A 54036-nucleotide genomic window follows, 5' to 3' on the forward strand; every position below is an offset into this window, starting at 1 on the left:
CCATGCTCTCGGAGCAGGTGGCGTCCTACGGGCATGAGGTGATCCTGGCCAAGGACGGTCGGGAAGCGCTGGAGCGTGCCCAGGCCGAACCCTTCGACATCGCCATCATCGATTGGGAGATGCCGTGGCTGTCGGGGCTGGAGGTGTGCTGGCACCTGAAGGCCGATCCGCGCACCGCCTACAGCTACCTGATCCTGATGACGTCCCATGACGAACCCTTTTACGAGATGAAGGCGCTGGACGCCGGAGCGGACGACTTCATCCACAAGCCGGTCAACCGCGCCCACCTGAAGGCGCGGCTGAAGGCGGGCGGCCGCATCACCGAGATGCACCGGCTGCTGGTCGCGCAGGCGCAGACCGACCCGCTGACCGGCGTCGCCAACCGGCGCGCCCTTCTGGAACGTGCGGACGAGGAGATCCGCCGGGCGCTGCGGTCGCGGCAGCCCCTGTCCCTGCTGATCGCCGACATCGACCATTTCAAGCGCATCAACGACAGCCGCGGCCACGCCGCCGGCGACGAGGCATTGCAGCGCTTCGTCCGGACGCTGGACGGCGCCCTGCGCCCCGGCGACCTGATCGGGCGCTACGGTGGGGAGGAGTTCGTGGTTCTTCTCCCCAACACCGCTCTGGCGGATGCGTCGGTCGTGGCGGAGCGCTTGCGCCAGCGCGTCGCCGCGCAGGAAATGGGGCCGAACGGCGATTCGTTCCGCATGACCGCCAGCTTCGGCGTCGCTCCTGTGGCGCCAGGCGCCCCCGGTTGCATCGACGACGCCCTCCGAGTGGCCGACGCCGCGCTGTATCGGGCGAAGGCCGAAGGGCGCAACCGCGTGGTCCCCTCCCCTTAGACCGTTCACGCCCCGCGCCGCCCATCCGTCTCCGGCAGCGAAGGCAACGGGATGCGGGGGAAGAGGCGATGCGCCATGTCCATGTGGCGTTTCTGGAGGGGACGAAGGTCCTGATCGTCCGGCGGCGCGAGGTCAGCGGTTGGTGGGGCCGCGGCCCGGCGGAGCCGCGGGTCGTCGACGCCGCGGGCCAGTGGGCGCTTCCCGGCGGCGGTTACGAGAGCGTCACCAGCCCGCTCGCAGCACTCCAGCGCCTGTTCCACGAGCAGACCGGCCTCGCCTTCCCCGATTGCCGGGCGGCGCAGCCATGGCGTCCCACCTCGCGGAGCTTCACACTGTATTTCGTCCCGGTGACCGGTCTGGAGTCCCTGGCCTCCTCGATCACGCTGCGGGTCGCGCAATCCGCCGTCACGCCCGGACGCCCGGCGGGCGGTGCCATCGTGAACTGGGAGCTGTCCTCCGCCCACGTCGTGCCGCTCGCCAAGGTGGTCGCCCATCTGGGGGTGCGCCAGCCGGTCTCGCACGAGAACCAGCTCGCCATCACCCGGCAGGCGATGCGGTCGCCTTCCTCCCAATCGATCGAGCGCTACGCGACCATGGCCGCGATCATCGCCCTGCAATGAGACCCTGCTGGTGGCCTCAGCCCTTGCCCTCTCCGGGCGGGGTGCGGACGGCGGTGGCCGCGAGATACTGGGCCGCCGTGCGCAGCAGGAACTCCGCCACCGCCATGTCGCCGAGGTCGCGGTCCGGGCCGCCCAGCCGGTGGCGGCGGTCGGCGTCGATCAGGCCGGTGGCAATCACCTGCGCGGTCAGCCACGCCCGCTGGTCGGCGTCCGGCACGCCGGCCATCCGCTCCAGCATCTCGTTGCAGGCGTCGTCGATCGTCCCCAGGCCCGGCCGGTCGGACGACAGGTAGCTGGTTTCGTTCTGAGGCGCCGGTTCCCCGACGTAGGAGCGGGCAAGCAACGCCGTCTCCAGGGTCAGGCGGAAGGCGGTGCGGCGCGGCCGCCCCTTCCGCCGCAGCCGCAGCGCCATCATGGTGAAGAGCTGGGCCACCGCCTCCACCCTTTCCGCCGGCACCTCGTCGAGGATGTCGACGATCTCGGCGCTGACGGCGTTGCGCGGCGCCTTCTCGCCGGGCCGCACCACCGCGGTGGCGAAGACGGCGATCAGGGTGCGCAGGGCGTCGGCCTGCTCCACGGGAGAGATCCGGCCGATCTGGGCGGGGTCGAACATGGGGGCGCTCCGCTCTGGCTGAGAGGGATAGACAACTCCTCCCAGCAATGTTGGAACGCGGGGGGCGGTCAGGAATCCCCCTCCTTCGGGTCGATGGTCTCCGCCCGTCGGCTGATCAGCTGGTAGAGCCCGAGCCCAAGCACCATGAAGACGATGACCATCAGGAGGATGGCCGGATACACCATGTCGCTCATCTGCGAGGTCCGGGCCTCGAACACCAGCACCAGCCCTTCCAGGCTGGCGGCGATGATGATGGTGGTCAGGAACTTGGTCAGGGTGCGGCGGGCCTCGTCGGCGTGCCGCAACTCACGGTCGTGTTCCAACTCCTCCTCGTAGAGATACTTGGCGATCTCGAAGACGGCGATGGCCAGCACGATCATGCCGACGCCGTCCAGCAGCCCGTGGGTCGTCGCCTCGATGTCGAGCAGCAGAAGGCTGTGAAACACCGCATAGGCGGCCACACCGATGAACACCAGGGCGAACAGCATCAACACGCCGGTCGCCAGGAAATACATGACCCGCGACGCTTTCTGAAATCCGTTCCCCACGATGCGCTTCCCTTTCCGACGCGAGAGCCTGTCCTGCGGCTGTCAACGCATCGCCCCGGCTTTCGGACCGCAGCCTTGCGGGTCACCCCGGAAGGGAAGGTGGAACCGGCGGCCCGGCCCGCGTGTTTGGAGTCAGGCAGCACAGGGGATTGTGCCTCCTCGACAGGCTCCGCCGCGCTCCCTGAAGCGGCGGAGCCTTTCTTTTCCTGCCCCTTGTCTTCTCCCGCCCCTTGCGTTTATGGCTGCGGTGCCGGACCACGCCGACCACGGAACCGCCCCATGCCCGAGACCCCGCCCCCCACCGCCGAATCCCTGCACGCCCTGCTGGACCGCTATTTGCGCTGCCCGTCCGAGCCGCTGCGCGGGGAACTGAACCAAGCTCTGACCGCCTTCCAGACGGCCTGGATACACGCCCGCGCCGGGCAGGACGCCCCGACGGCGCCCCAGCCCGCCCCTGCCGCGCCCAACCGTGCCCCGGCGAAGCCGAAATTCCCGATCGCCGCCGCCGATCTGGCGGTGCTGGAAAAGATGGCCGGGGGCTGGGTCCCCACCGCGGCGGAGGTTCCCCGCTGGGTCTGGTTCGAGAATCGGGAGTTGGTGACGATGGAGCCCAACCCCGCCGGCAGCGGACCGGAGGTGATGCGCCTCGCACCCGCCGGCTGGGCCGCGTTGGGCCGCCAGCCGGGCTGAGAAGCGGGCAACAAAAAAGGGAGGCCGAAGCCTCCCTTTTCCTTACTTGGCGACCGGTTCCGGCTTACTTCGGAACCTTGCCCTGCACGCCTTCGACGTACCAGTCCATCTTCAGGATCTGCTCGTCGGTGGCCTGCTTGCCCTCGGCGATCACGACCTTGCCGGACTGGTCCTTCACCGGACCCTGGAAGGAGTGGCGCTTGCCTTCCATGATGTCGGTGCGGGTCTTCTCGGCCGCCGCGACGACGTCCGCCGGGAGAGCCGGGTTGTAGGGGGCCAGGAACAGCATGTGGTCCTTGAAGCCGCCCCAGGTGTCCTGCGACTTCCAGGAGCCGTCCAGCGCCGCCTTGACGCGGTTCACGTAATACTCGCGCCAATCGTCGACGATGGCGGTGAGGTGCGCCTTCGGGCCGAAGCGGGTCATGTCCGACGACTGGCCGAACACCCACAGGCCGCGCTCCTGCGCGACCTGGATGGCCGCCGGGCTGTCGGTGTGCAGCGAGATCACGTCGGCGCCCTGGTCGATCAGGGCCTTGGCCGCCTCGGCTTCCTTGCCGGGATCGTACCAGCTGTTCACCCAGACCACGCGCACCTCGGCCTTCGGGTTCACCTCGCGCATGGCGATGGTAAAGGCGTTGATGCCGCTGACGACCTCGGGAATCGGGAAGGAGCCGATGTAGCCGATGATGTTCGACTTGGTCATCTTGCCGGCGATCTGGCCGATGACCGTGCGGGCCTCGTAGAAGCGCGCGGAATAGGTGGCGACGTTGGCCGAGCGCTTGTAGCCGGTGGCGTGCTCGAACTTCACGTCGGGATGGCGCTGCGCGACCTTCAGCGTCGGGTTCATGAAGCCGAAGGAGGTCGTGAAGATCAGCTTGTGGCCGGAGGAGGCGAGCTGCTCGATCACGCGCTCGGCGTCGGCACCCTCGGGCACGTTCTCGACGAAGGTGGTGGTGACCTTGTCGCCCAGCTCCTTCTCCACGGCCAGACGGCCCTGGTCGTGCTGGTAGCTGTAGCCGTGGTCGCTGATCGGACCGACATAGACGAAGCCGACCTTCATCTTCTCTTGCGCGTCGGCCGCGCCGACGCCCAGCGCCAGCATGGCGGCGCCGGTGGCCAGACCCATCAGGGCCTTGCCCATGGTCCTTCTGTTCACGTGTTTGCTCCCTGATCCAATTGATTGAGCACGAACGTAAGACTTGCCGATATCCCGGCGCCCGTCAGGCGTCAGGATGGAAGACTTTCCCGAGGCTGGCCGGCGCGTTCAGCCGGATTCGGGCGACATCCCGTGAAATCACCACCAGGACGATGACGGTAGCCAGATAAGGCAGCATCGACAAGAGTTGTGACGGAATGTCGATTCCCAGCCCCTGGACGTGGAGCTGCGCGATGGTCACCCCACCGAACAGCCACGCGCCGAGCAGCACGCGACCGGGCTTCCAGGTGGCGAAGACCACCAGCGCCAGCGCGATCCAGCCGCGCCCGGAGGAGATGCCCTCCGCCCACATCGGCGTGTAGTCGAGCGAGAGAAAGGCCCCGCCCATGCCGCTCATCGCGCCGCCGAACAGCACCGCGAGGAAGCGGATGCGGATGACCTTGTAGCCGAGCGCGTGGGCGGCCGCGTGGTTTTCGCCCACCGCGCGCAGGATCAGCCCCTTGCGCGTGGCGTAGAGGAACCAGTGCACAGCCGGCACCGCCGCCAGCGCCAGATAGACCAGCGCGTCCTGCCCGAACAGCGCCTTGCCGATCACCGGCAGGTCGGTCAGGCCGGGGATGTAGAGTTCCGGCACGTCGGCGATGGGAATGCCGACGAAGCCCTGCCCGATCAGCGCCGACAGGCCGACGCCGAACAGCGTCAGCGCGAGGCCGGTCGCCACCTGGTTGGCGAGCAGGAGCAGGGTCAGCATGCCGAACAGCGCCGCCATCCCCGCCCCCGCTGCGGCCCCCGCGACGAATCCGGCGGTGGAGCTGCCGGTCTGAACCGCAACGGCGAAGCCGCAGACGGCGCCGACCAGCATCATGCCCTCGACGCCGAGGTTCAGGACGCCGGACTTCTCCACCACCAGTTCGCCGAGTGCGGCGAACAGCAGCGGCGTGGCGGCGGCCAGCATGGCCGCGAGGATCGGGCCGAGAAGGGCCAGTTCGGCGCTCATGCCGCGGCCCTCCCCACCCCGGACCCGGCAGCCCGCTTCGCGCCGAAGCGCACGCGGTAGCGGATCAGCACGTCGGTCGCCAGCAGGAAGAACAGCAGCATGCCCTGGAACACGCCGGTGATGGCCTTGGGCAGGCCCAGCGCGATCTGCGCCGCCTCCCCGCCGATGAAGGACAGCGCCATCAGGAAGCCGGCCAGCAGGATGCCCACCGGGTGCAGCCGCCCCAGGAAGGCGACGATGATGGCGGTGTAGCCGTAGCCGGGGGAGATGGTCGGGTTCATCTGCCCGATCGGCCCGGCGACCTCGCCCAGCCCGGCCAAGCCGGCCAGCGCGCCGGACAGCAGCAGCGTCAGCCAGATGATCTTCTTCTGGTTGAAGCCGGCGTAGCCCGCCGCCGTCGGGGTCAGGCCGATGACCTTGATCTGGAAGCCGATGAAGGTGCGCGCCATCAGGAACCAACCCGCCGCCACCGCCAGCAGGGCGAACAGCGACCCCAGATGCACGCGCGTCCCGGCGACCAGCAATGGCAGCACCGCGTCGGCCTCGAACAGGCGGGATTCCGGGAAGGCGAAGCCGTCCGGATCGCGGTAAGGGCCGTGCATCAGGTAGTTCAGCAGATGCAGCGCCACATAGTTGAGCATCAGGCTGGTCAGGATCTCGCTGGCGTTGAAGCGCACCCGCAGGAAGGCGGGAATCGCCGCCCACAGGGCGCCGCCGGCCATGCCCGCGACGATCATCAACGGCAGCAGCCACCAGCCGCCCTCGCCGTAGAAGGCCAGCGCCAGACCGCCGCCGGTGATGGCGCCGAGCGTGAGCTGCCCCTCGGCCCCGATGTTCCAGACGTTGGCGCGGAAGCCGATGGCCAGCCCGATGGCGCAGAGCACCAAGGGTGTCGCCTTGACCGCCAGCTCACCCAGGCCACGCAGCGACAGCAGCGGCGCGATGAAGAAGGCGTGCAGCGCCTTCACCGGGTCGAAGCCCATGGCCCAGAACAGCAGGAAGCCGCTGACGAGCGTGAGCGCGACCGCCAGCAGCGGCGTGGCGTAGACCATCGCGCGCGACGCCTCGCCGCGGGGTTCGAGACGGAGGAGGGTCATGCAAAGGCTCCGACGCACGTCGTCCCCTCTCCCGCCCCGGGAGAGGGTGGCCGCCGCAGGCGGCCGGGTGAGGGTGACGCAAGGATCAGGCGCTTTCTCCACGCCGGACCCTCACCCTTCCCGCGCGCCGCGCGGGTCCCTTCCCTCTCCCGGGACGGGAGAGGGGGCAAGTCGCGTTCACACCGCACGGTCCACCTCATCCTCGTCGGGCGGGTGGTTGAACAGGCCGCCCATCAGCAGGCCGATCTCCTCCACGCTGGTGTGGTGGGTGGGGCGGCTTTCCGACAAATGGCCGTGGAACAGCACGGCGATGCGGTCGCTCAGCACGAACAGCTCGTCCAGGTCCTGGCTGATCACCAGGACGGCCGCACCCGCGCGAGCGAGGTCGATCAGCGCCCGGTGGATCGCCGCCGCCGCGCCCGCGTCCACGCCCCAGGTCGGCTGGCCGACCACCAGCAGGCGCGGCTTCTGCAGGATCTCGCGGCCGATGATGAATTTCTGGAGGTTGCCGCCCGACAGCGACCGCGCCTCCGCCCGGTGGCCGTGGGTGACCACGTTGAAGGCGCCGATGATCCGCTCGGCGTAGGAGCGTGCGCGCCCGAAATGCACCAGCCCGCTGCGCACCAGCGGCTCGCGGGCGTAGCCGGAGAGCAGCGCGTTCTCCGACAGGCTCAACTCCGGCACGGCGCCGCGGCCCAGCCGCTCCTCCGGCACGAAGGCGAGGCCGAGCAGGCGCCGCTCGCGCGGGCCGAGATGGCCGGAGGGCCGCCCCTCGATGGCGACCGAGGCCGGGTCGGGCACCAGAGCCTCGCCGCTCAGCGCGGCCATCAGCTCCGCCTGCCCGTTGCCGGCCACGCCGGCGATGCCCAGGATCTCGCCGGCCCGCACCTCGAAGGACACGTCCTTCAGGTTGGTGGAGAATGGGTTGTCGGAGGTGGTGGAGAGATGCCGCACCTGGAGCTTCGGCGCCCCGGCCGCCGCCTGCGGCAGCCGTTCCGGGGTGGACAGCTCGGTGCCGATCATCATCTCGGCGAGGCTGCGCGCGGTCTCCCGGCGCGGGTCGCAGCTTCCCACGACGCGCCCGCCGCGCAACACCGTGGCGGTGTCGCAGAGCGCGCGGATCTCCTCCAGCTTGTGGCTGATGTAGAGGATCGTGCAGCCCTCCGCCGCCAGACGGCGCAGCGTTTCGAACAGGCGGGTCGCCTCCTGCGGCGTCAGGACCGAGGTCGGCTCGTCCATGATCAGCAGCTTGGGGTCCTGGAGCAGGCAGCGCACGATCTCCACCCGCTGCCGCTCGCCGACCGACAGGGTGTGGACGTGGCGGCGCGGGTCCAGCGACAGGCCGTAGCGTTCCGACACCTCGGCGATGCGCGCCGACAACGCGTCCATCGGGCCGGGCTGGTCGAGGCCGAGCGAGATGTTCTCGGCGACCGTCAGCGTGTCGAACAGGGAGAAATGCTGGAACACCATCCCGATGCCCAGCCGGCGGGCGCCCGCCGGGTCGGGGATGCGCGTGTCATGCCCGTTCCACAGGATCCGGCCGGCGTCGGCGTGCAGCACGCCGTAGATGATCTTCACCAGCGTCGACTTGCCGGCGCCGTTCTCGCCCAGCAGCGCGTGGATCTCGCCCGGCCGGAGGACGAGATCGACCCGATCGTTCGCCAGGCAGCCCGGAAAGCGCTTGGTGATGCCGCGCAGTTCGAGCCGGTGCGGAGGGGATGACACGGATGGGAAATCCAAGGAGACGAACCGGGTAGGGGTGAAGTCGGCAGGGCATTGCCAAAGCCATGCCACTTTCGGAGAGTCTTGCCCGTCAAAGCTGTTCGCCGTCAACAGGGGAAGCGGTTGCCCAGCCTGCGGTCATTCGCCCCGTTTCAGGTGCCCCGTTCCAGGCGCCCGGGCAGCCCAACAAAGCGGCAGATGACCCAACAAATCAGCAGTTGCTTCGCACACGGACAGATGCCACGCCGCCGCACGGTTGACAAGAGGCCGCCGTCGTCATCAGCTATGGAAAGGGCCGCCATTTCCGGCGGCCTTTGCTTATGGAGCTTTTGGAATGAACCGCAAGTCGATGCTCGGCGATCCGCCGCCGATCCGAATCACCCCCCAGGATCTCGGGCGTCTCGACGTCCTTCTCGCCCATCTCAGCCGGCCCGCCGGTGTCATCGACTTCCTCCAGCGCGAGGTCGACCGCGCCGATGTCGCGGACCCTCCCGACGGCGGCGACGGCGGCACGCCCTTCGTCCGGCTCGGCAGCCGGGTCACCTTCGCGGACGACCGGGGCACGCGGCACACCGCCACACTCATCACACCGGACGAAGCGGCCCGGCGCCAGGACGGCATCTCGATCCTGACCCCGGTGGGCGCCGCCCTGCTCGGCCTGTCCGAGGGGCAATCCATCGCCTACGGCACGCTCGACGGCCGCACCAAGTCGGTGCAGGTCCTGCGGATCGAACCTCCAGCCGCCTGACGGCCTATCTGAAGGTCTATCGACCACGGCTTGCACCGTGGCGCGTCCGCGGAAAAGGCGGACGCGCCATGCAAGGGCACAGCCCTCGCCACCCTTGCCTCCCCTGCCCCCTTCGCCCAACTATCGGGGACTTGGACGGGACAATCGGAGCAAGGGCATGACGGCGGAACAGGCGGGCTACGCAATCCTGGAGGACCGGGGCGTCATCGCGGTCGCGGGGGAGGACCGGGCGGCCTTCCTGCAAGGGTTGGTGTCCAACGACGTGCGCCGCGTCACAGCGGACCGCGCCGTCTACGCCCTGTTCTTGACCCCCCAAGGCAAGTTCCTGCACGATTTCCGCATCGCCGAATCGGACGGCGCCCTCCTGCTCGACCCCGAGACGGACCGGCGCGAGGAATTCCTGCGCCGCCTGAAGATGTACAAGCTGCGCTCCAAGATCACGCTGGAGGACCGGGCCGGCGCCCTGATGGCCGTCGTCCTGTTTGGCGGCGACGCCCTCGCCCGGCTGGGCCTTCCGGAGGAGGCCGGCGCCGCGGTTCCCTTCGCGGGCGGCGTCGCCTTCACCGACCCGCGCCTGCCGGCGCTGGGCGCCCGCGCCTTCCTGCCGCGCGACGGCGCCGCGGCGGCGCTGGAGGCGGCGGGCTTCGTTCCGCGCGGCGCGGAGGACTACGACCGGCTGCGCCTTTCGCTGGGCGTTCCGGAGGGCAGCCGCGACCTCACGCCGGACAAGGCGCTGCCCCTGGAGAACGATCTGGACGACCTCAACGCCATCTCCTGGGACAAGGGCTGCTACATGGGGCAGGAGCTGACCGCCCGCACCAAGTACCGCGCCCTGATCAAGAAGAAGCTGTTCCCGGTGACGCTGGACGGCCCCCTGCCCACCCCTGGCACACCGGTGACGCTCGAGGGCAAGGAGGTCGGCGAGATCCGCAGCGGCCATGGCTCGACGGCGCTTGCCTTGTTGCGGCTGGAAGACCTCACCCGTGCGGGGCAAGACGGATTGGTCTTGACAGCCGGAGAGGCCACAGTCACGCCGGCAAAGCCAGTCTGGGCAAGCTTTTGAGTTCTTCGTCACTTTTATTCCCGAAACTTGCACGGGCTAGCCGAAAGATTTTTCCGATTTCCCGCGTGACCATTCCCGCCGAGCCCCTGTTGTCGTTGTGCCTTGCCGAGACAAACCAAGGCACTCAACCGACACGCCGAAACACGGAGAGGAGTGAGTTATGCGTAGGGAAATCATCGCTGCTGCGTCCGTCCTGGCGCTGATGACCGGCACGGCGATGGCGCAGACCACGTCGCCGACCACCGGCAGCCCCGCCACCGGCGCCCCGACCGCGACCGAGATGAACAAGAGCGGCAGCGCCCCGGGTAGCGCTGCGACCGGCAGCGCCACAACCGGCAGCGCCTCCGAGCTGACCGGCGGCCAGATGGCCAGCGCCGAGAACATGATGGGCAAGAACGTCTACGGCACCGACAACGAGAAGGTCGGCGAGGTCGAGGACATCATCCTCGACAGCAACGGCAAGGCCCAGCAGCTCGTGATCTCCTCGGGCGGCTTCCTCGGCATCGGCGAGAAGCAGATCGCCGTGGACATCGGCAAAGCCAACTGGGACGCCCAGCAGGAGCGCGTCCAGCTCTCGGGCATGACCCGCGATCAGGTGAAGGAAATGCCGGAGTTCGAATACTCCGACACCACCACCTCGCTGAACCGCAACAAGGACAAGGCCGGCGACACGGTGAACGGTGCGGCGAGCCGCTCCTCCACCGGCACCTCCGGCACCATGACCGCTCCGGGCGGCGCCACCGGCACTCCGCCGGCCGCCCCGTCGGGCACCGGCCAGTAACAGCCGGTCCGGTCATGAAAAGCCCCCGCGGCCCAGCGCCGCGGGGGCTTTCCCCTGTTCAGGGCCGTGCTTACGGACGCGCGACGTGCCAGACGTTGTTCACCCCGTCACCGGTGGTGTCGCCCGGCTTGCCGTCCTTCGCCCAGCCATAGAGCGGTTTCCCCTTGTAGGCCCATTGCATGGAGCCGTCGTCGCGGGTGACGACCGAATAATCGCCCATCGCCTTTGCGCCCGCCGGGGCCATCAGCGGCGGCCAGTTGGCGGCGCACTGCCCGTTGCAGGCGGACTTGCCGCCCGAATCGCGGTCGAAGACGTAGAGAGTCATGCCCTTGCTGTCGGTCAGCACAGGGCCGCCGGCCGACTGGCCGGTCTTGGCGGGCATGGCGCCCTGCGCGAAGGCGGACGGCGCCACGAGGCCGAGCGCCAGCGCGGTCGCCGCGGCGGCGGTGAAGCGGGTGAAGCGGTGCATGGACGGAACCTCCCTGTCGTGACGGGGTGGGCAATCGGACCCGGCCCTCACTGACAGGACGCCCACCGCGGCGCTTTATTCCATCCTCACCCGATCGATGATCACGCCCGCAGCAGATCGACGAAGCGGCGGCAGGCAGCGATGTCCACGCGCAGGGCGGCGCGGCGCTTGGTCGCCTCCGGGTCCTCGCCCCAGGCTTCGATCTGGAAGGTCTCGTCGAGCTGCGACACCTCGAACGCCTCTTCGGCGTCGATCCGCCCCTCGACCAGCGCCAGCGCGACGATCAGTGAGCCGCAGGAACCGGTCGCGGTCTGGAGTGCCGACAGCGTCCAGTCGTCGTAGGCCTCCACCGCGTTGCGCAAGGCGCGCAGCGCCTCGGGCGGCTGCGGCTTGGGCATCAGCCCGGCGTTGACGTGCAACGGCGCGTCGTAGCGCAGCGTCGCCCAATCGAGCAGCGGCTGCCAGCGCTGCGCCTGCCGCTCCACCAAGTTCCGGGGATGCTCCGCGCGGTAGCAGAGCAGGTCCGTCTCCGCATAGGCGGCCACGCCGTCCACGATGGCGGCCCGGCCCTTGCTGATCAGGTCCACCGCCGTGCTGGCGAGTTGCATCAGCGGCATGCTGTCCGGGGCGATGTCCTCGGGCTGGGCGTCCCATTCGGCGGCGACGGCCTGGGCCAGCGGCCAACTCGCGAAGACCAGCGGCGCCTTGGCCGGGCTGCGGATCGGGCGGTTGTCCAGGCGCACCTCGAAGCCGCCGCCGGCGGCCTCGTCGACAGAGGCGGTCTTATAGAAGCGCTTCATCAGGGTCCTTCGAATGCTCTCTTAACGGTGCAACAGGTCCAGCACGGCGCCGGCCACCGCGCGCCCGCGATGGACGATGCGGTCGGCCCCGGCACTCTCCAGTTCGGCCACAGCGTGATAGCCCCAGGAGACGCCGACCGACGCGACCCGCGCGTTGCGGGCCATCTGCATGTCGTAGGTGGTGTCGCCGATCACAACCGTCCGCGCCGCCTCCACCCCGGTTTCGGCCAGGGCGCGGAAGACCATGTCGGGGTGCGGCTTGCCGGGGCCGATGTCGCTGGTCTGGAGCGTGACGAAGCGCTCCGCCAGCCCGTGATGGGCCAGCACGGCGTCCAGTCCACGGCGCGACTTGCCGGTCGCCACGCCCAGCAGCACGCCCTCCGCCTCCAGCGCGTCCAGCGTGTCGCGCAGGCCGGGGAACAGCGGCTCGTGCAGGTCGCCGCGGTGGCGCAGAGCGGCGAAGGCGTCCTTGTAGCTTTCCGCGACGGCCACATGGCGGTCGGTGTCGAGGTTCGGCAGCAGGTGCGACACCGCCTGCACCAGCGGCAGCCCGACCATGCGGCGCACCTCCAGCGGGTCCGGCTCGCCCAGACCGTGGGCGGCCCAGGCGGTGGTCATGGCGTCGATGATGGCGAACTGGCTGTCCACCAGCGTGCCGTCGCAATCGAACAGGGCCAGCCGCAGGGGACGGGCATTCTCTGAGCTGCTCACGAGCATCGCCTCCGGGACGCGGGTCGTACCGGACTTATGCGGCCCGCATTGGGAAAGCGCAACTCATACGGCCGGAGAACGATCATTTGAATCGTTTTCCGGCCGTATAACCCGACAGATCAATGCCAGAGCATTGATCGAAAGGGTGATGCCAAAGGCATCACTTTGCCGGCTGCGACACCGAAGGGCGCCAATGGAGCAGATGCGCTGCCCCGCCCAGCAGCAGTCCCCAGAAGGCCGAGCCCACCCCGGCGAAGGACAGGCCGGAGGCGGTGACCAGCATGGTGACCAGCGCGGCCGTCCGGTTCGCCTCCACCTGCACGGCGCCCATCAGGGCGGAGCCGAAGGCCCCGACCAGGGCCAGCCCGGCCACCGCCTCGATCAGGATCGGCGGAGAACGGGTGACCATCACCGCCGTCACCCCGGCCAGCCCGGCGAACAGGATGTAGCCGATGCCGCCGACGAAGGCGGCCTGCCAGCGCCGCGCCGGGTTCGGGTCGGCGTCCGGGCTGGCGCAGAGCGCCGCGGTGATCGCCGCGAGGTTGACGGTGGGCGCGCCGCCCAGCGCCGTCAGGGCGGAGGCCGCCCCCGTCGCCAGGAAGATCGGGCGGGTCGGCGGGACGTAGTTGTAGGTCGCCAGAACCGCGAGGCCGGGAATGTTCTGCGAGGCCATGGTGACGACGAACAGCGGCAGCGCGATGCCCACCATCGCCTCCCAGGTGAACACCGGCTGGACGAAGGTCACGCCGGGCCACAGCGCACCGGACAGCGCCGCCCCGCCGGCCAAACCGCCTGAAGAGTCCAGCGCCATCGCCCCCAGCGCCACCGCCACCGCGGCGGGCACGGCGTAGAGACGCGCCACCCGCCCCACCACCGCCCAGGTCGCCAGCACCAGCAGCGCCATACCCGGCGCCTGCGACACCGCCAAGAAGGGGGCGAGGCACAGCTTCAGCAGGATGCCCGCCAGCATGCCGTTGGCCAGCGGCTTCGGAATCGCGGCGATCCAGCGGCCGAGCGGCGACCACAGCCCGGCCAGGACGATCAGCACGCCGGTCATCACAAAGGCCCCCACCGCGGCGGCGAATCCGCCCTCCACCGCTCCGGTGGCGGCCAGCAGCGCCATGCCCGGCGTCGTCCAGGCGATGCTGATCGGCTTGCGCCGATAAAGGCTCAGCCCCATCGCCGTCAGGCCCATCGCGACCCCGACCAGGACGAGGCCCGACACCACCTGCTCCGTGCTGGCGCCCACGGCGGTCAGGCCGTGGATGACCACCGCCACCGAACTGGCGTAGCCGACCAGGGCCGCCAGCAGCCCGGCGCCGACCGCGCGCAGGGAAAGCCCCGTCGAAAGGCCCGTTGCCGGGACGGTGTCGGAAGAGGACATGGCTTGGGACCCTCCATCGGGGGTGCAGGACGATGAGACCGGTGATAGATTGGATCCAATATCCTGGCAAGGGGAGATCACGCATGGCGGTCAACGATGGGCTGTCACGCCTCGTGGCGCGCGCGCAGCCGCGCCACCGCACCACCACGGAGTTCGTGGAGGCGACGCTGCGCGAGGCGATCCTGACCGGGGTCATCGCGCCGGGCACGCCACTGCGGCAGGAGGAGTTGGCGGAAACCTTCGGGGTCAGCCGCATGCCGGTGCGCGAGGCGCTGCGCCAATTGGAGGCGCGGGCGCTGGCCGAGTTCCACCCGCACCGCGGGGCGGTCGTCGCGGAAATCTCGGCGGCGGACGGCGCCGACATCGGGGCGATCCGCATGGCGCTGGAGCCGATGGCGCTGCGCCTGTCGCTGCCCGGCCTGACGGCGGCGGACCTCGATCAGGCGGAGGAGCTGATTGCGGAGATGGACGGGGAGGCCGATCCAGGGCGGATGGGGGAGCTGAACCGGCGCTTCCACATGACACTCTACGCGCGGGCCGGGCGGCCCCGGCTGCTGGCGCTGACGGAGCAGCATCTGTTGGCCGCCGACCGCTATCTGCGCTTCCAGTTCGCGGCGCTGGGCTACCGGCCGCGATCGCAGGACGAGCACCGAGTGCTGCTGGCGGCCTGCCGGGCGGGGGACGCAGATACCGCCTGCCGGCTCGTCACCGAACATGTCGGGCAGGCGGCGGAGCAGCTTACGGCGTTTCTGGAGGCGCGCGAGGCGGGGTAAACCCCCGCTTCTACTCGACCCCCTCGAACGGATCGCCCTTCAGGCTGGCGCTGAAGCCCAGATACTTCCAGGTCGTCAGCATGTGATCCGGCAGCGGCGCCGTCACGTCGATCATCCGGTTGCCGCCGCGCGGGTGCGGCAGGATCAGGCGGCGGGCGTGCAGGTGCAGCTTCTTCTGGACCTCGGCGCCCGGCAGATAGGCCCCCTGCCCGGCGTATTTGCCGTCGCCCAGGATCGGCGTGCCGATGGCGTTCATGTGGACGCGGAGCTGGTGGGTGCGCCCCGTGCGCGGCCACATGGCGACGAAGGCCGCTTGCTTGCCCAGATTCTCCAGCACCGAGTAGTAGGTGACGGCACGCTTGCCGTCGTCCTCGTCGCCGGCCACCCGCTCGCCCTGCGGCCCGCCTTCCTTGGCCAGCGCGAGGTCGATCTTGCCCTGGTAGGGCTTCGGCACGCCGACCGTGGCGGCCCAGTAGATCTTGCGCACGTCGCGGCCGCGGAACTGCTCCGTCAGCTTGGACGCCGCGAAGGTGTTGCGCGCCAGCAGCAGGACGCCCGAGGTGTCCTTGTCCAGCCGGTGCACCAACTTGGGCCGCTCCTTCGCGTCGAAGCGCAGGGCGTCCAGCATGGCGTCGAGATGCTTGGTGGTGTTGGTGCCGCCCTGAACGGCGAGGCCGGCCGGCTTGTTCAGCGCGATGACGTCGCCGTCCTTGAAGAGAACCAGCGCCTGGAGCGCCGCGATGTCCTTGTCCGACATGGCCGGCTTCTTCGGCGCGGGGGCCGCGGGGGCGCCCTCCGGCTTGGCCCACTCGGCCAGCGGCGGGATGCGGATGGACTGGCCGGCGGCGAGCCGCGTCGAGGTCTCCGCCCGCTTGCCGTCGACGCGGATCTGGCCGGTGCGCAGCAGTTTCTGCAGATAGCCGTGACCCACGTCGGGGAAATGGCGCTTGAACCAGCGGTCGAGGCGGACGTCGGCCTCGTCGGACGTCACGGTCCGGGTTTCCACGCTGGGGGACTTGTTCTCACTCATCAAACGGGCACCGAAACAAGAGAACGCACGACCGCGAGGCCGGCAAAGAAACCCGCGATGGTCAGCACCATCGAGGCCAGGATGTAACCCGCCGCCGCCGGCAGGGCGTTCCGCTCCACCAGCAGACCGACATCGAGCGTGAAGGAGGAGAAGGTCGTGAATCCCCCCAACACCCCGACCATCAGCAGCGCCCGCAACTCCGGCGAAGGCGACCACACCAGTGCGGCCAGCTCCGCCAGCGCGCCCATGGTGAAGCAGCCTACGGCGTTCACGATCAGGGTCCCATAGGGAAACTGCGTGCCCAACCAATGGCCGACCGCCGTCATCAGCAGATAGCGCGCCATGGAACCGACGGCCCCACCGACGGCAACCGCGGCGAGCGTGGACGGTGATGCGATCACGGAACCTCCGGAACGGACGGGACGACGGGCATCCCGCGCGGATTAGAGCCAGAAATACAGCGGTTTGTCACGCGCCGGGCGCGTCAACCCCGCCACCCCGGTCGCCCACCCCGAAGATCCAGCCCTCCTGCCGCCGGGTGCGGTCGTCCAGAACCGGCGGGCTCCAGACCTCCTCCCGCCCGGCCAGCCAGCGCAGCCCAGCCGCGGAGACCAGCGCGTCCGCGTCATGGTCGGTCACCGCCCCGGACAGGCCGGCGGGCGGCGCGCCGAGGACGGCCAGCGCGGCGTCGACCGCCGCCCCGTCACGGATCTTGCGAAGACCGAAGCCGGCGCGGATGAGGAACAGGCGCGGGTAAATCTCGCAAAAGACGGTGCGCCCCGGCCCTGGCGGTTCGAAAGGCCAGACCGCCACCCGATCCGGCGCCGCCCGCTTCAGGGCGCGCAGCATCCGCATCCCGGCCAGCCCGCCCTTCCCCACCTGCTTGGCGCCGATCAGCTTGTAGGGGCTCTGCGGGCTGCCGTAGCCGTCGGCCCGGCACAACCGCTCGGTCAGCCGGTGCGGGTCGCGGTACCAGTCCGGCTGCGTCCCGGCGCGCCAGAAGTCGGCGCCATAGTCGGGGTGCGCCGCGAAGCCACCGCCGGCGAAGTCCGGCTCTGCCCCGGCCACCGCCTCCACCCGGTCCCACAGGTCGAAGGCCGTCGCCGCGTCGGGGTCCGGGAAGTAGCGTCCGGCCACGTCGAAGGGCAGCGAGAAGGCGCAGTCGATCCCGACCAGCGCCGGCCCGCGCTCCAGCCCGTCGAGCAGCCAGTCGTACACGGCGCTGCGCGACCATTGCCGCTCCGTGGGCGCGACGATCCGCGGCGGCCCCTCCGCGCCGCATTCCGCGACGGCGACGCCGGCGTAGCGCTTGCCCACGGCGCCCGACCAGTCGATGGCGACGAAGCGCGTGAAGGCCGGAATCGCGTCCCCCGTCGTCATGCCCGATCGCCCCGATCCAATTTCACCAAGCTGAAAACCGAACGTCCAACAATCAGCACAGGATCATTGCACTTGGAGTGCCCGCATGCCCACCCGCAAGATCGCCGGCCTGCTCGCCGCCGGCCTGACCCTGGCCGCCGCCCCGGCGCGGAGCGCCCCGTGCCTTGACATCGCGAGCGTCCAGCGGTCCGCCGACCCCGACCGCAACACGGCGGAGGGCGGGCACCTCGCGCGGCACATTCCGGGCGCGGTGCCGCCTTCCGAGGCCGTGCAGAGCGTCGGCACGCCGATGTTCGCCGATCACCGGTCCTGGGACGCCGCATGGCGCGCCCTGACCGGCTATCCGGGCGAACTCCTGTGCGGCGAGGAGCTTGGCGGCACCCAGTTCGGCAAGACGCTGAACGTGCGGGTGCCAGCGCTGTGGTGCGGGGAAACCGACGGCGCGGGGCGCTGCGTTCGCGCGCAGCCCTTCACCAGCGAAACCGTGACCTATGTGTTCGAGGTTTCCGGTCCCCCGGAAGCCCCGGCCTGGATCCTCGCGACCGCCTACCCGAAGCCATGAGGCGCGCCTACTCCTCGCCCTCCGCGGCCTTGCGGTCGCGCAGTCGCGCCCAATAGTCCTGGCGCTTCTTGATCTCGCGCTCGAAACCACGCTCCACCGGCTGGTAGAAGGCCCGCCGCGGCATGCCCTCCGGGAAGTAGTTCTGGCCGGAGAAGCCGTCCGCCGTGTCGTGGTCGTACTCGTAGCCCTTGCCGTAGCCGATCTGCTTCATCAGCTTGGTCGGGGCGTTCAGGATGTGCTTGGGCGGCATCAGGCTGCCGGTTTCCTTGGCGGCGCGCACCGCGCTCTTGTAAGCGGTGTAGCCGGCGTTCGACTTCGGCGCGGTTCCCAGATAGATGACCAGCTGGGCGATGGCGAGTTCGCCCTCCGGGCTGCCCAGCCGCTCGTAGGCCTCCCAGGCGGCGGTGGCCTGCGCCAGCGCGTTGGGGTCGGCCATGCCGATGTCCTCCACCGCGAAGCGGGTCAGCCGGCGGGCGATGTAACGCGGGTCCTCCCCGCCCTCCAGCATGCGGGCGTACCAGTAGAGCGCCGCGTCGGTGTCCGACCCGCGCAACGACTTGTGCAGCGCGCTGATGAGGTTGTAGTGCCCCTCCTGCGCCTTGTCGTAGAGCGGGGCGCGGCGTTGAATGGCGGTGGCGAGCGCGTTGTTGTCGAGAAGCCCGCCGTCCTCCGGCACCGGCAGGGCGAACAGTTCCTCGCAGAGATTCAGGCAGAAGCGCCCGTCGCCGTCGGCCATCGCCTTCAGCGCCGCACGCGCGTCCGGCGTCAGCGGCAGCGGACGGCCCATCTCCGCCTCGGCCCGCGACAGCAGCTTCTCCAGCGCCGCGTCGTCGAGCCGGTTCAGCACGAAGACCTGGGCGCGGGACAGAAGCGCCGCGTTCAGCTCGAAGGACGGATTCTCGGTGGTGGCGCCGACCAGCGTGACGGTGCCGTCCTCCACATAAGGCAGGAATCCGTCCTGCTGTGAGCGGTTGAAGCGGTGGATTTCGTCGATGAACAGCAGCGTGCCCTGCCCGGCCGCGCGCCGCGCTTTGGCCGCGTCGAACACCTTGCGCAGATCGGCCACGCCGGAGAACACCGCCGACAGCGGTTCGAAATGCAGATCGGTGGACAGGGCCAGCAGCCGCGCGATGGTCGTCTTGCCGCAGCCGGGCGGCCCCCACAGGATCATGGAGGCCAGCCGGCGCGCGGCGACCATGCGGCCCAGCGGGCCGTCGGGCTTCAGCAGATGCTCCTGCCCGACCACCTCGCCCAGGCTGCGCGGGCGCAGCCGGTCGGCCAGCGGGCGGGGGGCGCCCGCCTCGAACAGGCCGCCGGAGGCACCGGAGGCGCCGCGCTTGCTCATCGCCGATCCACCGATCGCACCGGACCGGTCACTGGTTGGTGGGCGCGCCGCAGCGCTGGTAGCACATGCGCAGCGAATGCTGGCAGTTGTCGGTCGGCGAGAAGATGCCGCCGCGGTCCGGACGGTCGAGCCCGCTCTGCACGCGCGCGGCCACGGAGTCCATGCAGGAGTTGTTGCTGCGCTCGCACTGGGTCCGGCAGGAGTCGTCGCTGCCGACGCCGCCGTCCAAGCGAAGCGACGGGTCTTCGACCCCGCGGGCCGGGCGCGAGGCCGCCGGCGATCCGGAGGGGGCCGCTGTCGGGGCCGTGGTGGAGGCCGCCGGAGCACCGCCCACGGCGGCGCCGGACGAACGCCCCGGCGCGTCCGCGCAGGCGGCGAGCGCAACCAGGGCGAGGGCCAGCACCGGCCCCAGAATGAGTTTCGGACGGAACATCTCGGCTTTGACTCCCATTGTTCTTGCGTGACCCCGGACGTTGGCGGATGGTCCCCCGCATTGGACCATGCCGCGGGCTCGGCGCCCACTATGCCGGGAACGCAAGCGATAAGGGAATGCCTCAAATGAGTCCCAACAATCCCGGCCCGACGCCGCGCCGCCGGACATCGACCACCATCTTCGTGGCGCTCCTGATCGGCGGCCTGCTGCTGCTCGTCGTGCGCATGCTCGCCATGCCCACCGTCAGCGCCGGCGAGGTCGTCCTGCCCCTGCTGGCCGGCATCGGCATGGCGCTGGCCATCGGCGTGATGGTCATGCGGGACCGCCGCGAGCGCAACGCCCTGCCCCCATCGGAGCGCGACCGCCAGGACCGTGGCATGCCCGATTGATTTTGGCCGGACTGACTGCGGGTTTGCGAGTGACGCGCGGGGCAAGCCCCGCGCCGCTCACACGAATTTGAAGCTGAGCAATCCGCCGATGATGATGACCAGCAGAACGGTCGTCACCAGCATCAGCCGCTTCTCGATGATGTCGCGGACCTGCGGCCCGTAGAAATGCAGCAGAATCGCGATCATGTAGAATCGCGAGAATCGTGCGACGATCGAGCACAGGATGAACACCGTCAGGTCGAGGTGCGCAAATCCCGCGGTGATCGTCAGCAATTTGTAGGGTATGGGCGTGATGCCCTTGAGGATCAGGAACCAGGGGCCGAATTCGGCGAACATGTCCTGGAAGCGCTGGAACGACTCCTGCGCGTTGTAGAGGTCGATGATCAGCCGTCCGACGCTCTCGAACAGATAGAACCCGACCGCATAGCCGAACAGCCCGCCGATCAGCGAGGCCAGGGCGCAGATGTTGGTGTAGCGCCAGAGCTTCTTGGGCTCCGCCAGACACATCGGCACCAGCATGATGTCGGGTGGCAGAGGAAAGAAGGAGCTTTCCGCGAAGGAGACGCCGGACATCCACCAGACGGCGTCCTTGCGGGCGGAGAGCTTGAGAATCCGGTTGTAGAGAGGTTTCAGCATACCGCGCGCGCGGCGCCCTCCCGAAGTGACGGAGCCCGAAAACCGGAAACCCTCCCTCCGGGGGTGAACCCGAAGGGAGGGCCGGTCGGTCACCTATATCGTCGTCCGCAGCCCGGTGGGCAACGGCGACGATTAGATTTCACGAAAACTCAACCGGGGGCTCAGCCCTCGGCCTCGACTTCGTCCTTGATCTCCACCGGGCCGGAATCCTGGCCCTTGGCGGCGACATCGCGGTCGACCAGTTCGATCACACCCATGGCGGCAGCGTCGCCGTAGCGGAAGCCGGCCTTCAGGACGCGGCTGTAGCCACCCTGGCGGTCCTTGTAGCGGTCGGCCAGGACGGTGAACAGCTTGGTCACCATCGCGTCGTCGCGCAGCTGCGCGAAGGCGAGACGGCGGTTGGCGAGGCCACCCTTCTTGCCGAGCGTGATCAGACGCTCGACGATCGGGCGCAGATCCTTGGCCTTCGGCAGGGTCGTCTTGATCTGCTCGTGCTTGATCAGCGCGTTCGCCATGTTCGAGAACATGGCCTTGCGGTGGCTGGTGGTCTTGCTGAACTTACGTCCGGAAACGCCGTGACGCATGACGGTCCTCCTTCATGGCGTGGCCCCCCTCGGGGAGCCGGTGGTGAACCCGACCGCCCAGTCGTTCGAGCTGGTACGGCGCGGGGCGGGCCGGTTGGTGGCCCTGGGAAACATACTGCCCCCTCCCCGGTCCTCCCCCGCTCTCGCGGGAGAGGGAGCTTGTCCCCTCTCTCGCCGAAGGCGGGGGAGGGTCAGGGAGGGGGCAATGGAACGTTCGAGACTTAGTACGGCTCTTCCAGACGCTTGGCCAGCTCTTCGATGTTCTCGGGCGGCCAGTTCGGGATTTCCATACCGAGGTGCAGACCCATCTGGGCCAGCACTTCCTTGATCTCGTTCAGCGACTTGCGGCCGAAGTTCGGGGTGCGGAGCATCTCCGCCTCCGTCTTCTGCACCAGATCGCCGATGTAGACGATGTTGTCGTTCTTCAGGCAGTTGGCCGAACGGACCGACAGTTCCAGCTCGTCCACCTTGCGGAGCAGGTTCTTGTTGAACGGAACCTCCTCGTGCTTCTCCTCGGCGACCGCGTGGGTCGGCTCCTCGAAGTTGATGAACAGCTGCAGCTGGTCCTGGAGGATGCGGGCGGCCAGGGCCACCGCGTCGTCCGGCTTCACGGCGCCGTTGGTCTCGACGACCATCGACAGGCGGTCATAGTCGGTGACCTGCCCGACGCGGGCGTTGTCGACCTTGTAGGAGATCTTGCGGACCGGCGAGAACAGCGCGTCGACCGGGATCAGGCCGATCGGGGCGTCCTCCGGACGGTTCTGGCTGGCCGGGACGTAGCCCTTGCCGGTCTCGACCGTCAGTTCCATGTTCAGGCGGGCGCCGTTGTCCAGCGTGCAGATCACGAGGTCCGGGTCCATCACCTGGATGTCCGCGCCGGTCTCGATCATGCCGGCCTTCACCTCGCCGGGGCCTTCGGCGCGCAGGCGCATGCGCTTCGGGCCGTCACCGCCCATGCGCAGACCCATCGACTTGATGTTGAGGACGATGTCGGTCACGTCCTCGCGCACGCCGGGGATCGAGGAGAACTCGTGCAGCACGCCGTCGATGTGGATCGCCGTGACGGCCGCACCCTGCAGCGAGGAGAGCAGCACGCGGCGCAGCGCGTTGCCGAGCGTCAGACCGAAGCCACGCTCCAGCGGCTCGGCCACGACGGTCGCCACGCGGTCGGCGTCGTCACCGGGCTGGATGTCCAGCTTGTTCGGCTTGATCAGTTCCTGCCAGTTCTTCTGAAGAGCCACGGTATTACCTCATGCCATCGGGGTGGACACACGTCCGCGGGGACCGGCCGTTCCCATCCGATGGCGCCGCGATGGCTGCGGCGCCTGTCCCGGAACGGCGGGTCCCCGCGGGTGCGGAGTAGCGATGCTTCTTAGACGCGACGCTTCTTCGGCGGACGGACGCCGTTGTGCGGAATCGGCGTGACGTCGCGGATCGAGGTGATCTGGAAGCCGATCGACTGCAGAGCGCGCAGCGCCGACTCACGCCCCGAACCCGGACCCTTCACCTCGACCTCGAGGGTCTTCATGCCGTGCTCCTGGGCCTTGCGGCCCGCGTCCTCGGCGGCGACCTGGGCGGCGTAGGGAGTCGACTTGCGCGAACCCTTGAAGCCCATCGTGCCCGACGACGACCAGGCGATGGTGTTGCCCTGCGCGTCGGTGATGGTGATCATCGTGTTGTTGAAGGAGGCGTTCACGTGAGCGACGCCGGCGGTGATGTTCTTGCGCTCGCGACGACGAAGACGCTGCGAAGCGGCTGAGGGCTTGGCCATGGTCCGTGCGTCCTCTTACTTCTTCTTGCCGGCGATCGGCTTGGCCGGACCCTTGCGGGTGCGGGCGTTCGTGTGGGTGCGCTGACCGCGGACCGGCAGGCCCTTGCGGTGACGCAGGCCACGGTAGCAGGCCATGTCCATCAGACGCTTGATGTTCATGGCGACCGAACGGCGCAGGTCGCCCTCGACGCGGTAGTCGGCGTCGATGGTCTCGCGGATCTTGAGGATCTCGTCGTCCGTGAGCTGGTTCACACGGCGCTCCGCCGGGATCTCCAGCTTCGTGCAGATTTCCTTGGCCTTGAAGGGGCCGATGCCATGAATGTAGGTCAACGCAATCTCCACGCGCTTCTGCGCGGGGATGTTGACGCCAGCGATACGCGCCACGCCTGCTCTCCTCGATATCTCAACGGCAGCCCTCATGGGCCGCCTACACACCGATTGATCCCCGATCCGGACGCCGAGGCCCGAAGGCCAAAAGGCAAAACACGGATACGGGACGCACAATGTCTCCCGCCGGGCCGGTTGGGCCGCGGGAGGGTGCGACTATAGAAAAAGCCGGAAATCTGTCAAGGCTGTTCTGCGGCGTTACCGTGCTTTTCCCGATGCCCGACCATTGTGGGGAGGCGGACCGCGGTTGACAAGCCGGACGGCAGAAATTGAGATGCGCGGGCCCGCCCCGAACGGCACATATCAGAAGGCAGTCCCATGACCCGCAAAGGCATCCCCTTCCGGCGCTTCCGCCTGACCAAGATCGTCGCCACGCTGGGGCCGGCCACCGCCACGCCGGAGATGATCCGCGCGCTGTTCGAGGCGGGCGTGGACGTCTTCCGCCTGAACTTCAGCCACGGCACGCACGAGGACCACGGGCAGCGCCTCGCCACGCTGCGCGCCCTGGAGGCGGAACTCGACCACCCGATCGCCGTGATGGCCGACCTCCAGGGGCCGAAGCTGCGGCTGGGCACCTTCGCCGACGGCCCGGTCGCCGTGGGGCCGGGGCACCGCATCCGCCTCGACCTCTCCACCGAGCCGGGCGACGCGACCCGCGTCGGCCTGCCCCACCCGGAGATCTTCGCGGCTCTGGAGCCGGAGGCGGAGCTGCTGGTGGACGACGGCAAGGTCCGCCTGCGCGTCGTCGCTTGCAGCCCCGACCACGCCGATTGCGTCGTGCTGTCCGGCAGCCGCCTGTCCGACCGCAAGGGCGTGAACGTGCCGGGCGTCGTCCTGCCGCTCTCGCCGCTGACCGCGAAGGATCACGAGGATCTGGCCTTCGCCCTGGACCAGGGGGTGGACTGGGTGGCGCTGTCCTTCGTGCAGCGGCCGGAGGACGTGGCGGAGGCGCGCAAGCTGGTCGCCGGGCGGGCCGCCCTGCTGTCGAAGATGGAAAAGCCGCAGGCCATCCAGCATCTGGAACGCATCGTCGAGCTGTCGGACGGCGTCATGGTCGCCCGCGGCGATCTCGGTGTCGAGATGCCGGCGGAGGACGTGCCGAGCATCCAGAAGCGGATCATCCGCGAATCGCGCAAGGCCGGGAAACCGGTGATCGTCGCCACCCAGATGCTCGAATCGATGATCGGCTCCCCGGCGCCGACCCGCGCCGAGGCGTCGGACGTGGCGACCGCTGTCTATGACGGGGCGGACGCGGTGATGCTGTCGGCGGAGACCGCGGCGGGCACCTACCCCATCGAGGCGGTGTCGATGATGGACCGCATCGCCCGCCGGGTCGAGCAGGACCCGCTCTACCGCACCATCACCGACGCCCAGCACCCCGACCCGCAGAAGACCTCCACCGACGCCGTCACCGCGGCGGCGCGGCAGGTCGCCCACACCATCCAGGCCGCTGCCATCGTCACCTACACCACCAGCGGCTCGACCACGCTCCGCGCCGCCCGCGAGCGGCCGGAAGTGCCGATCATGTGCCTGACCTCCAGCCTGGAAACGGCGCGGCGGCTGCAACTCGCCTACGGGGTGCACAGCGTGCATTCCGCCGACGTGGCCGACTTCAACGAGATGGTCCAGAAGGCCGCCCGCTGCGCCTACGAAGATGGGTTGGCGGTGGAGGGGCAGCGCCTGGTGATCACCGCCGGCGTTCCCTTCGGCACCCCCGGCAACACCAACATCCTGCGCATCGCCTGGGTGGACGCGCAGTGAGGCATCGAGCGGACCTCAGGCGGTGGCACGCTCCGCCGGCGCGACGCGGGGAAAGCGCAAGGTGAAGGCCGTGCCGCGGCCCGGCGCGCTGTCGAGCGCGATGCGGCCCTTCAGCTTGCGGGTGGCGATGTTGTAGACGATGTTCAGGCCCAACCCGCTGCCGCCCGTTCCACGGCTGGTGGTGAAGAAGGGCTCGAACACCTTCCCGTGGAGTGCGGGCGGGATGCCGCGTCCGTCGTCGGCGTAGACCAGCTCGACCTCGTCGGCACCCACCGAGCGCACGGCGACGCGCAGCGTCCCGTGCTGCCCCGGCGCGTAGCCGTGAATGATCGAGTTCATGACAAGGTTGGTCAGCACCTGGCTGAGCGCCCCCGGATAGCCGTCGATCAGCAGATCGGCCGGGCAATCCACCTCCACGCCGTGGGCCGCCCGCTTGATCCGGACGCCCAGGCTGCGCAGGACCTCGTCGATGTAGTCGCGCAGATCGAAGACGCGGCGCTCCTCGCTCGCCTGATCGACGGCGATCTGCTTGAAGCTTTGGATCAGCTGGGCGGCGCGGTCGATGTTCAGCAGCATCAGGTGCGCCGCCTCCCCCGCCATGTCGAGGAAATCGGCGAAGTCGGGCCGGCGCAGCGTTCCCGCCTCGAAGTCACGACGGATCAGGCGGGTGCGCTCCGCCACCAGCGAGGCGCCGGTCAGCGCGATCCCGATGGGTGTGTTGATCTCATGCGCCACCCCTGCCACCAGGGAGCCGAGCGCCGCCATCTTCTCGGACTGGATCAGATGGGCCTGCGCCTCCTTCAGGTCGCGGAGCGCGCGTTCGGCCTCCTCCCGCGCGGCGTGGGCGCGCTCCTCCGCATGGACGCGGTCCGACACGTCGGTGTGCGAACCGACGATGCGGAACAACTCGCCGTCCGGACCAAGAACACGGATGGCGCGGCTCAGCATATGGACCACGGTGCCGCGCTTGTGGCGGAAGCGCAGGATGAATTGGCATTCGCCCATCGCGCCGTTGATCAGGTCGCGGGCCATCCGGGCCGACAACTCGCGATCCTCGGGCAGGATCAGCTCGGTCCAGCGGGCGGCGGTGTTGACCATCTCGTCCTCGCCATAGCCGAGCATCCCCCACCAGTAGGGCGACAGCCACAACTCCCCCGTGCGCAGGTCCCATTGCCAGATCCCCTCCCGCGCGGCGCGGATGGCCAGTTCGAACAGCTCCCGGCTGGCGATGATCTCCCGCTCGGCGTTCCGCCGTTCTGTCACGTCGGTGTAGGTGACGACGAAGCCGCCGTCCGGCAGGGGCCGGGTCAGACATTCCACCACCTGCCCGTCGGAGCGGGTGCACTCCCAGGCCCGCTCCGCCGTCGCGGGCCGGGCCGGCAGCGGCTCCGCCAAGGCCAAGGGAGGGCCGATGTCCGGCAGGGAGGCGGGCAGACTGTCGGGGCGCGCGTTCCCCTGCCCGAAGGCCAGCCCCTCCCCGACCCGCCCGGCGATGGCAGCGTAGGACGTGTGGTAGCGCAGGAATTCCGGCTCCAGCCCCAGAAGCTCCGCGGCACGCCCGTTCCAGGCAACCAGCCGAAGCCCCTGGTCGAAGGCCATCACCCCCTGGCCCAGCCCGTTCAGAACCGCCCTGGTCTGATCCCATAGCGCTTCGAGCGCCTGTTCGGTCCGTTTGCGGGCGGAAATGTCGCTGATGCAGGCGAGCATGGCGTCCTCGCCCCGGAAACGGAACCGCCGGGCGGAGACCATCGCCCAGAGATCGCTGCCGTCGGGCCGGCACAGCCGGGTTTCGAAGCCGTCCACGCCACCCGCCCCGTCGCGCAGGGCGGTGAGCAGCCGTTCCCGTTCGATCGGATCGGTGTAGTAGGCCTTGGCGAAGCTGCGCCCCACCACGTCGTCGAGCGGCACCTCGAACAGCGCGCCGGCCGGTTGGTTGACCGCCATCACCAGACCATCGGACAGCCGCGTCACCACCAAGGGAACGGCGATGGCCTGCGTGATCGCCCGCTCCGCCTCGCCCGCCCGGTCGCCCAGCAGATCCTCCAGGCCGATGAAACCGGTCTCGTCCGGCGGTCCCGCCAGGGCCCCGCCGTCGGCGAGGGTCAGCACCAACTCGCCGCCCTCGCCCTCCGCCGGGATCAGCGTCGAGCGCCCGCAACCGGAGGGAGCCACGAGCACCACCGATTGTCCGGAGCGCAGCCGGTCCACCGCTGCGGCCGCGTCCTCACACGCCGGAACCGCCGCCAGGAGAGCATCCAGGCCGTCCCCTGGACAACCGCCCAGCGACGCCTGGAACGCGGCGTTGGCCCAGATCAGGCGCCCGTCGGCATCGAAGCGGGCAAGGCCGGCAGCGGCCATCCGCGAACACTCCCATTCATTCCGGCACCGAGTCCATCCGTACCGAATTCATACAAAATGAATCTACACCAGATTATCGCAGCCGCACCATGGCACCTCCCGCATTCCTGCATGCGCACCCATGTTCTAGCCTCCGCCACCCCCTGGCCCGGAAGGACCGACCGCCGCATGCCCGAGTTTGCCGCCTACGGCGGGCTGTTCCTCACCGCGTTCCTCGCCGCGACCATCTTCCCGGCCCAATCGGAAATCCTTCTGGTCGGCATGCACGCCACCGGCAATTACGACCATCTGGCGCTGCTATTGTTCGCCACGGTGGGAAACGTGCTGGGGTCGATGGTCAACTGGGCGCTCGGGCGCTACCTGATGCACTTCCAGGACCGCCGCTGGTTCCCGGTTCCGGCCGCCATGGTGGCGCGGGCCACCCGCTGGTACCAGCGCTTCGGGGTCTGGTCCCTGCTGCTGGCCTGGATGCCCTTCATCGGCGATCCGCTGACGCTGGTGGCCGGCATCCTGCGGGTGGACATCCGGGTGTTTTTGCTGCTGGTCACGGCGGGCAAGGCCGCCCGCTACGCGGTGCTGGTCCTGGCGATGTGAGCGTCCTACATTCACCCCATGGATGACCAGACCGCCCTTGCGGAGGATGCACCCGTCTGCGCCTCCCCCCTGCGGCGCCGGCTGTGGCTGGCGCTGGGCTACGCCGCGGTCGGGCTGGGCATCGCGGGGACCGTGCTGCCGCTCCTGCCGACCACCCCGTTCCTGCTGCTGGCCGCCGGGGCCTTCGCCAAGAGCAGCCCGGCGCTCCGCGACCGGCTGTACCGCGACCCGCGCTTCGGCCCGCTACTGCGCGGCTGGCAGTCCGAAGGGGCGATCCCCCGCAAGGCGAAAGCGGCGGCGCTGGTCGGCATGAGCGCGAGCTGGGCGATCGTGGCGCTGACCGCCGGCCCGCCGCTGGTTCCCATCCTGGCGGGGACCTGCATGGCGGCGGTGGCCGTCTACATCGTCACCCGTCCCTCCCCGTCCCGGCCGGGACCGCAGGATGCGGCGCCCGACGGTGCGGAGGCGGAGGATGGCGGAAACGTTTCCGCATTGCGAAACGAAGCTTGAGCCAATCGGCTGATGGACGTATTACAGCCGGGAATCCGGCCGGTCACCGGCGCCGCTGAAAAATCCTTATGATCCATAGGGATTTTTCAAATCCGTTCTCGTCTTGATCCCGATCAAGAGGCGCTCGGGTCCTGTCCGCTATTGTCCGGTCTTGCGTCCCTATCCGGAGCCAAGGCAGACGATATGCCAGACGGAAGCGCTGTCACGCCGGCGAAAATCCAGTTTTTCGAGAGCCAGAAGAAGATCCACCCGAAGGCCGTCTCCGGACGCTACCGGCGCTGGAAGACCATCCTGACCTGGGTGCTTCTGGCGGCCTTCTTCATCGCCCCCTGGATTCGCTGGGAACGCGGCCCCGACGCGCCGGCCCAGGCGGTGCTGTTCGACCTGACGACGCCGCGCTTCTTCATCTTCTGGATCGAGATCTGGCCGCAGGAAATCTACTACCTCACCGGCGTCCTGATCGTGGCGGCCCTGGGGCTGTTCCTGGCGACGGCGCTGGCCGGGCGCGTCTGGTGCGGCTTCACCTGCCCGCAGACGGTGTGGACCGACCTGTTCGTCTGGATCGAGCGCGCCTTCGAAGGCGACCGGGCGGAGCGCATCCGCCTGGACAAGGCCCCCTGGACCGCCAGGAAGGTCCTGCGCAAGACCGGCAAGCACGCCGGCTGGCTGGCGCTGTCCGTCATCACCGGCTTCGGCTTCGTCGCCTTCTTCACCGACGCGCCGCGCCTGGCCGTCGATCTGCTGACCTTCGACGCGACCTACGAGGCGGCGGGCTTCTTCGCGCTGTTCGCGGGCATGACCTACATCATGGCCGGCTGGACGCGCGAGCAGATGTGCTACTACATGTGCCCGTGGCCGCGCATCCAGACCGCGATGCTGGACGAGCACAGCCTCGTCGTCACCTACGACACGCTGCGCGGCGACACCCGCGGCCCCAAGCGCAAGTCGCAGAGCTGGGACGAACGCCGGACCAAGGGCTTCGGCGACTGCATCGATTGCGGCCAGTGCGTGCAGGTCTGCCCGGTCGGCGTCGACATCCGCACCGGCGAGCAGGCGGACTGCATCAATTGCGGCCTGTGCGCCGACGCCTGCGACAACATCATGGTGTCGCAGGAGCTGCCGAAGGGGCTGATCCGCTTCGACAGCCTGGCCGCCCAGGACACCCGCGCCCAGGGCAAGACCTACCAGTGGCGGCTGATCCGCCCGCGCACCATCGTCTACGGCCTGCTGATGCTGGTGATCACCGGCGCCATGGCCTGGAGCTACGCGTTGCGTCCGCGGCTGGACATCGCCGTGCAGCGCGACCGCGCCCCGCTGTTCGTCACGCTGCAGGACGGCACCATCCGCAACGCCTACACCTTCAAGGTCTCCAACAAGACCCGCCAGGACCGCTCCTACACGCTGGCCGCCGCCGGCATCGCGGGCGCCGAGGTGAAGGTGGTGGGCGAACGCGACGAGGACAGCGGCAGCGCGGTCAGCCACATCTCCGCCTCCCCGGACAGCGTGGCGACCTACCGCGTCTACGTCACGGTGCCGCGCGACTCCGTGCCGGACACCTCCACCCCGGTCACCTTCCAGCTCACCGACACCAACAACAACGACCGGGACAGCTACAAGAGCGTGTTCCTGGGGCCGGGCAGCAAATAACCCTGCCGGACATTCCATAAGGACAACCGCCCATGACCTCCGCAAAGCCCGCCCGCATCGGCATCGTCACCGTGTCCGACCGGGCCAGCCAGGGCATCTACGAGGACAAGGGCGGCCCGGCCATCCGGGCGGAGCTGGAGCGCATCGTCGCTTCCCCCTGGGAGCCGGTGGCTCGCGTCATTCCCGACGACCGCGAGGGCATCGCCGCCACCCTGATCGAGCTGGCCGACCGGGAGCGTTGCGACCTGATCGTCACCACCGGCGGCACCGGCCCTGCCCCGCGGGACGTGACGCCGGAGGCGACGGAGCAGGTCTGCGAAAAGATGATGCCCGGCTTCGGCGAGCTGATGCGGACGGTCAGCCTGACCGTGGTGCCGACCGCCATCCTGTCTCGCCAGACTGCGGGAATCCGCGGCGGCAGCCTGATCGTGAACCTTCCGGGCAAGCCTTCGGCCATTCACGACTGCCTGATGGCGGTCTTTCCGGCAATTCCGTATTGCCTCGATCTGATCGGCGCGGCGCGCATCGACACTGACCCATTGGTCTGCAAGGCATTCCGCCCGAAGCCCTGAACTTTCGCCTATACCCTTTTTGCGCGTGCGGAGAGGAATACCATACGCATGGCCATGTTGCCTTGCGGGAACCCATGCTCACCTTTTTCGTTCGAGGGGAGCGGGGTCCCCGATCAAGGTGAGCCAGCCATGCTGTTCGATTTCGAGCCTTCGGGCATCAACGACACCTATCTGCGCCTGACCCGGCGCGGTGTTTCCTGCATCGTCGCTCCGGCGGGGGCGTGGAACGGGTTGCTTCGGGTCAACTACATCGTCGCCGGATCGCCCGGCGGCGCCGATCCGCACATGATCTACCGCTGCCTGGACATCGGGTGGGACGACGGGCGCTTCTGCTGGAAGGGCCGCGCCGCGCCGGTGATGACCACCTCCGCCATGGTGGACATCCTGCAGGAACGCGGGCTCGTCACCAGCGGCGAGGCCGAGCGGTTGCTGTTCGGCATCAACAGCCCGGCGTCGGGCGGTTCGTCGGACGAGACGCTGATCGCCCGCGCCATGCTTCTGGGCTGCACCTTCTCGCCCATCTACGAGGACGCGCCGCTGAGCAGCGGTCCGCCGCGCGTGGGCGGTTTCGCCCTGCGCACCCTGGCCGATCCCGGCGCTTTCGTGCTGACGGCCCGCGATGGGCTTCCCGTGCTGGACGCGCCCGCCCGCGACGCGCTGAAGCGCCTGATGGCCGAAAACGGCATCACGGTCTGACCGCGGCTTTTTCTCCAACGCGCCAGATTTTTGTTTGGAGGGTTTCTATTTGACGGCGGTCAAAGAAGGGTGACCGCCCCCGGCGCAGTGTGACGGCATGACCGATGCCTCCAACGCGCGGGGAACGCCATGACCAGTTCCGTTGCCGACCAGCCGGACCGTCCGCCGGTCCCCCTGATCTTCGCCTATGGGTTCCGGCCCTTCTTCCTGCTCTCCGGCCTTGCCGCGCCCGTCCTGCTGGCCGCCTGGATCGCCGTTCTGGCGACCGGGTCCTGGCCGGACAGCGCCGTCCCGGCGGCCTCCTGGCACGCGCACGAGATGCTGTTCGCCTTCGTGGTTGCCGCGGTGGCCGGTTTCCTGCTGACCGCCGTGCCGAGCTGGACGGGGACCAAGGCGCTGGCCGGCTTGCCGCTGGCCGGCTTGACCGGGCTGTGGCTGGCCGGGCGGGTGGCGCTGCTGCCCTTCATCGGCGTGCCGTTGCCGGTTGCGGCCATCCTCGACCTCGCCTTCCTGCCGGCGCTCGGCGTGGCTCTGGCCGGGCCGCTGGTGGCGGCGGGCAAGATCCGCAACACCGCCTTCCTCGCCCTGCTGGGCCTGCTGACAGCCGCCAACCTGCTGTTCCATCTGGACTGGCTGGGCGTGTTGTCCGGCGGGACCGCGCTGGGTGAGACGCTGGCCATCGGCGTCGTGCTGATGATGATCGCGGTGATCGGCGGGCGCATCGTCCCGGCCTTCACCCGCAACGCCCTGCGGCTGCGCGGGCTGGACGGCACCGTCGTCTCCCGCCCCTGGGTGGAGAAGGTGACGCTCGTCTCGACCCTGCTGATGATCCCCGCCGACCTCGCTCTGCCGGGCACCGCCATCGCCGGTCTGCTGGCGCTCGTCGCGGCGCTCGCCCACGCCCTGCGGCTGGCCGGTTGGCAGCCGGCGAAGACGCTCGACCAGCCGATCCTGTGGGTGCTGCATCTCGGCTACGCCTGGGTGCCGGCGGCGCTGGCGCTGAAAGCCGCGCATCTGCTGGGGGCGGGCGTGGAAAGCTCCGCCTGGGTCCATGCGCTGACCGCGGGGGCCTTCGCCACGATGATCCTGGCGGTGATGACGCGGGCCACGCTCGGCCACACCGGGCGGATGCTGGTGGTGACCCGCCCGACCGTGGCCGGCTACATCCTGTTGACCGCTGCCGCGCTGCTGCGGGTGCTGGCGCCCGAGCTGCCGGGCGGCCTCTACTGGACCGCCCTGGAGGGCGCCGGCGCTGCCTGGATCGCGGCCTTCGCCTGCTACCTGTACGTCTACGCGCCCATTCTGCTCGCCCCGCGGGCCGACGGCCGCCCCGGCTGAGACCCACCGGGCTGGGAGAGGCCCATGGCGCGCGGGCTGCGTTTCCCGATGAGGCTGGTGGCGAAGCGGCGCTGGAGATCCTCCGGATCACGGAAGATCTCCGCGCAGCCGGCCTTGCGCAAATCCTGCTCCGCGAAGCCGCCGCACAGAACGCCGACCACGGTCAGCCCGGCCCGCCCCGCCGCCTTGGCGTCCCAGGGGCTGTCGCCGACCACCACCGCCTCCTCCGCCGGCAGGCCTAGCCTTTCCAACGCCGCCTCGAAGATGTCCGGATGGGGCTTCGACCGTTCCGCGTCGTCGGACGAGGTCTCCACGTCCACCAAGTCCTCGATCTCCGCCGCGCGCTTGTAGCGCTCCAGCTCGTCCCCCTTGGCGGAGGAGGCGAGCGCGATGCGCAACCCCTCGGCGTGAAGATGCTGGAACAGGCCGCGCACCCGGCGGAAGCCGCGGACCTTCGGCATGTACTTGCGGGCGAACAGCTCGTGCCGGAAATGGTCCAGCTCGTCCTCGATGCGGTCCAGATCCTTCTCCGGCACGAAGACCGGCATCAGCTGGTCGCCGCCCTTGCCGATCTGGGAGCGCACCGCGTCGAACTCCGCGTGGTAACCGAAATGCCGGATCGCCTCCACCCAGGCGTGGGCGTGCAGATCCACCGAGTCGACCAATGTGCCGTCCACGTCGAAAATGACGGCCTTCAGAACGCCGCTCATCGCCGCCTCCTCACCATGGGTTGCCCGTGTCTTTGGGGGTATTCCTTCTCGAACAGGCGGCACGGCACGGCGTTCCTCGGGACGGTGTGCAGTGCGATAGAATTTGTCACATGGACCCGTCATAGCTGTGATCCGTTCACCCCCTACACAGATTGGGAAGAACGGACATGCCCAAGACGTTGAAGAGCTACGCCTCGCTGATCGGTCGCGCCCGCCACGCCGTCCGACGCTTCAACCGCCGTCGCGCCCGCCGTGTGCCGATGGAGCATCTCGACCTCGGCCTGTTCCAGAGCGACATCCGGTTGTAGCACCCTCTTAAGGATAGGGACCTGCCAACCGGAGGCGCTCCCTTCACGCTCCGCGATCGCGCTCCGCCATAGGACTTCCCCTCCGTCCTAGGCGGGCAAGCTGAATGTTTCCGCCGGAACCGGCGCGCTATCGTCGCCCCGCCCATCCAGCGGAGCGCCAGTCCCCATGACCGCAAATTTCGAGTCCGCCAGTTTCGAAGACCAGTATTTCTCCGGCGCCGCCCTTTACGGCGACGACTTCGACGCGGCGCGGATCGCCGGCTGGTACGGAGTCGAGGCTCGGGACCCGGCGGCGGAGTTCGCACGCACCGCGCCCGAGAGGCCCGGCTACCGCTACGAATACCACGCGCTGAACCACCGCCACGCCTTCCGCTTCCTGGCCGGGCGGCGCTTCCGGCAGGCGCTGGCCTTCGGCTGCGCCGCGGGGGACGACGTGGCGCCGATCGCCGGGCAGGTGGACCGCTTCCTGGCCGTGGAGCCCATCGAGCGCTTCTGGCGGACCGACATCGCCGGCACCCCCGCGGAGTACCGCCGGCCCAGGCTGGGCGGGCGGATCGACTGCGCGGACGGGGCAAACGACCTGACCGTCTGCCTGCACACGCTGCACCACATCCCGAACGCCGGCGCCCTGCTCGCCGAGTTCGCCCGCGTCACCGCCCCCGGCGGGCTGTTCATCCTGCGCGAGCCGATCAGCACCATGGGCGACTGGCGCCAGCCCCGCCGCGGCCTGACCGCGAACGAGCGCGGCTTCCCCGTGCAATGGCTGGAGGAGCGCTTCGCCCGGCTGGGCTTCACGGTGCGGCAGCGCCGCTTCTGCTCCTTCCCGCTGACCGAGCGGCTGGGGCCGCTGATGGGCGTCCCCCTGCCCTACGGCAACCCGCTGCTGGTGCGGCTGGACGAGGCCGCCTGCGCGCTGACGCGGTGGAACATCGCGTACCACCGCGACTCGGTCCGCAAGAAGTTCGCCCCCGGCGCCGTCTATTACGTGCTGGAGCGCGCTAAGACGACGCCAGCGCGTCCGTGAAGGTCGCGGCGTCGACGTTGCCGCCGCTCAGCACCACCGCGACGGTGCGGCCCTCCGCCGGCAGCTTGCCGGTCAGCACGGCGGCCAGCCCGACCGCCCCGCCCGGCTCGACCACCAGCTTCAGCACGGTGAAGGCGTAGGCCATGGCGGCCTTCACCTCGGCGTCGGTGACGGCAAGGCTGCCGGACAGCAGGGTCTTCATCACCGGGAAGGTCAGGGCGCCCGGCGTCGGGGTCAGCAGCGCGTCGCAGATGGAACATTGCCCGGCGACGTTCTCCACCCGCTCCCCGGCGGCCAGCGAGCGCGCCACGTCGTCGAAGCCCGCCGGCTCCGCCGCCCACAGGCGGGCGCCGGGAAAGCTGTGGCGGACCGCCGTGGCAACCCCGGACATCAGCCCCCCACCGCTGCACGGCGCGATCACGTCGTCGGGAACCGCGCCGATGGCCTGTGCCTGGGCGGCGATCTCCAGCCCGACCGTGCCCTGCCCGGCCATGATCTGCGGGTGGTCGTAAGGCGGCACGGTGGCCGCACCCCGCTCCTCCGCGATGGCCGTGGCGATGCCTTCGCGGCTTTCGGTCCAGCGGTCGTAGAGCACCACCTCGGCGCCGTAGCCGCGGGTGTTGGCGATCTTCAGGGCCGGGGCGTCGCTGGGCATGACGATGACGGCGGGCATGCCCAGCAGCGCCGCCGCGGCGGCGACGCCCTGGGCGTGGTTGCCCGACGACCAGGCGACCACCCCGCCCCGGCGCTCCTCCGGCGTCAGTTGGGACAGGCGGTTGAAGGCGCCGCGGAACTTGAAGGAGCCGCTGCGCTGAAGAACCTCCGGCTTCAGCAGCACCCGCCCGCCGACCCGCTCGTTCAGCAGGGCGTTCTCCAGCAGCGGCGTGCGCACGGCGAAACCGTCCAGCCGCGCCGCGGCCTCCACGATGTCCTGATGGCCGATGACGAAGGAACTCGAAGCGGGCATGGCTCAGCGGCCTCCGGAGACGTTGAGAAGGGCGCCGGTCACGTAGGACGCGGCGTCGGACAGCAGCCACAGCACGGTCTCGGCGACCTCATCCGCCGTCCCGGCGCGCCCGGCGGGCGGGATCAAAGCGGGGTTGTCGAGCCGGTTGCCTTTGCCGGGAATGATCTGGATGTCGGTGTCGATCAGGCCGGGCCGCACGCAATTCACGCGGATGCCCTCCTTCGCCACCTCGCGGGCGAGGCCGACGGTCAGGCTGTCCACCGCCCCTTTGCTGGCCGCATAACCCACATACTCGTTGGGCGAACCCAGCACGGCGGCGATGGAGCCGACGTTGACGATGCCCCCGCCCTTCCCGCCATGGCGGGTGGACATGCGGCGCACCGCCTCCCGCGCGCAGAGGACCGCGCCGGTCACGTTGATGTCCAGCATCCGGCGCAGGTCGTCCGGCGCGGCCTCGTCGAGCCGCCCGTAGGGGCCGATGATTCCCGCGTTGTTGACCAGCCCGGCGGTGGGACCGAAGCGGTCCTCCGCCGCGTCGAACAGGGCGCGGATGTCCTCCTCCCGCGCCGCATCGCCCTTCACCGCCTGGGCCTGCCCGCCGGCCTCGCGGACCGCCGCCACGGTGGCTTCCGCCGCCGCGGCGTTGCCGATGTAGGAGAAGGTCACGGCATAGCCGCGCTGCGTCGCCATCCGGGCGACCGCCGCCCCGATGCCTCGGCCGCCCCCGGTGACGACCAGCGATTTGGGTGTCGATGACATGGTTTCTCAGCCCTCCAGAGGGTTGCCGGCCAGCCGGTCGAAAATCCGGGCGAGCGCGCCGTCGCCCTCGCGCCCCAGCCCCGCCGCAGCGGCCATGGTGAAGAGTTGCAGGGCGGAGGCGGCCAGCGGCGTCGGAACGGTCATTCGCCGCGCGGCGTCCATCACGGTGCCCAGATCGGTCCCGACGATGCCCAGCGGCCGTTGCGACGGGATGTGGAAGGGACCGGCGGCGAGAATCTCGGCCAGCCGCTGCGGATCGACCCCGGCGCGGACACCGAAGGCAGTGGCCTCCGCCACCGCGGCGGCGTGGATGCCGGTCAGCATCTGCTCCACGGCCTTCACGGCGGAACCCTGACCGTGCTCCGTGCCGACGCGGTGCAGCGTGCCCGACGCGGCGGCGATCAGGTCGGCCGCCCGCGCGAAGGCGTCCTCGGGGCCGGAGGCCATCACCACCATGCGCCCCTCCGCCGCGCGCACCGGGCCGCCGCCGACCGGCGCGTCCAGCATCAGCAGGTCCCGCTCGGCGAGCCGGCGCCCGACCGCGGCGGCCATGTCCGGCGGGACGCTGGTGGACAGGACGACCACGCCGCCCTTCGCCAGGGTCCCGGCCACGCCCTCGGCGCCGAACAGCACCTCCTCCGCCTGCTCCGCCGTGGCGACCAGGACGATGACGCGGTCGACCCGGCGCCCGACGTCGGCGGGCGATCCCGCGGCCTCCCCGCCATGGGTGACGAGGCTCATGCATTTGGCGGCGTCGAGGTCGCAGCCGACGACCCGGAAGCCGGCGCGGAGCAGCGACAGCGCCACACCCATGCCCATGGAACCGAGCCCGACGACGCCCGCGCTGCGGGCCGGTTCCAATGCGTCGCTCATGATCCCCCCTGCGGACGCGCTTGCGTCTCTCCGTGGCCCGTTGCGACTGGCCGTTGCCTCGGAGTGTCGGAGGAGCGGCGGGGAGCGTCAAGTGGCGGATGGCTCAGGCCCGTATCCGCTTCGGCACGCGGAGCAGCACCCACAGCACCAGCAGATGCGCTCCCATCCAGGCCAACGCCGCCGCGGGCATCAGCAGGTCCGGCGCCGTGCTGGCCGCGGCGACCCGCAGCGCGGCGGACAGCCCGACCAGAGCGATGGCTGCGGTGGCGGGCCGGGAGAAGTCCGGCGGCATCGCCTCGCGCTGCAGGGTCGCGCGCACCATCATGGAGGCGGCCAGCGTGCCCAGCGCGCCAGCCCCGATGACGTGCCAGCCCGCCCCGCCGGTCAGCGGAGCCAGCCGCTCGACGCCCAGGAACAGCCAGCCGAGCCCGAGCCAGCCGTACCCGAGATGGAGGCTCCACAGGTCCGGACGCTTCAGCACGGCGCCGGTCCGCCAACGCGCCAGACGCGCCCAGGCGGTCACCCCGGCCAGCGCGGCGCCCGCCGCCCCGATCCAGGGCAGCGGACCGGTCGTCACTCCGGCGGCCACGGTCAGGGCGGCCAGCACCGCCCCGGCGACGCCCGCCCATTCCAGGCGCGGCTGCACCCGCTCCACCAGTGTCCCGCCCTGCTTGCGGACTTCTCCCGCCGTGGCCGACGGGATGATTCGCCCGCCCATCACCAGCATCAGGATGCCGACGAGATGCAGCGCGAACAGCGCGCCCGTCCGCCCACCGTCGCCGCCCCACCAGACCAGAGTCTCGGCCAGCGCGAAGGCGCCGATCACTGGGCCGAACAGGATGTTGTGGCCACTCTTGGCGGCGCGCAGGAAGGGCACGCCGGCGATCACGAACAGCGCCACCGGGTAGGCCAGCGCCAACGGAGCGGCGACTTCCGGCGGCAGGCCGGCCAGCACCGCCAGCCGCCCGGCCAGCCACGCGGCGAAGGCGACGGTCAGCGCCACGCCGGACGGCCGCGTCAGCAGGAAGCCGCCGACCACCGCCAGCGCGTAGCCCATCAGCATCTCGTGCGCGTGCAGCGCCGGGGTCCAGCCGATGCCGAGCCAGCCGAAATAGCCGGCCACCCACAGCGGCACGCTGAGCGCCCCGTAGAGCGCGGCGGCGGGGAAGAACAGGCGGTGCCCCCACGGACGCTGAGGGGGCGGCGGGACGAAGGCGCTCATGCGGCGACGACAGCAGAAGCGGCGGTGGCGGGGCGCAGATGCTCCTCGCCCCAGGCCTTCAGCGCCAGGATGATGGGCTCCAGGCTCTGCCCGCGCGGCGACAGGCTGTATTCGACGCGCGGCGGCACCTCCGCATAGACGGTGCGGACCAGCAGCCCGTCCGCCTCCAACTCGCGGAGCTGGGTGGTCAGCATGCGCTGGGTGACGTTCGGCACGCGGCGGCGGATCTCGTTGAAGCGCAGCGTGCCGTCCAGCAGATGATAGAGGATCAGCCCCTTCCACTTCCCGCCGATGAGAGCGAGCACGCCCTCCACCGGGCAGCCCGGCGAGCAATCCAGGTTGGCGTGGGGAACGCGGGCCATGACGGTATCCTTTTCGACACTATGTGCGTTTCATGTGCATTCTTGCGCCCCGGTGCTGCAAGGCGCAAGTCTGTCGGCAGAGCACACCACGCCGCAACAAGCATAAGGACTTGAGGCCATGCGCGCCGTCGCCTTCACCCGATCCCTGCCCATCGACGCCCCCGACGCCCTGATCGACGTCGAGCGTCCCCGCCCCGAACCCCAGGGCCGCGACCTGCTGGTCGAAATCAAGGCCGTCTCGGTCAACCCCGTGGACACCAAGGTCCGCCGCAACATGCCGCCGGCGCCGGGCGCCATGAAGGTGCTGGGCTGGGACGCCGCCGGTGTCGTGGTCGCCGTCGGGCCGCAGGCCACGCTGTTCAAGCCGGGCGACGCCGTCTTCTACGCCGGGGCCATCAACCGCGACGGCACCAATGCCGAGTTCCATCTGGTGGACGAGCGCATCGTCGGGCCGAAGCCGGCCAGCCTCGACTTCGCCCAGGCCGCGGCATTGCCGCTGACCAGCATCACGGCGTGGGAAGCCATGTTCGACCGGCTGGACGTGCGCCGCCCGGTGCCGGGGGCGGCGAACGCCATCCTGATCGTCGGCGGGGCCGGCGGCGTCGGCTCCATCGCCATCCAACTCGCCCGGCAGCTGACCGACCTGACGGTCATCGCCACCGCGTCCCGCGAGGAGACGCAGGCCTGGTGCCGCGATCTGGGTGCCCATCATGTCATCGACCACCGCCAGCCGCTGGCCGCCCAGGTCGAGGCTCTGGGCATCGGCGCCCCGGCCTTCGTCTTCTCGACCAACGACACCGGCGCCCATCTGCCGGAGATCGCCGCCCTGATCGCCCCGCAGGGCCGCGTCGCGCTGATCGACGATCCGGCGGGGCTGGACGTCATGGTGCTGAAGCGCAAGAGCGTGTCGCTGCACTGGGAGTTCATGTTCACCCGGCCGCTGTTCGGCACCGCCGACATCGCCGCCCAGCACGCGCTGCTCAGCGAGCTGTCGCGCCTCGTCGACGCCGGCACCGTCCGAACGACGCTGGCCGAGACGTTCGGCGCCATCAACGCCGCCAACCTGATGCGCGCCCACGCCCTGCTCGAAAGCGGGCGGGCCAAGGGCAAGATCGTGCTGGCCGGCTTCTGATCCGCGCCTTGCCTTTTGGGCGGGGGGCGGTCAGTCTCCCTCCCCAATTTTCCGGCGACCCGGGATTGAAGCCCGGCTGCAAACCGGCCTGACGGCGAAGACGGGCGGCGAGAGGGGTTGGGGCGGCGGGGGAGGCATGATATGGGAAGGCGGATTTTCCACCGCCCTTCCCGCACCGTTCACGCCAAGGATTTCCGCCATGCGCCCGGTCAAGATCGCCCCGTCCATCCTCTCCGCCGATTTTGCCCGGCTGGGCGAGGAAGTGCGCGCCATCGATGCGGCGGGCGCCGACTACATCCACATCGACGTGATGGACGGCCATTTCGTCCCCAACATCACCATCGGCCCGGCGGTGGTGAAGGCGCTGCGCCCGCACACGGCCAAGCCCTTCGACGTTCATCTGATGATCACCCCGGTGGACCCCTACATCGCCGCCTTCGCGGACGCCGGCGCCGACATCATCACCGTCCATCCGGAAGCCGGCGCGCACGTCCACCGCACCATCCAGCTCATCAAGTCGCTGGGCAAGAAGGCCGGCCTGTCGCTGAACCCGGCCACCCCGCTGGAGGCCGTCGACTATCTGCTGGAAGACCTCGACCTGGTGCTGGTCATGACGGTCAACCCGGGCTTCGGCGGGCAGAGCTTCATCGCCAGCCAGCTTCCCAAGATCCACGAGCTGCGCCGCCGCATCGACGCGCTGGGCAAGCCGATCGACCTCCAGGTGGATGGCGGCATCAACGGCGAGACCGCCCGCATCGCCATCGAAGCGGGGGCCGACGTTCTGGTCGCCGGAACCGCCACCTTCACCGGCGGGCCGGACCGCTACGCCGCCAACATCCGCGGGCTGCGGAGCTGATCTCCGGCCCTAACCCTCTCCCTCCCGGCCATGCTCCAGGTGGGTTTATCCGCAAGGGGGTCCTCCTTCGGGCAGAACCAAACGCCGTTTCGGGCGTTATGGCTGCGTGGGATCGAGGACATCGATACTGGAGGGAGAGAGGTTATGGGTATTCTCTGGACGATCATCATCGGCTTCCTGGCCGGCATCGTCGCAAAGTTCCTGATGCCGGGCCGCGATCCGGGCGGCTTCATCATCACCACGCTGCTCGGCATCGCGGGTGCCTTCGTCGCCACCTATCTGGGTGAGGCCGTCGGCTGGTACCGGGCGGGCGAAGGCGCCGGCTTCATCGGCGCCATCGTCGGCGCCATCATCATCCTGGCCATCTACCGCATGATCGCCGGTCGCCGCACCACCGTCTGACCGACGGGGACACGGCAGCACACATGCAAAGGGCGGCCCGACGGGGCCGCCCTTTTCGCATGTCCAATCCGACCCGCAGTTTTACGCCAGGGCCACCGGGCTCGGCATGAAGACCGCGCGGGAGATCGCGGCCTGGATCGCCTCGTTGGTGAAGGGCTTGCGGACGATCTGGCCGAGATGGCGGGCGTCCGCCTCCTCCAGGTCACCGTCGAAGGCCGTGACAAAAATGGTCCGCATGGCCCGCTTCTGGCGCAGCCGGCGGGCGACCTCCACCCCGCTGCCGCCGTCGGCCAGCCGGACGTCCAGCAGGGCCAGCGTCGGCTTTTCGACCTCCAGCAGTTCCAGGGCCTCCTGCTCGTTGTTGGCGGTGCCGCAGACGACGTGGCCCATGTCGGTGACCAGCGAGCCGATCTCCATCGCCAGGATCGGGTTGTCCTCGACCACCAGCACCCGCTGGGTCAAGGCGTTGCGCACCTTGTCGCGGGCGACGGTCAGCCGGTCCTGGCCCTCCGGCGCGGGGATCTGGAGCACCTGGGCGGCCTCGGGAACCGTCAGCCCCTCCAGCGTGATCAGCAGATACATGCGCCGCTCGCCTTCCGGCAGGGACGCCAGCGCCCGTTCGATGGGGTGCGGCGACGGGGTCGGCCGCCCGTCCCCGTCCTCGTCGAACAGCAGATTCAGCAGGGCGTAGAGCGGCACCCGCGCCCCCGCTTCCAGCCCGAAGCGGGAGGGGGCCATCACGGCGACCTCGACGCAGCGCGTCACGAGTTCGTCACCGCGTTCGGTCGCTCCGGTCAGCGCACGCGCGTAGCGGCGCAGGTAAGGGAGGTGATCGTAGAGCTGGCGTGCGTAGACTCGCATGACCCGTTCTTCCGCGCCGGTGGGTGGGTCCGTCCGGCCTTCGGCACCGAGGGGCGCTGGCCGGTCGGCTTGATTCATAACTTGTTAACACTCTGAAACACTATCACGCCCCCCAAGGAGGGCGAACCGAAAAAAAGGCCGAGTCCCCCTTCCTCCGTTGGCAGAGGCCAGATGGCCGAACCGGACCGCAGGACCTACCGCGCCTGCTCCCGCTGCTGGCGCGACCGCCACTGCCAGGGCTTCTCCACCCGACCCGCCCACAAGCCCAGCCGGCGGCTCTGCGCGAAGGCCTCGCTGGACGCGTAGGCCGGCGACAGGCTGCGGTAGGCGAAGGCCCAGCCACGCGCCACCATGGCCGCCCCCAGATCGACGCCGAGCACCCGGCATTCGCCCAATTGCTGGCCGTTGCGGTCGCGTTCGGCGATGGTGCAGGTCACCTCCTGGTCCTTGATCAGGCTGGCCAGCACCGCGGTGGCGATGCGGAAGCAGTCCAGCTCCTGCCCGTAACGGTTCCGGCATTTCTGCCCGACATCGGGGGCGTCGATGCCCATGAGGCGAACCGGCGTCCCCTTGATGGACAGCGTATCGCCTTCCATGGCAACGCCCTGTCCTTTTAACGTTTCATTGGGGGTGTTGGCGACCTTGCCTTTGGTCGTCCCTCCCTGGGCATACACCGTTCCGGTTGAGCACAGGACGAGGAGCGCCACCAAAGGAGCGAGCCGCTCAGAACAAGGTCGGCGCGTCATTGGGCGGTGCATCGTCCAAAGGAGCCGCGCACGCCTCGTCGTCGTTGCGCACGTTGTTGACGCGCGGCCCCACCGGATGGGCCTCCAGCAACGCGTCGGGCGCCGGCTTCAGAAGCCCCTCCAGCACCGGCAGCGGGGCGGCGGGGTCCAACCACAGGTCCCAGTCCGTCTCGTCCAGGATCACCGGCATGCGCTCGTGCAGCGGCTTCAGCACCGCGTTCGCCGTGGTGGTGACGATGGTCAGCGTCTCCAGGGGCTCCGCGAGGGCCGGGCCGCCCTTCGGGCCGTTCCAGCGCTCCCACAGGCCGGCGAAGGCGAAGGGCGCGCGGTCGCGGCGGCGGATGGCGTAGCCCTGCTTGCGCTTGCCCTCGGCCTTCCACTCATAGAATCCGTCCACGGGAACCAGGCAGCGCCGCTTGCGGAACGCCTCGCGGAAGGACGGCTTCTCGGCCAGCGTCTCCCCGCGCGCGTTGATCAGCCGCGCCCCGATGGACGGGTCGTCCGCCCAAAAGGGCACGAGGCCCCAGCGCAGGGTCACCAGATGGCGCCCATCCTCCTCCCGCCGCACGGCGGGCACCGGCTGGGTGGGGGCCACGTTCCAGCGGGGCTGGAGGTTCGGCAGCTCGGGAAAGCCGAACAGCCGCTGAACCTCCGCGGCCGGCGTGGCGAGTATCATGCGTCCGCACATGGCCTAAGAATAGGTGGCCCGGCGCTCCCACGCCACCGCCGGCTTATGCCCAACCGAGGGTTTTCGCCGGCCAAGGCTCCGCCTATCTTCTCCGGGTGTCTCCCCACGCCACAGGCCCGCGTAACAGGAAAGACCCCGCCCCATGATGAAGTTCGGCATCGGCCAGCCGGTCCCCCGCACCGAAGACGCGCGCCTTCTGACCGGCGGCGGGCGCTACACCGACGACGTGTCGCTTCCCGGCCAGACCTTCGCGGTCTTCGTGCGCTCCCCCCACGCCCACGCCGACATCCGCGGGATCGACGCGGCGGAGGCGGCGGCGCAGCCGGGGGTGCTCGGCGTCTTCACCGTCGCCGACCTGGAGGCGGAGGGCGTCCAGCCGATCCCCTGCGCCGCGGCGCTGACCCAGCGCGACGGCTCCCCCTACGTCGCCCCGCCCCGCCCGGCGCTGGCCAAGGGACGCGTGCGCCACGTCGGCGATCCGGTCGCCGTTGTCGTGGCCGAAACGCTGGACGCCGCCCGCGACGCGGCGGAGCTGGTGATGGTCGATTACGACGACCGGCCCGCCATCGCCGGCACGGCGGAGGCGCTGGAAGCGGGCTGCCCGCAGGTTTGGGACGAGGCGCCGGGCAACTTGTGCTTCGACTGGGAGCAGGGCGAGGAGAAGGCGGTGGAGTCGGCGATTGCCAAGGCCGCCCGCGTGGTGGAACTGGAGATCGTCAACAACCGCGTCGTCGCCAACCCGATGGAGGGCCGCGCCTGCCTCGCCGCGGTGGAGGCGGAGACCGGCCGACTGGTCATTTACGTCACCAGCCAGGGGGTGCACGGGCTGCGCAAGCAGTTCGCCCAGCTGTTCGGCCTGCCGGAATCGACATTCCGCGTCGTCACAACCGACGTCGGCGGCGGCTTCGGCATGAAGCTGTTCAACTACCCGGAATACATGGTCTGCCTGTTCGCGGCGCGCCGCCTGAACCGGCCGGTGAAATGGGCGGCGGAGCGGACCGAGGGCTTCCTCAGCGACGATCACGGACGCGACCATGTCAGCCGCGCCCGGCTGGCGCTGGACGGCGACGGGCGCTTCCTCGGGCTGCGGGTGGACACGGTCGCCAACCTGGGGGCCTACCTGTCGAACTACGGCCCCTTCATCCCGACCGACGCCGGGTCGGCGATGCTCGTCGGCTCCTACACCACGCCGGCGGTCTATGTGCGGGTGAAGGGCGTCTTCACCAACACCCAGCCGGTGGACGCCTACCGCGGCGCCGGCCGGCCGGAGGCGGCCTATCTGCTGGAGCGGCTGATCGACCATGCCGGGCGCGTCACCGGCCTCGGCCCGGCGGAGATCCGGCGGCGCAACTTCATCCCGCCCACCGCCATGCCCTACGCCACCCCGATGGGCCAGACCTACGACACCGGCGCGTTCGAGCAGAATTTGCGCGACGGGCTGGAGTTGGCCGACTATGCCGGCCTGCCCGCCCGCAAGGCAGCGGCGAAGGCGCACGGGAAGCTGCGCGGGGCGGGGATCGCCACCTACATCGAGGCCTGCGCGGGCGGCGGCGCGGAGCAGGCGACGGTCCAGGTCAACGGCGACGGGCGCATCGTCCTGATGATCGGCACCCAGACCAACGGCCAGGGCCACGAGACCGCCTACAAGCAGATCATCGCCGACCGGCTGGGCGTCCCGCCGGAGGATGTCGAGGTGATCCAGGGCGACACCGACCGCGTGTCCTGGGGGGCCGGCACCGGCGGCTCCCGCTCCGTCCCGGTGGGCGGGGCGGCGCTGGCCGAGGGCGCGGCGCGGGTGGTGACCAAGGCGACCGAGGTCGCCGCCGATCTGTTGGAGACCGCCGCGGTGGACGTCGAGTTCGTCGAGGGGCGCTTCAGCGTCGTCGGCACCGACCGCGGCGTCTCCTTCAAGGAGGTGGCCGCCAAAGCGGCGGCGCAAGGCCCCATCGCCTTCACCGAGGTGGCCCGCTGGACGCCGCCGGCCAACACCTTCCCCAACGGCTGCCATGTGGCGGAGGTCGAGGTCGATCCCGACACCGGGGTGGTCGAGGTCGTCGGCTACACCGTCGTGGACGATTTCGGCACGGTGGTGAACCCGCTGCTGGTCATGGGGCAGGTCCATGGCGGCGTCGCCCAGGGCATCGGGCAGGCGCTCCAGGAGCGGGTGGTGTTCGACCCGGACAGCGGCCAGCTGCTCAGTGGCTCCTTCATGGACTACCAGATGCCGCGCGCGGTGGACGTGCCGGACATCCGCATCAAGCTGAACTGCGTGCCCAGCACCACCAACGCGCTGGGCATGAAGGGCGCCGGCGAGGCCGGGGCCATCGGCGCGCCGCCCGCGGTCATCAACGCCCTGGTGGACGCGCTGTCGGACTACGGCATCGACCACATCGACATGCCAGCGACCCCGCTTTCCGTTTGGACGGCGATCCAGAGACATAATAAAGCCGCCGCCGAATAGCGAAGAACGGAGTAATAACGTCATAGACCCTTTTTCCAGGTCCGATGTCACACCTTGCGTTGGATAAATTTGAGACAATATACGCACTATAATGAATTAACATAGAATCACCCCACGAGAGAAACGGGCATGACGGCGGAGCGGAACATGGGCGGCGGGTGCGGCGGGTTGTGCGCCGAGGGGTTGGGGTTCGATTTCACGATGGCCTTCCAGCCGATCGTCGATGTCGGCGGCGGGCGGCCCTGGGCGCACGAGGCGCTGGTGCGCGGCCTTGACGGCCAGGGGGCCGGTTGGGTGCTGGGCCAAGTGACCGAGGCCAACCGCTACGCCTTCGACCAGGCCTGTCGGGTCAAGGCCATCGAACTGGCCGCCAGCCTGGGGATGGGCCAGCAGCCCGACACCCGGCTGTCGATCAACTTCCTGCCCAACGCCGTCTACCAGCCCGAAGCCTGCATCCGCGCCACGCTGGCCGCCGCCAAGCGCACCGGCTTCCCGCCGGAGCGCATCATCTTCGAGGTGACGGAGAACGAGCGGGTCGTCGACGGCGCCCATCTGAAGTCGATCTTCACCGAATACAAGCGCCAGGGCTTCCACACCGCCATCGACGATTTCGGCTCGGGCTATTCCGGCCTGAACCTGCTCGCCGAGTTCCAGCCGGACATCATCAAGCTGGACATGGAGCTGACCCGCGCCATCGACACCGACCGCACCCGCCGCAGCATCGTCGGCGCGATCCTCACCGTGTGCCGCGATCTCGGCATCACCCCAGTGGCCGAGGGCATCGAAACGCCCGGTGAGGCGAAGGCGCTGCGCGATCTGGGGATCACGCTGATGCAGGGCTATCTGTTCGCCCGTCCGGCGGTGGAACAGCTGGTGTCGCCCGCCATGGATTTCGAACCGGCGGTGGCCTGAGAACGGTGGCCTATCACAGCATCCGCGGGCGGCGCACCGCCCGCGGCCGGGGGGAGGCGTAACGCCCCCGTTGCTCGGTCGCGAGGGTCAGCGCCTCGTGCGCGATCAGGCGGCGATAGTCGCGGTCCACCCGCGAAAACATGGCAAAGGCGAACTTCACCGCGTCGGGGGTCGGGCTTGTGGCCGCCTCGCGGAGCGCGTTGCGCAGCATGCGCAACTCCAGCACGCCTTTGACGCAGATGCGCTCGACCGCCTGAGCCAGGATGTCGATCGAACACAGGGACGCCTCGTCGTCGAGTCGGTACTGCACCCGTCCCCCACAAGGAAGAACCGTCACGGACCGGCGCGGTTCTAGCTTGGGCTGGGCGGGAACGCCAGCGTTTCGGTGGGTTGGTGGTGTAGGGGGGCTCCACGCGCCCCCTTCCCGTCACCGTCCCGGCGGACGGATGCGCCAGATCGCCGCGGGGTTCTGCTGCGGGTCGAGCCAGACATGCTGGAACTTGCCGATCCAGGTGAAGCGCTGGCCGGTGAACAAATCCTCCACCTGGACGTGGGCGCCGTCGTCGAGCCCAAGTTCCCACAGCGGAACCTCGATGGTGCCGCCATGGCCGTTGTGCGGGTCGAGGTTCACCGCGATCAGGATGACGTTGTCCTTGCTCTCGGTCATCTTGCCGTAGAGCAGGATGTTGTCGTCATAGGCGTTGTAGAACTTCAGGTTCGTGAACTTATGGAGCGCCGGGTTCTCCGCGCGGATCTTGTTCAAGCGCGTGACGTAGTCGACGATGTTGCCGGGCTTGTTCCAGTCCCAGTGCCGGATCTCGTATTTTTCGGAGTGGTTGTACTCCTCCTTGCCCGGATAGGGGTCGGCCTCGCAGACGAAATACGGGGCGTAGAGACCGTAGACGCCCGACAAGGTGCCGGCCAGCACGGCGCGCATCATGTGGGCGGGCCGCCCGCCATGCACCAGGATCGGCGGCAGGATGTCCGGCGTGTTGGCGAAGAAGTTGGGCTGCATATAGTCCTTGGACTCGCCCTGGGTCAGCTCCGTCAGATACTCGGTCAGTTCCGCCTTGGTGTTGCGCCACGTGAAGTAGCTGTAGGACTGGGTGAAGCCGATCTTCGCCAGCCGCCGCATCAGCTTGGGCCGGGTGAAGGCCTCGGCCAGGAACAGCGCGTCGGGGTAGCGGTCCTGCACCTCGCGGATCATCCATTCCCAGAAGGGGAAGGGCTTGGTGTGCGGGTTGTCGACGCGGAAGATGCGCACCCCCTCGTCGCACCAGAACAGCACCACGTCGCGCAGCGCGTACCACAGGTCCGGATAGGCCTCGCGGTAAAAGCTGACGTTGACGATGTCCTGGTACTTCTTCGGCGGGTTCTCGGCGTAACGGATCGTGCCGTCGGGGCGCCAGTAGAACCATTGCGGGTGCGACTTGATCCAGGGATGGTCGGGGGAGCACTGGACCGCGAAGTCCAGCGCGATCTCGATGCCGTGCCGCCGCGCCTCCTTGACCAGCCGGCGGAAGCCGTCGAAGTCGCCGATCATCGGGTCGATGTCGGCGTGCCCGCCCTCCGTGGCGCCGATGGCGTAGGGCACGCCTGGATCGTTCGGGCCGGGGTTCAACGTGTTGTTGCGCCCCTTGCGGAAGCTGCGACCGATCGGGTGGATCGGCGGGAAGTACAGCACGTCGAAGCCCATGCCCCGGATGAAGGGCAGCATGGTCGACACGTCGTCGAAGGTGCCGGGCCGCGACGGGTCCGGGGAGGCCGAGCGCGGGAAGATCTCGAACCACGCCGAATAGCGGGCCGCGGTGCGGTCCACATAGACCTCAAGGTCGCAGCCGTAGCGGGACAGATACTGCCGCTCGCCATATTTCGCCATGGCGTGGCGCGGTTCGTCGGACAGGGCGTAGGCGATCAGTTCCGGCCCATGAAGCGTGTTCATCCGCTCCACCACCCGCTCCAGCACGGCGCGGCCCTCGCCTTCATTCTGCCCGACCGCGTGCTCGACGAAGCGGCGGCCCTCGATCAGTTCCAGGCTGACGTCCATCCCGACGTCGTGCTTCTTCTTGAAATCGGCGCGCCAGCTCTCCCAGACGTCGCGCCACGCCAGGATGCTGTACCGGTAGCGCGTGTTGCGGGTCAGCGGCAGCTTGCCCACCCAGCGGTCGTTGTCGACGAAGGTCATGGGCACCTCGCGCCATTCCTCCTCGTCCACCGGGCGGTAGGTGACGGCGGCGCCGAGGACGAAGGTACCGTCGGTGTAGATGTCGGCCCACACCTCCATCACGTCGCCAACCACCCGCTTGACCGGGAAGCGCCCGCCGTCCAGCTCCGGATAGACGTTCTCGATGGTGACGCGGCGGGAGGCCAGCTCGTCCATCCAGGCGCGGGTGCCGGCGTCGTGCTCCGCCCCGCGCTCGCCCAGATGGTTCAGTTCGATGGGGCGACTCTGCGCCGGGCGGGCGCGGAAGACGCGCATCTCCAGCGGCCGCAGCCGCAGGTCGCGGCCCGGCTCGAAGGGCAGCGGCTCGGCCTCCGGGGTCACGTCCTCGAAGTCGGCGAAGCCGCCGCCGGTGCTGGCCAGCAGCGGGCCGGGGTCGATGGCGTGCGGCTGGTTCTCATCCGGGTTGATGAGCAGGACGTTGCAACCCTCTCCGCTCCCGTTGGCCCATCCGCCGGTGTCGCGGATCAGCCCGATCACCGGATTGTGGGGAGAGGTCACCCGCCGCTGCCGCCCTTCGACGTTCAGCGCCGGGCTGTCCGCCTTCATGGCGTTGACCGCCCCGATGAAGCCGGTGAGGTCGAGCTTCGGGTCCTCCCAATCGTCCGGCGTGGTGTTCACCACGTCCAGCTTGCGGGTGAAGCCGTATTCGTACCCCACCGGCATCATCACGCCGGTCGAGAAGGAAGCGGCGAACAGATAATGCATCTTCAGCTGGGCGGCCAGCCGCTCGGTGTCCTGGCTGCCGACCTCGGCCGCCAGACGGTCGGTGTCGTGGCTTTCCGGGAAGGCGATGGAGGGGGCGATCCAGCGGAACTCGTCATACTGGTCGAGCAGCCAGTCGGACTTGAAGTCCCACCATTTGGCGCTGTTGAACAGGAAGTCGAAACCCGCCCCGCACAGATCGCGCACCTGCTCCACCGTGCAGCCCAGCGTCTCGGCGAAGAACTTGACCTCCGGATCGGCTTCGCGGGAACGCTCGATCAGCGTCTTCCACACCTCCGCCGGGATCTGGTAGGCGGCGTCGCAGCGGAAGCCCTTCACCCCGAGGCCGATGCAATGGCGCAGGTAGCGCGTCCAATAGTCGGTCAGCCCGGCCCGGACATCCGCCCGCTCATAGTCGAGCATGGCGAGGTCGCCCCAGATGGTCACCCGCGACGGGTCCACCGGGTCGACGGCCCGCGGGCTGTAGAGGTCGCCGCTGGAATCGCGCCGGTACCAGTCCGGATGCTCGCCCACCAGGATGGCGTCCTTGGCGGTGTGGTTGATGACGAGGTCGAGCATCACCGACTGGCCGTGCCGCCCCGCCTCGGCGATGAAGCCGCGCAGCAGCTCGTCCGGATGCTCCGGCGCGCCGCCCTGGATGCGGTCATGCAGCCGGTAATAGTCCTTCACGGCGTAGAGGCTGCCCGAGAATCCGGGATAATGGATCGGGTTCAGGAACAGCCAGTCGAAGCCCATGCCCTGGATGCGGGGCAGATGCCCGGCCCAGTCGCGCATCGGGCCGACGAGCGTGGGAAACAGGTTGTAGATTCGCGGTCCGGCGGTGGCCATCGGGGAAATCCTCCTGGTCGGCAGCGGCACGCCAGCCGGTCGCCGCTGGTTGACAAGCGTGGCGCCTCCCATGGATCGTCCAGAAGACCGTCACCGGCCGAAGGACCATCACCGGAAGGACCATCGCGAGGTTGCAACGCGCGCCCTGCGGGGCGCACGCGCTCAACCCCTGCGAAGCGCGAAGGTTCCGAAACCTGAGACTTGGGCCAGACATTTCGAAAGGTGCGTGCATGGGCAACGGAAACGGCAAGATCCGGCTCGACAAGCTCGATATGACGGCGGAGGGCATCGGCAGCAAGGACGACTACGAACGCCGCCTCGCCAAACTCCAGAAGGACCTGCTGCACATCCAGCAGACCTATTGGCACGAGAAGCGCCGGGCCATCCTGGTGTTCGAGGGCTGGGACGCCGCCGGCAAGGGCGGCTGCATCCGCCGCCTGACCGAACCGCTCGACCCCCGCGGCTTCCATGTCTGGCCGATCGGCGCCCCGGCGGCGGACGAGCAGGGCAAGCACTACCTCTACCGCTTCTGGACCAAGCTGCCCGCCCCCGGCACCTTCGCCATCTTCGACCGCTCCTGGTACGGCCGCGTGCTGGTGGAGCGGGTGGAGGGCTTTGCCGACAAGGAGCAGTGGAAGCGCGCCTACGACGAGATCAACCAGTTCGAAAAGATGCTGACCGACGACGGGGTCCGCATCATCAAGATCTTCATGCACATCACGCCCGACGAGCAGCTCAACCGCTTCCGCGAGCGGCTGAGCAACCCCTACAAGCGCTGGAAGCTGACCGAGGAGGATCTGCGCAACCGCGCCCGCTGGGACGACTACAGCAAGGCCATCGAGGCGATGTTCGAGAAGACCTCGACCGGGACAGCGCCTTGGCAGGCGGTTCCCGCCAACTCCAAATGGCACGCCCGCCTGAAGGTGATGGAGATCGTGACGGAGGCGCTGAGCCGCGGCGTCAACGTCGCCCCGCCGCCCATCGACCTGACCGTCGCCCGGATCGCCGCGGAGGTGCTGGGCGTGCATCTGACCTTCGACGCCAAGGAGAAAGACTGACCGCCGCCGCCCTTGGCCTCGGTCACTTCGTCGCGGTGGGCGTGCGGGCGGTTGCCTGACGCGCCGGCATCTCCTAGCGTTGGTTCGCGGGTAAAACAATAAGCAGGGTGCGTTCGATGGACGAGGTCAAGACGGGTGCCGAGGCCGGGGCGGAGGACAAGCCGCGGAAGAAGCGCAAAGCGCTGAAGCTGAAGGACCTCGGGCTCGGTGTGCCGGCCACCGGCGGCGAGGTGCTGCGCGATGCCAAGGAAGTCGCGGCCATCGAATCCCACTGGCGCGAGCTGAGCGGCGGCAAGGCGGCGAAGGGCGGCAAGAAGGTCAAATACATCGACGAGCTGGCCCGGCTGCAGTTCGAGCTGATCAAGCTGCAGGAATGGGTGCGGGTCAACGGCCTGAAGGTCTGCGTGCTGTTCGAGGGGCGCGACGCCGCCGGCAAGGGCGGCGTCATCAAGCGCATCACCGAAAGCCTCAACCCCCGCGTCTGCCGGATCGTGGCGCTCGGAACGCCGACCGAGAAGGAGCGCGGGCAATGGTACTTCCAGCGCTACGTGGCGCAGCTTCCCGCCAAGGGTGAGATCGTCCTGTTCGACCGGAGCTGGTACAACCGCGCCGGCGTCGAGCATGTCATGGGCTTCTGCACCGACGCGGAGTACCAGGAGTTCCTGCGCGCCTGCCCGCTGTTCGAGGAGATGCTGGTCCAGTCCGGCATCATCCTGATCAAATACTGGTTCTCGGTCAGCGACGAGGAGCAGGAGAAGCGCTTCACCGAGCGGATGCGCAACCCGATCAAGCGCTGGAAGCTCAGCCCGATGGACCTCGAATCGCGCAAGCATTGGGTCGAGTACTCCAAGGCCAAGGACGCCATGCTGGAGCACACCGACAAGAAGCTGACGCCCTGGTACATCGTCGACGCCGACGACAAGAAGAAGGCCCGGCTGAACTGCATCAACCACCTGCTTCAGCGGATCCCCTACCAGGACATCGCCCCGGTCGAGCTGGACCTGCCGCCGCGGCAGGGCGACGACGGCTACAAGCGGCCGAAGAAGTCGAAGCAGAACTGGGTGCCGGAGGTTTACTGACCGCCGCCGCCGAACGGGCGGTCAGTCCCGCCCGTAGAGGCTGCGTTCGCCCAGCTCCTCGCCCCGTTGCCGCTCCAGCTCCTGGCTGTAGCGGCGCAGGGCGTAGGCCTCGGTGACGTAGCCGACGATCCGTCGGTCGGTGGGCGACGTCACGACCGGCAAGGACTCCACCTCGGCGCTGCAGAAGCGCTGGAGCACGCTGCGCACGTCCTCGCCGGGCCGCAGGAAGTCGTCGGCGTGCCGGGCCAGCTCGCCGACCGGAGTCTTCGCGTCTTCGTCGCCGAGCGACGGGTCGTGCACCGCGCCCATGTCGATGATGCCGGCGTAGGAGCCGTCCGGCTCCACCGCGAAGACGGTTTTGGCGGCGCCCAGCGGGTGCAGGCGGCGCAGCGTGTCCAGGGTCTGGGTGGTCAGGATCGTCTTCACGTCGCCGCGCATCAGCCGCATCGCCGTCAGCTCCGACACCCAGCCGACGTCGTAGGCGCCGCGGATCGGCACGCCGCGCAGGTGGAAGCGCCACGTCGCGAAGGAATAGCCGAAGGCCTGCCGGACCACGGTGGTCGACACCACCACGCCGATCAGCACGCCGGACGCCGCCCAGAAATCCTGCGTCGCCTCCAGCACCAGAAGCACCATGGTGACCGGCGCGCCGATGATGCCCGCCGCCACCGCACCCATGCCGGCCAGCACCAGCAGCATCCGGTCGAGCCCCAGCCCCGGCACCAGCAGTTCGATCACCCCATAGGCCAGCCCGCCGAACAACCCGCCGAGAAGCAGCGAGGCGCTGAACAGCCCGCCGCGGAATCCCGAGCCGAGCGACAGGGCCGACGC

58 protein-coding genes (2 of these 58 cut by a window edge) are annotated in these 54036 nt (G+C 69.4%); 25 read left to right on the forward strand and 33 right to left on the reverse strand.

Annotation, left to right across the window (positions count from 1 at the left end; genetic code table 11):
• Together DS837_RS20500 and DS837_RS20505 are read left to right on the forward strand one after the other, a co-directional pair.
• On the forward strand, window positions 1-845 hold the 3' portion of the coding sequence (locus tag DS837_RS20500) for a GGDEF domain-containing response regulator (protein WP_170295925.1). The gene continues 40 nt to the left of window position 1, outside the view; 845 of the gene's 885 nt are visible here — the last part of the coding sequence; its start codon lies off the left edge, out of view; it ends in the stop codon at window positions 843-845.
• Window positions 846-913: 68 nt separating this feature from the next.
• Window positions 914-1465 (forward strand): NUDIX domain-containing protein, encoded by a 552-nt coding sequence (locus DS837_RS20505; RefSeq protein ID WP_149166446.1) that lies wholly within the window; start codon window positions 914-916, stop codon window positions 1463-1465.
• A gap of 16 nt (window positions 1466-1481) precedes the next feature.
• On the opposite strand, the gene DS837_RS20510 is transcribed toward DS837_RS20505, so the two are convergent.
• Window positions 1482-2078, reverse strand: a complete 597-nt coding sequence (locus DS837_RS20510) for a hypothetical protein (protein ID WP_149166447.1) — start codon at window positions 2076-2078, stop codon at window positions 1482-1484.
• A gap of 68 nt (window positions 2079-2146) precedes the next feature.
• On the reverse strand, window positions 2147-2626 hold the full coding sequence (locus tag DS837_RS20515) for a hypothetical protein (protein ID WP_149166448.1): 480 nt from the start codon (window positions 2624-2626) through the stop codon (window positions 2147-2149).
• Window positions 2627-2905: 279 nt separating this feature from the next.
• Here DS837_RS20515 and DS837_RS20520 point away from each other — a divergent pair, with 279 nt between their 5' ends.
• The gene (locus DS837_RS20520) at window positions 2906-3316 is read left to right on the forward strand and encodes a hypothetical protein (RefSeq protein WP_149166449.1); all 411 of its coding nucleotides are present in this window, start codon (window positions 2906-2908) and stop codon (window positions 3314-3316) included.
• Window positions 3317-3380: 64 nt separating this feature from the next.
• On the opposite strand, the gene DS837_RS20525 is transcribed toward DS837_RS20520, so the two are convergent.
• From DS837_RS20525 to DS837_RS20540, 4 genes are all read right to left on the reverse strand, one after another.
• Window positions 3381-4457 (reverse strand): BMP family ABC transporter substrate-binding protein, encoded by a 1077-nt coding sequence (locus DS837_RS20525; protein WP_014240078.1) that lies wholly within the window; start codon window positions 4455-4457, stop codon window positions 3381-3383.
• 79 nt (window positions 4458-4536) lie between these two features.
• On the reverse strand, window positions 4537-5469 hold the full coding sequence (locus DS837_RS20530; protein WP_149166450.1) for an ABC transporter permease: 933 nt from the start codon (window positions 5467-5469) through the stop codon (window positions 4537-4539).
• The gene (locus DS837_RS20535) at window positions 5466-6566 is read right to left on the reverse strand and encodes an ABC transporter permease (RefSeq protein ID WP_149166451.1); all 1101 of its coding nucleotides are present in this window, start codon (window positions 6564-6566) and stop codon (window positions 5466-5468) included. Before DS837_RS20535 ends, DS837_RS20530 begins: the two co-directional genes overlap by 4 nt.
• Window positions 6567-6743: 177 nt before the next feature.
• Window positions 6744-8291: an ABC transporter ATP-binding protein gene (locus DS837_RS20540; RefSeq protein ID WP_149166452.1), complete on the reverse strand. Its 1548-nt coding sequence runs from the start codon at window positions 8289-8291 to the stop codon at window positions 6744-6746.
• A gap of 331 nt (window positions 8292-8622) precedes the next feature.
• Between DS837_RS20540 and DS837_RS20545 the strand changes: the two genes are divergently transcribed.
• The 3 genes from DS837_RS20545 (at window position 8623) to DS837_RS20555 (ending at window position 10880) form a co-directional block, all read left to right on the forward strand.
• Window positions 8623-9036, forward strand: a complete 414-nt coding sequence (locus DS837_RS20545) for a GreA/GreB family elongation factor (protein ID WP_149166453.1) — start codon at window positions 8623-8625, stop codon at window positions 9034-9036.
• Window positions 9037-9193: 157 nt separating this feature from the next.
• Window positions 9194-10099: a CAF17-like 4Fe-4S cluster assembly/insertion protein YgfZ gene (ygfZ, locus tag DS837_RS20550; RefSeq protein ID WP_149166454.1), complete on the forward strand. Its 906-nt coding sequence runs from the start codon at window positions 9194-9196 to the stop codon at window positions 10097-10099.
• A 160-nt stretch (window positions 10100-10259) separates the two neighbouring features.
• On the forward strand, window positions 10260-10880 hold the full coding sequence (locus DS837_RS20555) for a PRC-barrel domain-containing protein (RefSeq protein WP_149166455.1): 621 nt from the start codon (window positions 10260-10262) through the stop codon (window positions 10878-10880).
• A 70-nt stretch (window positions 10881-10950) separates the two neighbouring features.
• Here DS837_RS20555 and DS837_RS20560 read toward each other — a convergent pair whose 3' ends face one another.
• The 4 genes from DS837_RS20560 to DS837_RS20575 form a co-directional block, all read right to left on the reverse strand.
• Window positions 10951-11349, reverse strand: a complete 399-nt coding sequence (locus DS837_RS20560; protein WP_170295926.1) for a COG4315 family predicted lipoprotein — start codon at window positions 11347-11349, stop codon at window positions 10951-10953.
• A gap of 101 nt (window positions 11350-11450) precedes the next feature.
• Window positions 11451-12149 carry an ATP12 family chaperone protein gene (locus DS837_RS20565; protein WP_149166456.1) on the reverse strand — a complete coding sequence of 233 codons (699 nt, stop codon included), beginning with the start codon at window positions 12147-12149 and terminating at the stop codon, window positions 11451-11453.
• A 21-nt stretch (window positions 12150-12170) separates the two neighbouring features.
• Complete coding sequence (locus DS837_RS20570; RefSeq protein ID WP_149166457.1) at window positions 12171-12860, reverse strand: HAD-IA family hydrolase; 690 nt, start codon at window positions 12858-12860, stop codon at window positions 12171-12173.
• A 160-nt stretch (window positions 12861-13020) separates the two neighbouring features.
• Window positions 13021-14244 (reverse strand): benzoate/H(+) symporter BenE family transporter, encoded by a 1224-nt coding sequence (locus tag DS837_RS20575; RefSeq protein WP_149166458.1) that lies wholly within the window; start codon window positions 14242-14244, stop codon window positions 13021-13023.
• A gap of 83 nt (window positions 14245-14327) precedes the next feature.
• Here DS837_RS20575 and DS837_RS20580 point away from each other — a divergent pair, with 83 nt between their 5' ends.
• Window positions 14328-15017: a GntR family transcriptional regulator gene (locus DS837_RS20580; RefSeq protein WP_149166459.1), complete on the forward strand. Its 690-nt coding sequence runs from the start codon at window positions 14328-14330 to the stop codon at window positions 15015-15017.
• A gap of 10 nt (window positions 15018-15027) precedes the next feature.
• Here DS837_RS20580 and DS837_RS20585 read toward each other — a convergent pair whose 3' ends face one another.
• The 3 genes from DS837_RS20585 to DS837_RS20595 all read right to left on the reverse strand — a co-directional run bounded on the left by DS837_RS20585 (window position 15028) and on the right by DS837_RS20595 (window position 17427).
• Window positions 15028-16047, reverse strand: a complete 1020-nt coding sequence (locus DS837_RS20585; protein ID WP_149166460.1) for an RluA family pseudouridine synthase — start codon at window positions 16045-16047, stop codon at window positions 15028-15030.
• Window positions 16047-16448, reverse strand: coding sequence for a fluoride efflux transporter CrcB (gene crcB, locus DS837_RS20590; RefSeq protein ID WP_014240063.1), 402 nt, complete (start codon window positions 16446-16448; stop codon window positions 16047-16049). The genes DS837_RS20585 and crcB overlap by 1 nt, the downstream gene beginning before the upstream one ends.
• Window positions 16449-16515: 67 nt before the next feature.
• Window positions 16516-17427: a hypothetical protein gene (locus tag DS837_RS20595; protein ID WP_149166461.1), complete on the reverse strand. Its 912-nt coding sequence runs from the start codon at window positions 17425-17427 to the stop codon at window positions 16516-16518.
• A gap of 85 nt (window positions 17428-17512) precedes the next feature.
• On the opposite strand from DS837_RS20595, the gene DS837_RS20600 reads away from it, so the two are divergent.
• Entirely contained in the window at window positions 17513-17989 is a 477-nt protein-coding gene (locus tag DS837_RS20600) for a hypothetical protein (RefSeq protein WP_149166462.1), read from the forward strand.
• Between the two features lie 7 nt (window positions 17990-17996).
• Here the strand turns inward: DS837_RS20600 and DS837_RS20605 are convergent, their stop codons facing one another.
• Together DS837_RS20605 and DS837_RS20610 are read right to left on the reverse strand one after the other, a co-directional pair.
• Complete coding sequence (locus DS837_RS20605; RefSeq protein ID WP_149166463.1) at window positions 17997-19334, reverse strand: replication-associated recombination protein A; 1338 nt, start codon at window positions 19332-19334, stop codon at window positions 17997-17999.
• A 28-nt stretch (window positions 19335-19362) separates the two neighbouring features.
• Window positions 19363-19767, reverse strand: coding sequence for a hypothetical protein (locus DS837_RS20610; protein ID WP_149166464.1), 405 nt, complete (start codon window positions 19765-19767; stop codon window positions 19363-19365).
• Between the two features lie 125 nt (window positions 19768-19892).
• On the opposite strand from DS837_RS20610, the gene DS837_RS20615 reads away from it, so the two are divergent.
• On the forward strand, window positions 19893-20156 hold the full coding sequence (locus DS837_RS20615; RefSeq protein WP_149166465.1) for a hypothetical protein: 264 nt from the start codon (window positions 19893-19895) through the stop codon (window positions 20154-20156).
• 57 nt (window positions 20157-20213) lie between these two features.
• Here DS837_RS20615 and DS837_RS20620 read toward each other — a convergent pair whose 3' ends face one another.
• The 5 genes from DS837_RS20620 to rpsM all read right to left on the reverse strand — a co-directional run bounded on the left by DS837_RS20620 (window position 20214) and on the right by rpsM (window position 23531).
• Window positions 20214-20792, reverse strand: a complete 579-nt coding sequence (locus tag DS837_RS20620) for a YqaA family protein (RefSeq protein WP_149166466.1) — start codon at window positions 20790-20792, stop codon at window positions 20214-20216.
• Window positions 20793-20953: 161 nt separating this feature from the next.
• Window positions 20954-21376, reverse strand: a complete 423-nt coding sequence (gene rplQ, locus DS837_RS20625) for a 50S ribosomal protein L17 (protein WP_094304321.1) — start codon at window positions 21374-21376, stop codon at window positions 20954-20956.
• 221 nt (window positions 21377-21597) lie between these two features.
• Entirely contained in the window at window positions 21598-22617 is a 1020-nt protein-coding gene (locus DS837_RS20630; RefSeq protein ID WP_094304322.1) for a DNA-directed RNA polymerase subunit alpha, read from the reverse strand.
• A 131-nt stretch (window positions 22618-22748) separates the two neighbouring features.
• The gene (rpsK, locus tag DS837_RS20635; protein WP_012974490.1) at window positions 22749-23147 is read right to left on the reverse strand and encodes a 30S ribosomal protein S11; all 399 of its coding nucleotides are present in this window, start codon (window positions 23145-23147) and stop codon (window positions 22749-22751) included.
• A gap of 15 nt (window positions 23148-23162) precedes the next feature.
• On the reverse strand, window positions 23163-23531 hold the full coding sequence (gene rpsM / locus DS837_RS20640) for a 30S ribosomal protein S13 (protein ID WP_014240054.1): 369 nt from the start codon (window positions 23529-23531) through the stop codon (window positions 23163-23165).
• Window positions 23532-23852: 321 nt separating this feature from the next.
• Between rpsM and pyk the strand changes: the two genes are divergently transcribed.
• Window positions 23853-25295 (forward strand): pyruvate kinase, encoded by a 1443-nt coding sequence (gene pyk / locus DS837_RS20645; protein ID WP_149166467.1) that lies wholly within the window; start codon window positions 23853-23855, stop codon window positions 25293-25295.
• A gap of 15 nt (window positions 25296-25310) precedes the next feature.
• Here pyk and DS837_RS20650 read toward each other — a convergent pair whose 3' ends face one another.
• Window positions 25311-27653 carry an ATP-binding protein gene (locus tag DS837_RS20650; RefSeq protein ID WP_247890046.1) on the reverse strand — a complete coding sequence of 781 codons (2343 nt, stop codon included), beginning with the start codon at window positions 27651-27653 and terminating at the stop codon, window positions 25311-25313.
• A gap of 168 nt (window positions 27654-27821) precedes the next feature.
• On the opposite strand from DS837_RS20650, the gene DS837_RS20655 reads away from it, so the two are divergent.
• The 6 genes from DS837_RS20655 to DS837_RS20680 all read left to right on the forward strand — a co-directional run bounded on the left by DS837_RS20655 (window position 27822) and on the right by DS837_RS20680 (window position 33010).
• Complete coding sequence (locus DS837_RS20655; protein WP_149166468.1) at window positions 27822-28247, forward strand: YqaA family protein; 426 nt, start codon at window positions 27822-27824, stop codon at window positions 28245-28247.
• 18 nt (window positions 28248-28265) lie between these two features.
• Window positions 28266-28757, forward strand: a complete 492-nt coding sequence (locus tag DS837_RS20660; protein WP_149166469.1) for a YbaN family protein — start codon at window positions 28266-28268, stop codon at window positions 28755-28757.
• 183 nt (window positions 28758-28940) lie between these two features.
• Window positions 28941-30404 (forward strand): cytochrome c oxidase accessory protein CcoG, encoded by a 1464-nt coding sequence (gene ccoG / locus DS837_RS20665; protein WP_149166470.1) that lies wholly within the window; start codon window positions 28941-28943, stop codon window positions 30402-30404.
• Between the two features lie 32 nt (window positions 30405-30436).
• Entirely contained in the window at window positions 30437-30976 is a 540-nt protein-coding gene (gene mog / locus DS837_RS20670) for a molybdopterin adenylyltransferase (protein ID WP_149166471.1), read from the forward strand.
• 129 nt (window positions 30977-31105) lie between these two features.
• The gene (locus DS837_RS20675) at window positions 31106-31672 is read left to right on the forward strand and encodes a hypothetical protein (protein ID WP_035672839.1); all 567 of its coding nucleotides are present in this window, start codon (window positions 31106-31108) and stop codon (window positions 31670-31672) included.
• A 129-nt stretch (window positions 31673-31801) separates the two neighbouring features.
• The gene (locus tag DS837_RS20680; RefSeq protein WP_149166472.1) at window positions 31802-33010 is read left to right on the forward strand and encodes an NnrS family protein; all 1209 of its coding nucleotides are present in this window, start codon (window positions 31802-31804) and stop codon (window positions 33008-33010) included.
• On the opposite strand, the gene DS837_RS20685 is transcribed toward DS837_RS20680, so the two are convergent.
• Complete coding sequence (locus DS837_RS20685) at window positions 32962-33720, reverse strand: HAD family hydrolase (protein ID WP_149166473.1); 759 nt, start codon at window positions 33718-33720, stop codon at window positions 32962-32964. The genes DS837_RS20680 and DS837_RS20685 overlap by 49 nt on opposite strands.
• Window positions 33721-33887: 167 nt before the next feature.
• On the opposite strand from DS837_RS20685, the gene DS837_RS32130 reads away from it, so the two are divergent.
• Both DS837_RS32130 and DS837_RS20690 read left to right on the forward strand, forming a co-directional pair.
• Window positions 33888-34028: a hypothetical protein gene (locus DS837_RS32130; protein WP_170295928.1), complete on the forward strand. Its 141-nt coding sequence runs from the start codon at window positions 33888-33890 to the stop codon at window positions 34026-34028.
• A 166-nt stretch (window positions 34029-34194) separates the two neighbouring features.
• Window positions 34195-35052 (forward strand): class I SAM-dependent methyltransferase, encoded by an 858-nt coding sequence (locus tag DS837_RS20690; protein WP_149166474.1) that lies wholly within the window; start codon window positions 34195-34197, stop codon window positions 35050-35052.
• Here the strand turns inward: DS837_RS20690 and DS837_RS20695 are convergent.
• The 5 genes from DS837_RS20695 to DS837_RS20715 all read right to left on the reverse strand — a co-directional run bounded on the left by DS837_RS20695 (window position 35027) and on the right by DS837_RS20715 (window position 39235).
• Window positions 35027-36019: a threonine/serine dehydratase family protein gene (locus DS837_RS20695; protein ID WP_149166475.1), complete on the reverse strand. Its 993-nt coding sequence runs from the start codon at window positions 36017-36019 to the stop codon at window positions 35027-35029. The two genes, DS837_RS20690 and DS837_RS20695, sit on opposite strands and share 26 nt — an antisense overlap.
• A 3-nt stretch (window positions 36020-36022) precedes the next feature.
• A complete protein-coding gene (locus tag DS837_RS20700; protein WP_149166476.1) occupies window positions 36023-36778 on the reverse strand; it encodes an SDR family oxidoreductase in 756 nt (251 codons plus the stop codon).
• A gap of 6 nt (window positions 36779-36784) precedes the next feature.
• Entirely contained in the window at window positions 36785-37651 is an 867-nt protein-coding gene (locus DS837_RS20705; protein WP_149166477.1) for an NAD(P)-dependent oxidoreductase, read from the reverse strand.
• 103 nt (window positions 37652-37754) lie between these two features.
• Window positions 37755-38873: an NnrS family protein gene (locus DS837_RS20710; protein ID WP_149166478.1), complete on the reverse strand. Its 1119-nt coding sequence runs from the start codon at window positions 38871-38873 to the stop codon at window positions 37755-37757.
• A complete protein-coding gene (locus DS837_RS20715; protein WP_149166479.1) occupies window positions 38870-39235 on the reverse strand; it encodes a winged helix-turn-helix transcriptional regulator in 366 nt (121 codons plus the stop codon). The genes DS837_RS20710 and DS837_RS20715 overlap by 4 nt, the downstream gene beginning before the upstream one ends.
• 118 nt (window positions 39236-39353) lie before the next feature.
• Between DS837_RS20715 and DS837_RS20720 the strand changes: the two genes are divergently transcribed.
• From DS837_RS20720 to DS837_RS20730, 3 genes are all read left to right on the forward strand, one after another.
• Complete coding sequence (locus tag DS837_RS20720; protein WP_149166480.1) at window positions 39354-40367, forward strand: zinc-binding alcohol dehydrogenase family protein; 1014 nt, start codon at window positions 39354-39356, stop codon at window positions 40365-40367.
• A gap of 199 nt (window positions 40368-40566) precedes the next feature.
• Window positions 40567-41223, forward strand: a complete 657-nt coding sequence (rpe, locus tag DS837_RS20725; protein WP_149166481.1) for a ribulose-phosphate 3-epimerase — start codon at window positions 40567-40569, stop codon at window positions 41221-41223.
• Between the two features lie 144 nt (window positions 41224-41367).
• On the forward strand, window positions 41368-41625 hold the full coding sequence (locus DS837_RS20730) for a GlsB/YeaQ/YmgE family stress response membrane protein (RefSeq protein ID WP_014240033.1): 258 nt from the start codon (window positions 41368-41370) through the stop codon (window positions 41623-41625).
• Window positions 41626-41706: 81 nt separating this feature from the next.
• Here the strand turns inward: DS837_RS20730 and DS837_RS20735 are convergent, their stop codons facing one another.
• The 3 genes from DS837_RS20735 to DS837_RS20745 form a co-directional block, all read right to left on the reverse strand.
• A complete protein-coding gene (locus DS837_RS20735) occupies window positions 41707-42486 on the reverse strand; it encodes a PhyR family response regulator anti-anti-sigma factor (RefSeq protein ID WP_149166482.1) in 780 nt (259 codons plus the stop codon).
• Between the two features lie 194 nt (window positions 42487-42680).
• A complete protein-coding gene (locus tag DS837_RS20740; protein ID WP_149166483.1) occupies window positions 42681-43082 on the reverse strand; it encodes a thermonuclease family protein in 402 nt (133 codons plus the stop codon).
• A gap of 127 nt (window positions 43083-43209) precedes the next feature.
• On the reverse strand, window positions 43210-43908 hold the full coding sequence (locus DS837_RS20745) for an SOS response-associated peptidase (protein WP_149166484.1): 699 nt from the start codon (window positions 43906-43908) through the stop codon (window positions 43210-43212).
• A gap of 154 nt (window positions 43909-44062) precedes the next feature.
• Here DS837_RS20745 and DS837_RS20750 point away from each other — a divergent pair, with 154 nt between their 5' ends.
• Window positions 44063-46381 carry a xanthine dehydrogenase family protein molybdopterin-binding subunit gene (locus tag DS837_RS20750; protein ID WP_149166485.1) on the forward strand — a complete coding sequence of 773 codons (2319 nt, stop codon included), beginning with the start codon at window positions 44063-44065 and terminating at the stop codon, window positions 46379-46381.
• 129 nt (window positions 46382-46510) lie between these two features.
• Window positions 46511-47293: an EAL domain-containing protein gene (locus tag DS837_RS20755; RefSeq protein WP_149166486.1), complete on the forward strand. Its 783-nt coding sequence runs from the start codon at window positions 46511-46513 to the stop codon at window positions 47291-47293.
• A gap of 13 nt (window positions 47294-47306) precedes the next feature.
• Here DS837_RS20755 and DS837_RS20760 read toward each other — a convergent pair whose 3' ends face one another.
• Together DS837_RS20760 and DS837_RS20765 are read right to left on the reverse strand one after the other, a co-directional pair.
• A complete protein-coding gene (locus DS837_RS20760; RefSeq protein ID WP_149166487.1) occupies window positions 47307-47603 on the reverse strand; it encodes a hypothetical protein in 297 nt (98 codons plus the stop codon).
• Between the two features lie 117 nt (window positions 47604-47720).
• The gene (locus tag DS837_RS20765) at window positions 47721-51068 is read right to left on the reverse strand and encodes a maltotransferase domain-containing protein (protein ID WP_149166488.1); all 3348 of its coding nucleotides are present in this window, start codon (window positions 51066-51068) and stop codon (window positions 47721-47723) included.
• Between the two features lie 230 nt (window positions 51069-51298).
• On the opposite strand from DS837_RS20765, the gene DS837_RS20770 reads away from it, so the two are divergent.
• Together DS837_RS20770 and ppk2 are read left to right on the forward strand one after the other, a co-directional pair.
• Window positions 51299-52126 carry a polyphosphate kinase 2 family protein gene (locus DS837_RS20770; RefSeq protein WP_149166489.1) on the forward strand — a complete coding sequence of 276 codons (828 nt, stop codon included), beginning with the start codon at window positions 51299-51301 and terminating at the stop codon, window positions 52124-52126.
• A 116-nt stretch (window positions 52127-52242) separates the two neighbouring features.
• Window positions 52243-53205: a polyphosphate kinase 2 gene (gene ppk2 / locus DS837_RS20775; protein WP_211102358.1), complete on the forward strand. Its 963-nt coding sequence runs from the start codon at window positions 52243-52245 to the stop codon at window positions 53203-53205.
• Between the two features lie 21 nt (window positions 53206-53226).
• Here ppk2 and DS837_RS20780 read toward each other — a convergent pair whose 3' ends face one another.
• Window positions 53227-54036, reverse strand: the final stretch of a protein-coding gene (locus DS837_RS20780) for a chloride channel protein (RefSeq protein ID WP_247890047.1). Its footprint extends 1020 nt past the window's final position; 810 of the gene's 1830 nt are visible here — the last part of the coding sequence; the start codon falls outside the window, past its right edge; the stop codon is at window positions 53227-53229.

Origin of the sequence: Azospirillum brasilense (genome assembly GCF_008365405.1) — a bacterium.
GTDB lineage: Bacteria > Pseudomonadota > Alphaproteobacteria > Azospirillales > Azospirillaceae > Azospirillum > Azospirillum brasilense_D.

What these genes read in the sequence shown, in the direction of transcription:
- DS837_RS20520 (WP_149166449.1), top strand. Translation starts at nt 2,906, where the DNA reads ATGCCCGAGACCCCGCCCCCCACCGCCGAATCCCTGCACGCCCTGCTG.
- DS837_RS20555 (WP_149166455.1), top strand. Translation starts at nt 10,260, where the DNA reads ATGCGTAGGGAAATCATCGCTGCTGCGTCCGTCCTGGCGCTGATGACC.
- DS837_RS20750 (WP_149166485.1), top strand. Translation starts at nt 44,063, where the DNA reads ATGATGAAGTTCGGCATCGGCCAGCCGGTCCCCCGCACCGAAGACGCG.
- DS837_RS20560 (WP_170295926.1), bottom strand. Translation starts at nt 11,349, where the DNA reads ATGCACCGCTTCACCCGCTTCACCGCCGCCGCGGCGACCGCGCTGGCG.
- DS837_RS20675 (WP_035672839.1), top strand. Translation starts at nt 31,106, where the DNA reads ATGCTGTTCGATTTCGAGCCTTCGGGCATCAACGACACCTATCTGCGC.
- DS837_RS20530 (WP_149166450.1), bottom strand. Translation starts at nt 5,469, where the DNA reads ATGAGCGCCGAACTGGCCCTTCTCGGCCCGATCCTCGCGGCCATGCTG.
- DS837_RS20680 (WP_149166472.1), top strand. Translation starts at nt 31,802, where the DNA reads ATGACCAGTTCCGTTGCCGACCAGCCGGACCGTCCGCCGGTCCCCCTG.
- DS837_RS20715 (WP_149166479.1), bottom strand. Translation starts at nt 39,235, where the DNA reads ATGGCCCGCGTTCCCCACGCCAACCTGGATTGCTCGCCGGGCTGCCCG.
- DS837_RS20565 (WP_149166456.1), bottom strand. Translation starts at nt 12,149, where the DNA reads ATGAAGCGCTTCTATAAGACCGCCTCTGTCGACGAGGCCGCCGGCGGC.
- DS837_RS20655 (WP_149166468.1), top strand. Translation starts at nt 27,822, where the DNA reads ATGCCCGAGTTTGCCGCCTACGGCGGGCTGTTCCTCACCGCGTTCCTC.
- DS837_RS20730 (WP_014240033.1), top strand. Translation starts at nt 41,368, where the DNA reads ATGGGTATTCTCTGGACGATCATCATCGGCTTCCTGGCCGGCATCGTC.
- DS837_RS20685 (WP_149166473.1), bottom strand. Translation starts at nt 33,720, where the DNA reads ATGAGCGGCGTTCTGAAGGCCGTCATTTTCGACGTGGACGGCACATTG.
- DS837_RS20735 (WP_149166482.1), bottom strand. Translation starts at nt 42,486, where the DNA reads ATGCGAGTCTACGCACGCCAGCTCTACGATCACCTCCCTTACCTGCGC.
- DS837_RS20600 (WP_149166462.1), top strand. Translation starts at nt 17,513, where the DNA reads ATGCCCACCCGCAAGATCGCCGGCCTGCTCGCCGCCGGCCTGACCCTG.
- DS837_RS20535 (WP_149166451.1), bottom strand. Translation starts at nt 6,566, where the DNA reads ATGACCCTCCTCCGTCTCGAACCCCGCGGCGAGGCGTCGCGCGCGATG.
- ccoG (WP_149166470.1), top strand. Translation starts at nt 28,941, where the DNA reads ATGCCAGACGGAAGCGCTGTCACGCCGGCGAAAATCCAGTTTTTCGAG.
- DS837_RS20595 (WP_149166461.1), bottom strand. Translation starts at nt 17,427, where the DNA reads ATGACGACGGGGGACGCGATTCCGGCCTTCACGCGCTTCGTCGCCATC.
- DS837_RS20545 (WP_149166453.1), top strand. Translation starts at nt 8,623, where the DNA reads ATGAACCGCAAGTCGATGCTCGGCGATCCGCCGCCGATCCGAATCACC.
- ygfZ (WP_149166454.1), top strand. Translation starts at nt 9,194, where the DNA reads ATGACGGCGGAACAGGCGGGCTACGCAATCCTGGAGGACCGGGGCGTC.
- DS837_RS20755 (WP_149166486.1), top strand. Translation starts at nt 46,511, where the DNA reads ATGACGGCGGAGCGGAACATGGGCGGCGGGTGCGGCGGGTTGTGCGCC.
- DS837_RS20700 (WP_149166476.1), bottom strand. Translation starts at nt 36,778, where the DNA reads ATGTCATCGACACCCAAATCGCTGGTCGTCACCGGGGGCGGCCGAGGC.
- DS837_RS20585 (WP_149166460.1), bottom strand. Translation starts at nt 16,047, where the DNA reads ATGAGTGAGAACAAGTCCCCCAGCGTGGAAACCCGGACCGTGACGTCC.
- DS837_RS20615 (WP_149166465.1), top strand. Translation starts at nt 19,893, where the DNA reads ATGAGTCCCAACAATCCCGGCCCGACGCCGCGCCGCCGGACATCGACC.
- DS837_RS20575 (WP_149166458.1), bottom strand. Translation starts at nt 14,244, where the DNA reads ATGTCCTCTTCCGACACCGTCCCGGCAACGGGCCTTTCGACGGGGCTT.
- DS837_RS20580 (WP_149166459.1), top strand. Translation starts at nt 14,328, where the DNA reads ATGGCGGTCAACGATGGGCTGTCACGCCTCGTGGCGCGCGCGCAGCCG.
- mog (WP_149166471.1), top strand. Translation starts at nt 30,437, where the DNA reads ATGACCTCCGCAAAGCCCGCCCGCATCGGCATCGTCACCGTGTCCGAC.
- DS837_RS20605 (WP_149166463.1), bottom strand. Translation starts at nt 19,334, where the DNA reads ATGAGCAAGCGCGGCGCCTCCGGTGCCTCCGGCGGCCTGTTCGAGGCG.
- DS837_RS20705 (WP_149166477.1), bottom strand. Translation starts at nt 37,651, where the DNA reads ATGAGCGACGCATTGGAACCGGCCCGCAGCGCGGGCGTCGTCGGGCTC.
- DS837_RS20505 (WP_149166446.1), top strand. Translation starts at nt 914, where the DNA reads ATGCGCCATGTCCATGTGGCGTTTCTGGAGGGGACGAAGGTCCTGATC.
- DS837_RS20740 (WP_149166483.1), bottom strand. Translation starts at nt 43,082, where the DNA reads ATGGAAGGCGATACGCTGTCCATCAAGGGGACGCCGGTTCGCCTCATG.
- DS837_RS20770 (WP_149166489.1), top strand. Translation starts at nt 51,299, where the DNA reads ATGGGCAACGGAAACGGCAAGATCCGGCTCGACAAGCTCGATATGACG.
- DS837_RS20690 (WP_149166474.1), top strand. Translation starts at nt 34,195, where the DNA reads ATGACCGCAAATTTCGAGTCCGCCAGTTTCGAAGACCAGTATTTCTCC.
- rpsK (WP_012974490.1), bottom strand. Translation starts at nt 23,147, where the DNA reads ATGGCCAAGCCCTCAGCCGCTTCGCAGCGTCTTCGTCGTCGCGAGCGC.
- DS837_RS20610 (WP_149166464.1), bottom strand. Translation starts at nt 19,767, where the DNA reads ATGTTCCGTCCGAAACTCATTCTGGGGCCGGTGCTGGCCCTCGCCCTG.
- DS837_RS20745 (WP_149166484.1), bottom strand. Translation starts at nt 43,908, where the DNA reads ATGATACTCGCCACGCCGGCCGCGGAGGTTCAGCGGCTGTTCGGCTTT.
- DS837_RS20710 (WP_149166478.1), bottom strand. Translation starts at nt 38,873, where the DNA reads ATGAGCGCCTTCGTCCCGCCGCCCCCTCAGCGTCCGTGGGGGCACCGC.
- pyk (WP_149166467.1), top strand. Translation starts at nt 23,853, where the DNA reads ATGACCCGCAAAGGCATCCCCTTCCGGCGCTTCCGCCTGACCAAGATC.
- rpe (WP_149166481.1), top strand. Translation starts at nt 40,567, where the DNA reads ATGCGCCCGGTCAAGATCGCCCCGTCCATCCTCTCCGCCGATTTTGCC.
- ppk2 (WP_211102358.1), top strand. Translation starts at nt 52,243, where the DNA reads ATGGACGAGGTCAAGACGGGTGCCGAGGCCGGGGCGGAGGACAAGCCG.
- DS837_RS20650 (WP_247890046.1), bottom strand. Translation starts at nt 27,653, where the DNA reads ATGGCCGCTGCCGGCCTTGCCCGCTTCGATGCCGACGGGCGCCTGATC.
- DS837_RS20525 (WP_014240078.1), bottom strand. Translation starts at nt 4,457, where the DNA reads ATGGGCAAGGCCCTGATGGGTCTGGCCACCGGCGCCGCCATGCTGGCG.
- DS837_RS20660 (WP_149166469.1), top strand. Translation starts at nt 28,266, where the DNA reads ATGGATGACCAGACCGCCCTTGCGGAGGATGCACCCGTCTGCGCCTCC.
- DS837_RS32130 (WP_170295928.1), top strand. Translation starts at nt 33,888, where the DNA reads ATGCCCAAGACGTTGAAGAGCTACGCCTCGCTGATCGGTCGCGCCCGC.
- DS837_RS20720 (WP_149166480.1), top strand. Translation starts at nt 39,354, where the DNA reads ATGCGCGCCGTCGCCTTCACCCGATCCCTGCCCATCGACGCCCCCGAC.
- DS837_RS20510 (WP_149166447.1), bottom strand. Translation starts at nt 2,078, where the DNA reads ATGTTCGACCCCGCCCAGATCGGCCGGATCTCTCCCGTGGAGCAGGCC.
- rplQ (WP_094304321.1), bottom strand. Translation starts at nt 21,376, where the DNA reads ATGCGTCACGGCGTTTCCGGACGTAAGTTCAGCAAGACCACCAGCCAC.
- DS837_RS20620 (WP_149166466.1), bottom strand. Translation starts at nt 20,792, where the DNA reads ATGCTGAAACCTCTCTACAACCGGATTCTCAAGCTCTCCGCCCGCAAG.
- DS837_RS20695 (WP_149166475.1), bottom strand. Translation starts at nt 36,019, where the DNA reads ATGCCCGCTTCGAGTTCCTTCGTCATCGGCCATCAGGACATCGTGGAG.
- DS837_RS20765 (WP_149166488.1), bottom strand. Translation starts at nt 51,068, where the DNA reads ATGGCCACCGCCGGACCGCGAATCTACAACCTGTTTCCCACGCTCGTC.